Genomic DNA, 57671 nt, shown 5'->3' on the forward strand with positions numbered 1-57671 from the left:
GCGATGCCGCTGAACAGGCAAAAGCCGCGGAAGAGCAGGCACAGCGTGAAGCGGAAGAGCAGGCAAGACGCGAAGCTGAAGAGCAGGCCCGTCGTGAAGCCGAAGAAAAAGCCAGACAAGAGGCGCAAGCCAAACGTGAGGCTGAAGAAAAGGCAAAACGCGAAGCGGCAGCAGCGAAAGTAACTGAACAAGCGGCAGAACCGGCTAAGCGTGAAGCAGCGGAAAAGAATAACGTGAAAGAAAATAAAGCGAAATCAGCCCCGGCTGATACCCGGGAAAACAGCGAAAAAGTGCGCCGCGAAGCCGAAGCCGCTGAAATCAAACGCAAAGCTGAAGAAGAACAGCAGCGCAAACTCGAAGCTGAAGTAAAACGTGCAGCAGAAGAAGCACGCCGTCTGGCCGAAGAAAACGGCGAGAAATGGTCTGCTCCTGTCAGCGAAGAAACTGAAAGCGCGGACTATCACACCACCACCTCTGCTCACGCCCGTGAAGCGGAAGATGAAAGTGATGCGAAAGTTGAAGGCGATAACCGCGGCCGCGGCCGTGGCGCGAAAAACGTCCGCCAGAAGAAAAACAACCGTCACTCTGAGAAAGCCGATCGCGAAGAAGCCCGTGCGCAACTGCCGCGCGGTAAGAAACAGCGTAAAGGCAGCTCACTGCAGCAGAGCTTTAACAAGCCGGTTGCAGCGGTTACCCGTGATGTGGTTATCGGTGAAACCATCACTGTTGGTGAATTAGCCAACAAGATGGCAGTGAAAGGTTCTCAGGTCATTAAAACCATGATGAAGATGGGCGCGATGGCGACTATCAACCAGGTGATTGACCAGGAAACCGCACAGCTGGTTGCCGAGGAAATGGGTCACAAAGTTATCCTGCGCCGTGAGAACGAGCTGGAAGAAGCGATCCTGAATGACCGTGATATGGGCGAAACTCAGGCTGAGCCGCGTGCACCGGTTGTTACCATCATGGGTCACGTTGACCACGGTAAAACCTCATTACTGGACTATATCCGTTCCACCAAAGTCGCCTCCGGCGAAGCGGGCGGTATTACCCAGCATATCGGTGCATATCATGTGACTACCGATAAAGGCGCTATCACGTTCCTGGATACTCCGGGACACGCCGCGTTTACCTCCATGCGTGCCCGTGGTGCGCAGGCAACGGATATCGTTGTTCTGGTGGTTGCAGCGGACGATGGCGTGATGCCGCAGACTATCGAAGCTATCCAGCATGCGAAAGCAGCCGGTGTGCCGGTTGTGGTTGCGGTGAACAAAATTGATAAACCGGAAGCTGATCCGGATCGCGTACGTAATGAACTGTCCCAGTACGGCATCCTCTCTGAAGAGTGGGGCGGTGAGACTCAGTTCATCAGCGTTTCCGCGAAGAAAGGTATCGGTATCGACGATCTGCTCGACGCTATCCTGCTCCAGGCTGAAGTTCTCGAACTGAAAGCAGTACGTGCGGGTATGGCAAGCGGTGTGGTTATCGAATCTTACCTCGATAAAGGCCGTGGTCCGGTCGCGACTATCCTGGTACAGAGCGGTACACTGAACAAAGGCGATATCGTCCTGTGCGGCTTTGAATACGGCCGTATCCGTGCGATGCGTAACGAACTGGGTCAGGATATCACCGAAGCGGGTCCGTCTATTCCGGTGGAAATCCTGGGTCTGTCCAACGTACCATCTGCCGGTGATGAAGCCACCGTTGTCCGTGACGAGAAGAAAGCCCGCGAAGTGGCACTCTATCGTCAGGGTAAATTCCGTGATGTCAAACTGGCCCGCCAGCAGAAAGCCAAACTGGAAAACATGTTTGCCAACATGGAAAGCGGTAAGGTTTCTGAACTGAACATCGTTCTGAAAACCGATGTTCAGGGTACCTGTGAAGCTATCACCGATTCACTGATGAAACTGTCGACTGACGAAGTCAAAGTGAAAATCATCGGTTCCGGTGTCGGTGGTATCACTGAAACTGACGCCACACTGGCTGCGGCATCCAACGCGATTATCCTTGGCTTTAACGTCCGTGCGGATGCATCAGCACGCCGCCTGATTGAAAGCGAAAGCGTTGACCTGCGTTACTATTCCGTTATCTACAGCCTGATTGATGAAATCAAACAGGCAATGAGCGGGATGCTGGCGCCGGAATTCAAACAGGAAATCATGGGTCTGGCAGAAGTCCGTGATGTGTTCCGTTCACCGAAATTCGGTGCAATCGCCGGTTGTATGGTGACTGAAGGGACTATCAAACGTAACAACCCAATCCGCGTTCTGCGTGACAACGTGGTTATCTATGAAGGCGAGCTGGAATCTCTGCGCCGCTTCAAAGATGACGTCGCTGAAGTCCGTAACGGGATGGAATGTGGTATCGGTGTCAAGAACTACAATGATGTCCGCCCGGGCGACATGATTGAAGTCTTCCAGGTGATTGAAGTCAAACGTACTATCTGATCACCTGACGGTATGACATAACATGATATAATTGGGGGGCTTATGGCCCCCCGAATTTTCAGGAGAGAAACTATGGCACGAGAATTCAGCCGTACTCAGCGCGTTTCACAGGAAATTCAGAAAGAAATTGCGATTATCCTGCAGCGTGAAATTAAAGATCCCCGTGTGGGTATGGTAACCGTATCAGGTGTGGATTTATCCCGCGATATGGCCTATGCCACAGTATTTGTCACCTTTCTGAACTTTATGGATGAAGACCATAACTCTGAACAGGTGAAAACCGGCATTAAAGTATTAAATGATATTTCCGGCTACATCCGTTCCCTGTTAGGGAAAGAGATGCGTCTGCGCATTATCCCGGAACTGAAATTTGAATATGACAGTTCTCTGGTCGAAGGGATGCGTATGTCCAACCTGGTGTCTGATGTGATCAAACACGACCAGGATATGCGTAAATCTGCGGACGACAAAGAGGGTAATTGATGGCACGCCGTCGTCGTGGCCGTGAAATCAACGGCATTGTGCTGCTGGACAAACCGCAGGACATTTCATCCAATGATGCATTACAGAAGGTCCGCCGTCTGTTTAATGCCAGTAAAGCCGGTCACACCGGCGCGCTCGATCCGCTGGCGACCGGTATGCTGCCGGTCTGCCTCGGTGAAGCGACCAAATTTTCGCAGTTTCTGCTGGATTCCGACAAACGTTACCGTGTGATTGCCCGTCTGGGACAGCGTACAGATACCTCAGACTCGCATGGTGAGGTTATCAGTGAGCGCCCGCTGACATTCACTGCGGAACAGCTTGCGGCCGCCCTGGAGTCATTCAGGGGCGATACCATGCAGGTGCCGTCCATGTATTCTGCTCTCAAGCATCAGGGACGTCCGCTGTACGAATATGCCCGCAAAGGGATCACCATAGAGCGGGAAGCCCGCCCGATCACGGTGTATGAACTGCTGTTTATCCGCCATGAAGGGGATGAGCTGGAGCTGGAAATCCACTGCTCGAAAGGCACTTATATCCGCACTATTATTGATGATCTCGGTGAAAAGCTTGGCTGCGGGGCACATGTGATCATGCTGCGCCGGTTGCAGGTGGCCACGTATCCGTCAGAACGGATGGTGACACTGGAGCAGCTTCAGGAAATGCGCCGGGTCGCGGATGAATCAGAAACACCGCTGGAAACCGCGCTGGACCCGTTGTTACTGCCGATGGATACCGCTGTGTCACATTTCCCGCAGGTGAACCTGACGGATGTGACCGCCGGATATTTTAAACTGGGGCAGCCGGTCCGGGCGCCGCACGAACTGGCACCGCAGACATTAACCCGCGTGACACAGGGTGAGGAAGACCGTTTTATCGGTCTTGCGGTGATCAGTGATGACGGGCTGGTGGCACCACGCCGTCTTGTTGTGGAATACACCGAATAAGCATCGCCGCATCTTGCGTTCAGGGCGCGGGCGGCGTAGAATAACGCGGCAATTTCCCTGAGATGCTGAATTAGAGATCGGCACTCAATTTTATTAATCAAAGTATATTTGGAGTTCTATTATGTCTCTAAGCACTGAAGCTAAAGCGAAAATTGTCGCTGATTTCGGTCGTGGCGAAAACGACACCGGTTCAAGCGAAGTTCAGATCGCGCTGCTGACTGCACAGATCAATCACCTGCAAGGTCACTTTTCTGAGCACAAAAAAGATCACCACAGCCGTCGTGGTCTGCTGCGCATGGTAGCTCAGCGTCGTAAGCTCCTGAACTATCTGAAAGGCAAAGATTTAGCAAGCTACACCTCAATTCTTGAGCGTCTGGGCCTGCGTCGCTAATTCAGACAAGTTTCAGTGGAAAGGGGCCGACGGCCCCTTTTCTTCTGAATGCGGCTGTTGAGCTGTTGCCGCAATAATAACGATTCTTCGGTACAGCTATTCGCGCGGCTAATGAGAGCACTTTCCGGCAGAAGGAAAAGGTTGTCATTAGTCGCGAGGATGTATCTGAAGGAACCATTTCACTACTTACCCCTGCCGGGGTGAGAGACCCAGAAGGATATTATTTTGTTAAATCCGACAATCCGTAAATTCCAGTATGGTCAGCACACTGTCACTATTGAAACCGGCATGATGGCCCGTCAGGCGACAGCAGCTGTAATGGTTAACATGGACGACACCGCGGTATTCGTTACCGTTGTCGGCCAGAAAAAAATGAAACCGGGCCAGGACTTCTTCCCGCTGACCGTAAACTATCAGGAGCGTACTTACGCTGCCGGCCGTATTCCGGGAAGTTTCTTCCGTCGTGAAGGCCGTCCGGGCGAAGGCGAAACCCTGATCGCACGTCTGATTGACCGTCCGTTACGTCCTCTGTTCCCGGAAGGTTTCCTGAACGAAGTTCAGATCATCGCAACCGTGGTATCTGTGAACCCGCAGATTAACCCGGATATCGTGGCAATGATCGGTGCCTCAGCGGCGCTGGCACTGTCCGGTATTCCGTTCAACGGCCCGATTGGTGCGGCACGTGTTGGTTTCATCAATGACCAGTATGTTCTGAACCCGACCACTGACGAATTAGCGGTAAGCAAGCTGGATCTGGTTGTTGCCGGTACCAAAGGTGCGGTTCTGATGGTTGAATCAGAAGCGCAGCTGCTGACTGAAGAACAAATGCTGGGTGCGGTCGTGTTCGGTCACGAGCAGCAGCAGATTGTTATCGAAAATATCAACGCACTGGCAGCTGAAGCCGGTAAACCTAAATGGGACTGGCAGCCTGAGCCTGTTAATCAGACTCTGCATGACCGCGTTGCTGAGCTGGCTGAAAAAGCCCTGGGTGATGCTTACCGTATCACTGAGAAACAGGATCGTTATGCGCAGGTTGATATCATCAAAGATGCAACCATCAGCGCACTGGAAGCTGAATTTGCCGCACGCGGTGAAGAGCTGACCAGCGAACTGAAACATGAAATCAGCGACATCCTGTCTGCGGTTGAAAAATCTGTTGTCCGTACCCGTGTACTGGACGGTGAGCCGCGTATCGACGGCCGTGAAAAAGACATGGTCCGTGCACTGGATGTCCGCACCGGTGTTCTGCCGCGTACCCACGGTTCTTCTCTGTTCACCCGTGGTGAAACTCAGGCGCTGGTAACAGCAACTCTGGGTACTGCCCGTGATGCACAGACCCTGGATCAGGTGATGGGTGAAATCACTGATACCTTCCTGTTCCACTACAACTTCCCTCCGTACTGCGTGGGTGAAACCGGTATGGTCGGTTCACCGAAACGCCGCGAAATCGGCCACGGCCGTCTGGCGAAACGTGGTGTGCTGGCAGTGATGCCGTCTCAGGAAGAATTCCCGTACACCGTACGTGTGGTGTCAGAAATCACTGAATCCAACGGTTCTTCTTCTATGGCGTCAGTCTGTGGTGCATCTCTGGCACTGATGGATGCAGGTGTTCCTGTGAAATCAGCGGTTGCCGGTATCGCGATGGGTCTGGTGAAAGAAGGCGACAAATACGTGGTTCTGTCTGATATCCTCGGTGATGAAGATCACCTCGGCGATATGGACTTTAAAGTGGCGGGCAGCCGTGACGGTATCAGCGCCCTGCAGATGGATATCAAAATCGAAGGTATCACCAGCGAAATCATGCAGGTGGCCCTGAACCAGGCCAAAGGTGCGCGTCTGCACATCCTGGGCGTGATGGAACAGGCTATCAACTCACCACGTGCTGATATCTCTGAGTTTGCACCGCGCATCCACACTATCCGCATCAATCCGGACAAGATCAAAGACGTTATCGGTAAAGGCGGTTCTGTGATCCGTGCCCTGACCGAAGAAACCGGCACCACTATCGAAATCGAAGATGACGGTACTGTGAAGATTGCTGCGACTGACGGTGACAAAGCGAAAATGGCTATCCGCCGTATCGAAGAAATCACCGCAGAAGTGGAAGTCGGCCGTATCTATAACGGTAAAGTTGTCCGTATCGTTGATTTCGGTGCCTTCGTGGCTATCGGCGGCGGTAAAGAAGGTCTGGTGCATATTTCTCAGATCGCTGACAAACGCGTTGAAAAAGTATCAGATTATCTGGAAATGGGTCAGGAAGTACCGGTTAAGGTACTGGAAATCGACCGTCAGGGTCGTATCCGCCTGAGCATGAAAGAAGCAGTCAGCCAGGATGCTGCTCCGGCTTCAGATGCAACCTCTGATGCAAATAACGCTGAATAAAATTTGACGTAAGGCATGGCGTCCTGTAAAAAGGGCGCCATTCGGCAAAAAAAGCAAAAATGCACTCGGTTATTGTCAGTCAGAGGATTATCCTTTCAGGGATCTGACTTCGGGAGTAGGAAATGAATTTTTTTCTGCGTTGGTGGAGCATTGCAGCTATAATTTTTATCGCAGGATGCAGCAGCGGTAAAAAATGGCACTCCGGGGATTTACTTGCAGTACCCCTGCAGCCATCATTACAGCAGGAAGTGATCCTCGCCCGAATGGAACAAATACTGGCAAGCCGGTCATTAACTGAGGATGAGTACGCCCAGCTGCTTTATCAGCGTGGTGTGTTGTACGACAGCCTCGGATTGCGTGCATTGGCGCGTAACGATTTTACCGTTGCGTTATCAATGCGTCCGGATATTCCGGAGATATTTAATTACCTGGGCATTTATTTTACGCAGGCAGGCAACTTTGATGCTGCCTATGAAGCGTATGATTCTGTATTAGAGCTTGATCCAACTTATAACTACGCGCGTATGAACCGCGGTATTGCCCTGTATTACGGGGGCAGGTATCCGGTAGCGCGGGATGATTTGCTGGCGTTTTATCAGGATGATCCAAACGATCCGTTCCGCTCGCTGTGGCTCTATCTCACCGATAAAGAGATAGATCCGAAGAAAGCACTGACCGATTTACGTCAGCGCTATCAGCAGGCGAAAGGCGGACAATGGGGCTGGAATATTGCTGAATTCTATCTCGGCGACATCAGTGAAAAGACACTGCTTGATCGGCTGAAGGAATTCTCAACGGATAACACTTCGCTCGCTGAACATCTCAGTGAAACCTACTTCTATTTAGGTAAATACTACCTGAGTCTGGGGGATACGGACAGCGCTGAAACGCTGTTCAAGCTGACGGTTGCCAACAACGCACACAATTTCGTTGAGCACCGCTACGCATTGTTGGAATTAGCTCTGTTAGGTGATGAAGAACAGGACCTGACGGATTCAGATCCACAATAGCTGACGAACACACTTCAACCCGTTAATTTTTCACCATCGCGGAAGTGATGGGGGGATTTTTGTTCGTTTTATAATTTTATTTGAGCCAGTTCACACTTTTAAATGAAAACAACCGACATGCTTTCCGATGGGTTGTGTAGACTGGCCGCCATTTTGTATGAGGCACCTTTACATGACCACTGAGACTGAAATCTCTTTTGCTGACATTGGTTTATCAGCTGATATTTTGACTGCACTGGACGACCTGGGCTACGAAAAGCCGTCCCCGATCCAGCAACAATGTATTCCGCACCTGCTTGCCGGACGTGATGTCCTGGGTATGGCACAGACAGGTAGTGGTAAAACGGCGGCATTCGGCCTGCCATTACTGAATAATATTGATCCGAACCTGAGAGCACCACAGATTCTGGTGCTGGCACCGACCCGTGAATTAGCAGTTCAGGTTGCGGAAGCCTGTACTGATTTCTCCAAACATATGCGTAACGTGAATGTGGTCGCCCTGTACGGCGGTCAGCGTTATGACGTCCAGTTACGTGCTCTGCGTCAGGGACCACAGGTGGTTGTCGGGACTCCGGGCCGTCTGCTGGATCACTTAAAACGCGGCACCCTGGATTTATCCAACCTGAAAGGTCTGGTTCTGGACGAAGCAGATGAAATGCTGCGCATGGGCTTCATCGAAGACGTTGAAACCATCATGAGTCAGATCCCGGCAAATCACCAGACCGCGCTGTTCTCTGCAACCATGCCGGAAGCTATCCGCCGCATTACCCGCCGTTTCATGAAAGATCCGCAGGAAGTGCGCATTCAGAGCAGCGTGACTACCCGTCCGGACATCAGCCAGAGCTACTGGACTGCTTACGGTGCACGTAAGAGCGAAGCACTGGTTCGTTTCCTGGAAGCGGAAGATTTTGATGCGGCGATTATCTTCGTCCGTACCAAAAATGCGACCCTGGAAGTGGCAGAAACGCTGGAGCGTAACGGCTACAACAGTGCAGCACTGAACGGTGACATGAACCAGGCACTGCGTGAGCAGACACTGGAGCGCCTGAAAGACGGCCGCCTGGATATCCTGATTGCAACAGACGTTGCTGCCCGTGGTCTGGATGTTGAGCGTATCAGCCTGGTTGTTAACTACGATATCCCGATGGATGCGGAATCTTACGTTCACCGTATCGGCCGTACCGGTCGTGCAGGTCGTGCGGGTCGCGCACTGCTGTTCGTGGAAAACCGTGAACGCCGCCTGCTGCGTAACATTGAACGCACCATGAAACTGACCATCCCTGAGGTAGAATTACCGGATGCAGAGATGATCAGCCAGCGCCGCCAGGAAAAATTTGCTGCCACTATCCATGCAGAAATGGAAAGCAGCAACCTGGATCAGTATCGTGCACTGCTGAAAAAACTGGTTCCGGCAGACAGCGATGAGTCTGAAGCCGATATCGATATGGAAACCCTGGCTGCGGTTCTGCTGAAAATGGCAGAAGGTGAGCGCAAACTGATCCTGCCGCCGGATGCACCACGTCGTCCGCGCCGTGAGTTCAACGATCGTGATGATCGCCGCCGTAATGACCGCAATGACCGCAATGATCGTAACAGTCGTTTCGGTGATCGTCCGGAGCGTGGTTCAGAACCGCGCCGTGAACGCCGTGACGTGGGTGATATGGAACTGTACCGCATTGAAGTGGGCCGTACCGATGGTGTTGAAGTCCGCCACATTGTGGGCGCGATTGCTAACGAAGGGGATATCAACAGCCGTTACATCGGTAACATCAAACTGTTTGATACTCACTCAACTATCGAATTACCGAAAGGTATGCCGACTGATCTGCTGCAGCACTTCACCCGTACCCGTGTTATGAACAAACCAATGAACATGACATTAGTCGGTGATGCGAAGCCGTTTAACCGTGAACGCCGCAGCGGCGGTAATGATCGTGGTAATGACCGTGGTGGTAACGGCGGCCGCAGTTTCGGTGGTGGTAACCGCCGTGACGGCGAGCGTTCTGACCGTGGTAACAGCGATCGCCGTCCGCAGGGCGAGCGCCGCAACTTCCGCCGTGAAGACGGAAACTCCGCACCGCGCCGTCGTACCAATAATGACGCATAATTGATTCTCTGAATCATAAAAAGCCCGGCCGGGGATATCCCCGCCGGGCTTTTTTTATACGCCTGAGAATAGGTATTAAATCAGCCCCAACGCTTCTTTAAGGGGTTTGAGGTAGCGGCGGCTGACCGGGATGGTTTCATCGTTACTCAGAATCAGCTCCGCCTGGCCGTTATCGCCCAGCAGAATTTCCCGCAGGCGGGTCAGATTGACCAGATACTGCCGGTGGCAGCGCAGCAGCGGGGTGCGTGTTTCCAGAGTACGCAGCGTCAGCTCGGTAAACCCTTCCTGGCCGTGTGCACTCATCACAAACACACCGCTGATGCGGGAATTAACATACACCACATCCTCAACCGGCATCAGCCAGATACGGTTATGGCCGCTGCACGGGATATAGCGCAGCTGTTCTGTCTGTTCCGGCGTCTCTGCCGGCCGGATCTGCCCCTGGCGCAGCCGGTTCAGGGTTTTGTCCAGACGCTCTTTCTCTACCGGTTTGAGCAGATAATCAAATGCATCTTCCTCAAAAGCCTGTAATGCATACTCTTCAAAGGCGGTGAGAAAGACAATTGCAGGCCGGTGGCCGGGATCGAGCATACCGACCATTTCCAGCCCGGTAACGCGGGGCATCTGGATATCCAGAAACACCACATCCGGCTTCAGACGATGGATTTTACCGATGGCATCAATGGCGTTAGTACATTCACCCAGGATATGAATGTCAGGATACGCATCGAGCAGTAATCGCAGGTTTTCCCGGGCCAGTGGTTCATCATCAACTATTAAAACATTCATAGTGTCATTATCATTTTTTTAGTTATCTGGCGGTGCTGCCGCACCTGCCGATGAATCGAAGGGTAAGGTCAGAATAATGGTTGTTTTTACTTCCGGCTCACAGTGAACACTGAGGCCGTATTGTTTACCATAACGGACTTTGATGCGTTTATCGACCAGCCCCATGCCCAGCCCGTCACTCATTCCGGTTGGCTGATACAGCCCGGCATTATCGGTGATCAGGATGACAAGGGCATTGCCCTCCGCCCGTGCGGTTATGGTAATTTTTCCCTGCTCAAATATCTGTGATGTGCCGTGTTTTATCGCATTTTCCACCACCGGCTGTAACGAAAAGACCGGCAAAGTGGCCTGTTTCAATTCATCCGGAATGGCGATATCCACACACAACTGCTCACGGAAGCGGGCTTTTTCAATCTGTAAGTAAGCATTCACATGCTCAATTTCAGCTGCGAGAGTGGCAATCTCACCGGGGCGCTTTAAGTTTTTGCGGAAAAAGGTGGAGAGATTTTGTACCAGATGCCGTGCCTGTTCCGCATCACGGCGGATCACCGCCTGTAAGGTATTGAGCGCATTAAACAGGAAATGCGGATTGACCTGGGCATGCAGCAATTTCACTTCTGTTTCCAGTAGTGACTGCTTACTTCGTTCAAACTGTCCGGCCAGGATCTGTGCCGACAACAGACTGGCAATGCCCTCTCCCAATGTGCGGTTAATCGAGCTGAACAGGCGGTTCTTCACTTCATACAGCTTAATCGTACCGACCACCTGTTTATTTTCCCCGGTCAGCGGGATCACCAGCGTGGAGCCGAGCTTACAGTGCGGATTGATTGAGCAGCAGTACGGCGTTTCGTTGCCGTCGGCATAGACAACCTCATTATGGGCAATGGCCTGCCGGGAATAGCGTGAGGCAATCGGTGTGCCCGGCAGATGGTGATCCGCCCCCACGCCGATAAAGGTCAGCAGTTTTTCCGTATCCGTGATAGCAACCGCTGCCACATTCAGTTCGTCATACAGCACCTGTGCCACCTGACGGCTGTTGGTCTCGTTAAATCCCTGGCGCAGCACGCCATCTGTGCTGATCGCCAGCTTCAGCGCCTGGGCGGAAAATGCACTGGTGTATTTTTCAAAGATGGCACGTCTGTCCAGCAGGATGCGGATAAACATAGCGGCGCCGATGGTATTGGCAATAATCATCGGTGCGGCAATATCTTTCACCAGATTCAGTGCTTCATTAAACGGCCGTGCCAGTAACAGAATAATTGCCATCTGTGCCAGTTCGGCAACAAAGGTCACACCGGCAGCGGTCCAGGGGTTGAACAGTTTGTTGATCTGTCCGCGTTTCATATAGTACCGGTGCACCATACCGCCGATCAGCCCCTCTGCAATGGTGGACACCATACAGCTGAATGCCGTCATGCCGCCGAGAGAATAGCGGTGCAGTCCGCCGGTAAAGCCGACCAGCAGCCCGACGGACGGACCGCCGAGCAGCCCGCCGAGTACTGAGCCGATAGCCCGTGTATTGGCGATAGAATCATTGATATTCAGACCGAAATAGGTGCCCATGACACAGAAAACGGAGAAAATCAGGTAGCACATCAGCTTGTGCGGCAGGCGGACAGTCACCTGTAAGACCGGCAGCACCAGCGGCGTCTTGCTGAGTACCCAGGCGATAACCAGATACACACACATCTGCTGAAGCAGCAGGAAAATCAGATTGTAGTCATACATTTTTCTGTCGGATCACTTGCCGGGGGAAGATTATTTGTAACTATCTGAGATTTTATATTAAAAATAGTTTTTCAGCAGGTGTATAAGGCCGGGGTTGAAGGTATTATGCTGTGATCTGGCGCACAAATATCTTAACGGTTTTTGCTGAAATCAGTAATACTGACAGCTTCCCCTTCTTCATCGTTTTTTCCAGAACAATTTTATTCGGGATGATTACACCCTGAATAGTTTCACAAATGATAGTTAAGGCCGAAATCAATAATGAAAAAAAGAACAATCTATCTGATCCTGCTGATGCTGGTCTTAATTGCGATGGCTGCACTTTTTCGTGCCCACAACCAGTATCTTTTATTGCAGGGCGAAGTCGATGCACCGGAGGTTATTGTTTCCTCTAAAGCCAAAGGACGTGTTGTTGAGCGTCTGATTGAGCGCGGTGACGACGTCAAACAGGGACAGGCGCTGATCCGCCTGACCAGTCCGGAGCTGGAGGCACAGGTTGCCTCACTGGTGGCTGCCCGCGACCAGGCACAGGCTCAGTTAACCGAATCGCTGAATGGTACGCGTGAAGAGAGCGTACGTAATTATGCCGCACAACTGGCGCAGTCTCAGGCTGAACTGGCGAATGCACAGCGTGATTTTCAGCGGATGAGCAGTATGTCCGGAAAGGGCTATGTATCAAAAACCGAGCTTGATCAGTCCCGCCGTGCCCGTGATGTGGCGCAACAGGGTGTACTGGCTGCCAAAGCGCAGCTCGACCAGGCGAAAAATGGTGACCGCACAGAGCAGCGTCAGCGTTATGAAGCGGCATTGCGCCAGGCAGAGCAAAAACTGGCTGAGTTAAAAGTCCAGCAGGATGAACTGACGGTTACCGCACCGGTGACCGGTGAAATCGGGCCGATTCCGGCTGAAATCGGTGAGCTGTTTAATGCCGGTAGTCCGCTGGTGACGATTATCCGTCTGCCGGAAGCGTATTTTGTCTATAACCTGCGTGAAGATATTCTCGCGGATGTGAAAAAGGGCGACAAAATCACGCTGACCGTTCCGGCGCTGAAAAATCAGGAAATTGAGGCTGAAGTCCGCTATATCGCACCTATGGGGGATTACGCCACCAAACGCGCCACCCGCGCCACCGGGGATTTTGATCTGAAAACCTTTGAGGTTCGCCTCTATCCGGCACAGCCGGTGGACGGATTAAGACCCGGCATGAGTGCATTATGGCGCCGGGATAAGTAATGAGGCTCCCGGCAATATGGCGCGGTTTCCGTAACGCATTCTCACAGGAAACCCGGATGGCGGTGCGCAGTCCGGTGTTCCACTGGCTGAGCTGGCTGTTTCCGCTGATGTTATTCGCACTGGTCAGTGCCAACTTCTCTGAAGGCACATTACTGGATTTACCGGTTTCCGCCATTGATTATGACCACAGCCCGCTCTCGCGTACGCTGGTGCGTAATCTGAATGCGGCCTCACACGCCAGTATCACACCGCAGGATGATAAAGAGGTTGCACTTGAGCGCATGGGGAGTGCGGAAGATTATGCCATCCTGGTGATCCCGCCGCGTTTTGAAAGTGATGTGCTGTCCGGCAAGCAGCCGACAACCCGGATGTTTTTTAATGCACTGTTTTATGCTTCCGGCAGTTATGCCACCCAGGACTTCAGCGGACTGATTGCCGAACTGAACGGCCAGTACCGCTCCGTCCTCGCTTCTGAAATGGGGAAAAATGTCCCGAAACTGGCTCAGGTGACGATGTCCTATGACACCCTGTTTAACGCCAGCGGCAGTTATATTTATTATCAGCAGTTTGCTGCCACGATCCATATGCTTCAGTTGTTTGTGGTGACCTGTACGATTTACACCATGTCACGCAGCACCATGCTGCAATCCATTAAACCGCTGTTCAGCGGTGTGCTCGGCAAGCTGGCACCGTATACCCTGTTTTTCACAGCACTGCTGATGATCGAATTGGGTGTTCTGGTCACCGTTTTTGAGGCTAAAGTCACCGGGAATCCGGTCTATATGCTGATGATCGGTTTCTTTTATGTGATGGCCGCCCAGAGCATCGGCCTGCTCCTCTATACATTCACCCGTGATCCGATGATGGCTTACAGTATGATCGGGATGCTGGTGAGTATGGCAATGGCCTTTTCCGGGATGACCGTGCCGGAGCTGTCGATGATTCTGCCGGCACGGATTATCGCGAACATCGAGCCGCTGACACATGCGCTGAACGCTATGTTTGATATCTTCCTGCGGGAAGTCTCGTTACAGCATATCCTGTATGTCTGTGCGTTATTGCTGCTCTATCCGGTGGGCGCGACTTTCCTGATCCGTAACCGCCTGCCGAAACGGCTGGCATTACAGGGAGGACACGCGGTATGAAACTGTATTTCCAGACGTTCCTGAAAGTACTGCTCGGTATGCTTGAAAAACCGATGTGGATGCTGCTGATTATCTCGCTGTGTGTCATGAGCCTGGTCTATGTGCATCCGGTACTGTGGGACTTACCGGTCGCGGTGGTGGATCAGGATAACACGGTGGCCAGCCGTTCACTGGTGCGGGAGCTGGACGCCACCGCAAAAGTGGAACTGCACAGTTATGACAACCTGGCCGCAGCCCGGCAGGATATGATCATGCGTGATCTGTTTGCGATCATCATTATTCCGCAGGATTTTGAACGCAATCTCTTACAGGGCAAAAATATTACTGTGCCGGTATTTGGTGACGGTACCAACCGTATCGCCAGCGGGCAGATTCAGCAGGAGCTGAGCAAGGCATATCAGCAGATCCTGGCGGATTACAACACCAAAATCCTGACAGCAAACGGTTATACACCGGAGCAGGCATCAATACTGATCGCGCCGATTCAGTCGGAAACGGTCGGGATGTATAACCCGGGTGTCAGTTTTGCCGCCATTGCGCTGCCGGGGCTGCTGGTCATGCTGTTGCAGCACACACTGCTGATCGCCTGTGTCCGTGTCAGTATTGCCGTGCGCAGTACACCGAAAGGTAAACCGCCTCTGGCAGTCTATCTGGGAGCGCTGAGTGCGCTGCTGCCGATCTGGCTGTTCCTGTCGACCGTCTTCTTCGCGTTGTGGCCGTGGGTACTGGGGTATCGTCAGGAAGCGCCGATGTATGAATTGTGGCTGTTGACGTTCCCGTTCCTGCTGGGGGTTCTGGGACTCGGGAAACTGGTCACCGAATGTCTGCGCAGTGTGGAGATGATTTACCTGACGCTGGCCTTTGTCACCACACCGGTCTTTTATATGTCCGGTACTATCTGGCCGTTACAGGCGATGCCGGACTGGGTGCGGTTTATTGCTTCCGCACTGCCGTCCACCTGGGCGACCAAAGCGATTGCCGGTATCAACCAGATGGATTTGCCGTTCAGCAGTGTACAGAACGATATTATTATGATGCTGGTGCTCGGGATTATTTATACGCTTCTCGGTGTCTTTATCGGTATGCTGCGTGACGGGGAATTACGGCGTATTACACATTCCCTGCGGCGGTTATCGCGGCGGAAAAACAAAGCCCGCTAAAATAAATGAAATCCCGTGCCTGTCACGGGATTTTTTTGGCCGGTATATTTTGTATTTCCGGCTACACTTATGATATCGGATGCCCTCCGGGGGGAATGACTTAACATAATGGCAGGGAGGTCATATGGCTTATTGTAACGATTTTGACCCGATGGATCAGTTTTATTGCCGTGATGGTGAAATTACGGATATTTCAGAAGAGGTAAAAGCACGGATTTATACCAACCGTCGGATAATACGTTTTCTGCGGAAATTACTGACTGAAAGAAAAACAGAAACAGCATGTAAACCGTATACCGGACTGGGTGAATCCATTTATTACCAATGTGCGGACAGTGAACCCTCTGTTGAAACAGCAATGAGCCGTATTCCGGATGCACTGATAAAAGATATTGCGGTGACCAGCTATCACGGTGCCGAGCGGGCGGTAAATACGCTGGCTGATTTTCCGTTTCCGGTTATCGATATTCCGATGAGTTTTTTACGTAATAAACGTCTGTCAGGCGGATATCAGATTATGAAAGAAAACGCGGAAGCGATTTACCTTCTGCGTTTTCTGGCTGATCCCTATGAAAATTTTAAAGAAGCGATTGATATTATTGTGTCAGCGGTTTTAGAGGATATACCGTTGTCCAGAAGATCTAAAATTGCAAGATTTATAGAAAATGATATTAATAAAACGAGATACAAGGAAGTAGAGTCGGATATCAGAACATTTACGGATAGATATATTGATAATAAAACTGCTCACTATACTCCAATAGTTATAGGTAATTCCGTATTAAGACGATATATCGTCACTGCAATATCTGCTGGTGTTGTTGCGGCTGTTGCCTATAAATTTCCTGCTCTGTTTAGTCAGAAAGAGCTGGTTATCAAACGGTCAGTGGTTATTGCAACACTCCTGTACAGTTACGGCACTATCGAAAAAATGGCCCGTGCGGCGCAGCGATTAAAAGAAAGAAACTACGCGGTTTATCAGGCATTAGATCGCGCACAATTGTCACTGATCTACTATTTTCTGGAAGATGAACTGGCAAATTTTGTGTTACTGGCTGCGAAACCCTCCGGCCGGTCAGCAGATGAGGCTTTTGTGCAGGAGGTTCGCAGCCTTATCGCACGTTATAGTCAGTAGTTATTATCATCGGTAATACTGTAGCCGGAAGTTCCGGCCATAATATGGGAGGTGGTAATATCCCGGTATTTTACGGAGATATACTCTTCCGGCTGAATATCATTGCGCAGAATATTGTTAGGCGAACGAGTGGCGTAATTAACGATACTCGCTTCATTGAGCTTTATCGTATAGTATTTTTCCGGGCCGCCATGTTGTGATATCCGGAAAAAATCAAAGGTCAGGGTTAGCCTTTCATTATTGGCAATGGCTACTAAAATCAGCGGGGAAGATTTATCAATTAATTTTACAAAATCAATCGGATGATGGCTGAGGTTCTGATCACGAGTTACCGCACAATCAAATTCAGTAATAAAGATATAATCTTCCTTACCGGACTGATACTTATTCCCTATAGAATCTGAGGTACAGCAGCCTCTTGATATTAAACCCTGTTGCTTTCCTTCCAGCTTTAAATAGATTATGTTTGCCATAGCCTTGTATCCTTACAATGGAGTATTTAATGATATTAGCATACAAACTCAGGAGTCGGTTGCGATCAGTCATATTCTCTGTTTTTTTAATGATTGCAGGCAGCAGCTATGCAAGTGAAATAGTCAAGCCTGAAACTATTGATTCCGAACGTAAACCGACAGATAGTGCTGATAATCGTTCTGTAGTATTAAAGGCCAATGCGCTGATCCAGTTACAAATCGGACTGCTGTATGAAGAAGGTATCGGTTTTCCGCAGAATTCTGTATTTGCCCGTTACTGGTTTGAAAAAGCAGCAGAACAGAATAATGCAGATGCGTTGTTTTATCTTGGTTCTTATTATATAGATGGCAATGGTGTCGATAAGAACGAAAGTAAAGGGCTTGAGCTATATCAACAGGCTGCTTTTCATGGGTCAGGTGATGCTATGAATAATTTGGGGCTCAGGGCAAAGCAGGAAGGCAGGATAGAAGATGCAATCTCACTTTATCAGCAGGCAATTTCGGCTGGTTCAGAGTTTGCAATTATTAACCTGGGTGGATTATATCAAATGACCGGCGACTATGATAAATCTGAACAGGTATTGATTTCTGCTCTCAATAAAAACGATTTAATAAAATCAGAAGGATTAAATAAGCTGGGTAATTTATACAGTGATCCCAGATTCAGGAAATACAGCCTTACAAAGGCAGAAGAATATTATCTTAAATCAATAGCATTAAATAATGATGCGGCACTGAATAATCTTGGAATGCTTTATATAGATATGGATAAGTATTCAGGGGCGTATGCTTATATAAAATTAGCAGCAGACAGAAATTTACCGGGAGCAGTTAATAACCTTGGTTCATTATACCGATATGGATACGGTGTTAAGCAGGATTATGCTAAAGCATTATCTCTGTTTCAGAGAGCGGCGGAATTAGGTAGTTCCAGCGGATTGTATAATATTGCCAGTATGTATGAGCAGGGCGAAGGCGTAAAACAAGACGATAATAAAGCCATTGAATATTACGAAAAAGCATTAGCCGTAGGGCATTATCCGGCACAGAAGAAAATTGATGACCTCAGGAAAAAGAACGCTCAATAAGGTGAGGAAACCACTATGTGGATGACAGTAAAAACAGTGTTATACGCGTTGGTTATTATACTCTCTTCACCCGGTTACGCCGTAGTAACACATTCGCATGAGAAATATACAACGCAGGTAAATAAAGCTAATGCACTAATCCAGTTACAAATCGGGCTGTTGTATGAAGAAGGTATCGGTTTTCCGCAGAATTCTGTATTTGCCCGTTACTGGTTTGAAAAAGCAGCAGAGCAGAATAATGCAGATGCGTTGTTTTATCTTGGTGAGTTTTATATGGATGGTTTCGGGGTAACTAAGGATGTGAAGAGAGGATACCAATTATATCAAAAAGCAGCGGAATTAGGATCTTCACATGCCATGAATAATCTGGGATTGCTGGCAAAGCAGGAAGGAAATATTGAAAAAGCAATTACTCTCTATAAACAGGCGATCGCATCAGGAGCGGATACTACCCTTTTAAATTTAGCGAGTCTTTATCAGGAGAATGGAAACTATGAGGAGTCTGAAAAACTACTATTAGTTGGATTGGGAAAAAAAGATTATAATATAAAGTCAGAAGCATTAAATAAACTAGGTACTATATATAGCCGGTCTGACTATGAAGGTTATGATCCAAAAAAAGCAGAGGAATATTATTTGGAGTCAATAAAGCTAGGTAATGATTTATCTTTAAATAATATTGGTGTTCTTTATTTTAAAAGCCATCAGTACCAGAAAGCATTTTACTACATTAAGCTGGCAGCAGATAAAAATATTCCTGGTGCAATAAACAACCTTGGTGCTCTATATAAATATGGCCATGGTACTACACAAGATTATACAAAAGCATTATCTTTGTTTAAACAGTCCGCTGCACAGAATAATTCTGTTGGGTTATTTAATTTAGGGAGTATGTATGAAAAGGGCGAAGGCGTAAAACAAGACGATAATAAAGCCATTAAATATTACGAAAAAGCATTAGCCGCAGGGCATTATCCGGCACAGGAACGAATTGATTTTCTGAAAGCGAAACGTAAAAAATAAAGCCGGATAACGGGCACGCTTATATCGCGCCCGTTCTGTTCTGTTACTCAATACCGGCGATCAGCGATATCTCCATACAGGCACCGAACGGCAGCTGTGCCACGGTCAGTGCATTACGGCTGTGGTAGCCTTTCTCACCGAAAACATCATGGAAAACCTGTGAACAGGCATTCGCCACCACATGGGGATCTGTAAAATCCTGAGTGCCGTTGATCATGCAGTTCAGGTTGATGATCTTTTTAATCTTATTCAGATCACCCACCGCACCCTGCAATGTACCGAGCAGATTAACAGCCAGCTGACGGGCAATTTTCTCACCTTGTTCAATGGTCAGATCCGCCCCGAACTTACCGGTATTTAGCTGCTCCCCGGTTTTGGATAAATGACCGGAAAGTGTAATGGTGTTATCAAAAATCACATACGGCTGAAATTTTGCATCCGGTACAACGACCGGCGGCAGTTCAATATTCAGTGCGTTTAAACGGGCATAAACATCAGTCATTGTTATTTCCTTCTGTTATTCCACCAGTTCCAGGCCCGCCACTTTACGCCAGTAGCCGTTGCAGTTTTGTGCCTGTGCCAAATCCAGCGGTTGTGCGCCGGTTTCATTCTGACGGAAATGGTCAATGACGGCCAGATCGTCCGGGGCTTCCGGGGAGATCCGCACAATATCAACCAGTCCCTGCATAGAACGCAGATCATTGCCGAGGTTATAGCAGTAACCACTCTGGGTCTGAATCCCGTTAAGGACAAAGACCTGCTGATTTTCCTGTGAGAGCACTTTGCGCCCCTGCGGATAACTGATACAGCAGGTTTCGCAGTCATCTTTGGCGCGGTTTTCCGAACGGGCGGTGAAGCAGCGGGCGGAGTAGGCCAGCGGCAGATGGCCGTAGCTCATCACTTCCACTTCAAATTTGTCACGGATCTCCAGCTCTTCACACTGTTTCAGCAGGTTAACCAGCCAGTCACGGGAGAGTTCCACCGGCATACACCAACGCGTCATGCCCTGTTTTTGCAGGATTTTCAGCGCCGGGGCGTTATAACAGTTCAGGCCGTGTCCGGCGACGAACGGCAGCCCGCGTTCATGCAGCATATTAATCACACCGAAATCATGCGCTTCGATCATAAATTCGCCGTTATCGACCAGTTTGGCGATCTCTTTCAGCTCAGACGGAGCCTGTAACAGCGCCAGCGTGGAAATCACCACCTGTTTGCCGCTTTCAGCAACGGTTTTGGCGAGATTTATCCAGTCGTCCGGTTTCATTTCCCGGCGCTTGCTGCACACGGTTTCACCGAGATAGATAATATCCGCACTGCTTTGTACTGCCTGCTGATAAAACTGTTCCAGTGTTGCTTTCGGCCAGTAATAGAGGACTGAACCTAATGAAAATTGCATCGTTTTTCTCTCCGTTACTGCCATTTGCGGTGGTAAGCACCGAGGGTAGTCTGCCGTCCTTCTGACATGCCGCCGAGGGTCTGCATCCACGCGGCATCCGGCGCATAGTTGTCCGGATCGGCCTTGCAGCGGTCAATCGCCTGACGCCACACTTTGGCCACATCCGTCACATAGGCCGGGCTGCGCTGGCGGCCTTCAATTTTCACTGACGCGATATTGGCCGCCATCAGTTCCGGCAGCAGCTCCAGCGTGTTGAGGCTGGTCGGCTCTTCCAGAGCGTGGTAAGGCTTGCTGTCCACGCAGTAGCGGCCTTTGCAGAGTGTCGGATAACCGGCATTCTCATCCGCACCGTAGCGGTCAATCAGCACGTCATTCAGGCGGGATTCGAGTCCCTGCGGGGTTTCCTGCCAGCGGACAAACCGTGCCGGTGAGCAGGCACCGACTGTATTCGGGGATTCCCCGGTCAGATAGGAGGAGAGGTAGCAGCGGCCTTCCGCCATAATACACAGACTGCCGAATGCAAAGACTTCCAGCGGCACCGGACTGGTGCGTGCCAGCTGTTTTACCTGATGAATAGAGAGCACTCGCGGCAGCACAATACGGTGTACATCAAAGTTGCGCTGATAGAAACGGATAGCTTCGGTATTGGTGGCGGACGCCTGCACAGAGACATGCCGCTCAATATGCGGATAGCGCTCCGCAGCATATTCCAGCATGGCGATATCCGCGAGGATCAGGGCATCCGCCCCCAGTTGTGCGGCCATATCCACCGCCCGCTGCCAGCGGCTGAAACCGTCCGGATGGGCAAAGGTGTTAATCGCGATATGCAGGTGACGCTGGTGGCGGTGAACATAATCCACCGCCTCCGCGAGTTTTTTTTCAGTAAAATTCAGACCGGCGAAGTGACGGGCATTAGTATCATCTTTCAGGCCGATATAAACCGCATCCGCACCGTTATCAATGGCGGCTTTCAGTGCGGGTAAATTACCGGCAGGACACAATAGTTCCATGGTGAGACTCTCAGACTGAATAATAAAAATGATCGGAAATTGTAAATGGCAGGCTAAAAAAGGTATTGACCTGAGGCAGGTTAGTGAACATTTGCCGCAAAAAATCACCCGGTTTGCGGATATAAAAGCGGGATGTTCTCTGCGGCAGGGGGAAAATCGGGTATATAATAGAAATAATGACACGAAAAATTGACCGGAATCCTGAGTTATTTCCGCAGATTCTGGCACAATGACGCAGTAATTCAGATTAAGGAGTCAGTACGGTGTTTGCCAAAATTCGTTCCTCGCTCGTACACAACGGGCCGGCGTTATTGCGGTTTCCGCTGAAATTAACGCCGTTTACCCTGCAAAAACAGGTTCTCCAGCAGGTTCTGGCGCGTCAGTTTGAAGAGGCGCTGACAGAAGGTGATCTCGATTTTCTGGAAAATAAATGGCTGAAAGTGGAAGTCCGCGACCTGGCGCTCCACTGGTATATCAGTAACCGTGACGGCCGTCTGGTGGTCAGTGCGGATGAACAGGAAGATGTCAGTTTCAGCGGTAACGCTAATGATCTGGTGCTGATCGCTGCCCGCAAAGAGGACCCGGATACTCTGTTCTTTCAGCGCCGTCTGCGCATTGAAGGGGACACCGAGCTGGGTCTGTATGTCAAAAACCTGATGGACTCGATTGATCTTGACGGTATGCCGCCGCTGCTGCGCACGGCATTAATGCAGCTGGCTGACTTTATTCAGGCCGGGCTGGCGGAAGACGAAGATAAATCACACGCAGTGGTGACCTCATGCTGATCCGCACAGAAATTCCGGTTGATGCCGCCGGTATCGATACACTGCTGCGCAGCGCATTCGGGCGTGATAATGAAGCTGATCTCCTGCATTCGCTGCGGGAAGACGGGCTGCTGACCTTAGGTGTGGTTGCCACTGATGATGAGGGGCTGGTGGTCGGTTATGCCGGTTTCACGCCGGTGGACGTGGAAGGCGAAGATTGTCAGTGGGTCGGGCTGGCGCCGCTTGCGGTGGCAGAGGCTTACCGTGGGCAGGGGATTGCGAAGCAGATGGTTTATGAGGGGCTGGACAGCCTCAATGAATTCGGTTACGGCGCGGTTGTGGTGCTGGGCGATCCTGAAATCTACGGAAAATGGGGCTTTAAACCGGCAGCCGAATTTGATTTGCACTGCAAATGGCCGGATACCGCACCGTACTTTCTGATCTATCCGCTGGAAAACGATGCCGCAGACCGTTATCACGGACTGGTTAATTTCTCACATCACTTTGACAGCTGTGAATAATCACCACCGTTAAGGTATGTCGTCAAATCAGAAGGCTGGTCACTGACCAGCCTTTCTTTTTTCTTCTTTGTCAGCTGCTTGACCCGGTATTCTTCTTTTGACGCTATTGAGCGATCCGCCAGTGCGGCCTGATACACCACGCTTAACCCGGTTTTCCCCCGCAGGTATTTTGCCCCTTTTCCGGACTGATGTGTTGCAACACGTTGTGCGACATCACGGGTGATCCCTGTGTAAAGATATCCGGATTCTGTCCTGATTATGTAAAGAAACCACGTGTTTATCTCTGCATTATCATTCATTTTTGTTTAATCGTGCGTTTTTGTGTTTATATGAAAGTCGAATATTTTGCTGATTTACATTGCGGGATAGTCACGCAAGTAATTAATTAATCAGTGGTATTCACCATGGTAATTCTTTTCACAGATTAATTAAAACCCTGATCATCAATTTTATTGAATAACTACAGCAGAAATAGCTAATTTTCTTTTTCGACGGAGGAGCATAATATGACTCACATCACAGAGAGAGACAAAAACGTCTCATGATATTACGTTTATTCTAAGGAATCATAATATGAAAATTTCAACAGTAATCCCTGCAATTTTAGCTTTAAGTGCCGTTTCATTTGGTTCAATGGCTGCTACCGAAGTACAACATAGCACACAAGCACCTGTCGGTGTTGTTTCTGTCAGCGATATTGATACCCTGGCTGATGTGACTGCTGCCTTATCCAAAAAAGCTGATGAAGCTGGTGCAACTTCTTTCCGCATCATCTCTGCAGGCGGTGAAAACCTGATGAGTGGTACTGCGGAACTCTATAAATAATTCCTGAGATTTGCCATACAATACAGCCCGTCTGACGGGACTGTCTGAACCAGCACCGGATGATATACTCTATCAGCCGGTGTGGTTTTATTGGGGGTACTGTATGGAATTACCGCACGATTCAATCCTGTCTTATCTGAAGAAAAATCATGTCTTTACGCTGTGTGCCACTGCCGGAGATGACCTGTGGTGCGCCTCCTGCTTTTATATTGCGGATCCGGAAGCGATGATGCTTTATTTCCTTACTGAACCGCATACCAGACACGGCACCCTGATGCAGCAGAGCCCGCGGGTGGCGGGAACTATTTCTGCACAGACGGTCACGGTGGCAAAAATCCGCGGGATACAGTTCCGGGGGGAGATTGTTACCCTGTCAGAGGAAGAGGAAAAACAGGCCCGGGCACGTTACTGCCGCCGGTTTCCGGTGGCCGTCGCCGCAAAAACCCCGTTGCGGGGGCTGCGGCTGGATGAGATTAAGATGGTGAATAATACGCTTGGGTTCGGAAAGAAACTGCACTGGTCGCGTTTCAGCGTTGGTTTCAGCGCAAATAGTGAATAACCTGGTTACTGCTGCCGCGCCAGATCAGCATCGGGTCATGCAGATCCTGCACAAATTTCCCGTCAACTAATACATTGATATGCTCAATGACTTCCTGCTGGGCATCATTCAGTTCATCCAGTTTATAACCTGTCCACATCCAGATATCTTTTTCCGCCGGGCACTCGCGGCGGATACGCCGCACCAGTGCCAGAATCTCCGGCACATTGTGCGGATGCAGGGGATCACCGCCGGACAGTGTAATTCCCTGACGTTTTACACGGGTATCACAGAGGTCGGCGATAATTTTATCTTCCAGTTCCCGGGTATACGGCACGCCGGAATCAGTGCGCCATGTACTCTGGTTATAACAGCCGCGGCACTGATGCACACAGCCTGAAACAAACAGCGTGCAGCGTGTACCCGGCCCGTTGACGACGTCAACGGGGTAATACTGATGATAATTCACAACTCAGCCTAATTGTCCGTTATTCAGGTGTTTAACGCGGCGTTTCACTTCTTCCTGTTTCCCGGCGTTAAACGGACGGGCATCCGGGCTGCCGAGATAACCGCATACACGGCGGATGACGGATACGCGGGAAGCGTCATGATTACCGCATTTCGGGCAGACAAAACCTTTGCTGGTACAGTTAAACTCACCGGCAAATCCGCATTCGTAACACTCATCAATCGGCGTGTTGGTACCGTAGTACGGAACGCGGTCATAGCTGTAATCCCAGACATCTTCCAGTGCTTTCAGGTTGTGCTGAAGGTTCGGGTATTCGCCGTAACAGATGAAACCGCCGTTCGCCAGCGGCGGGTACGGTGCTTCAAAATCCAGTTTGTCGTACGGATTGACCTTTTTCTCCACATCCAGGTGGAAGCTGTTGGTGTAATACCCTTTGTCGGTCACACCCGGAATGAGACCGAACTCAGCAGTATCCAGACGGCAGAAGCGGTCGCACAGGTTTTCACTCGGCGTGCTGTAGAGACTGAAGCCGTAGCCGGTTTCTGCTTTCCATTCATCGGTTGCACGGCGCAGGCGTTCCACGATGGCAACACCCAGAGCGCGGCGCTGTTCATCGTCATACATGTGTGTTTCAGTGCCGGTCAGAGCATTGATGGTTTCATGGATACCGATGTAACCCAGAGAAATTGAGGCACGGCCGTTTTTAAAGATTTCAGTAACGGAATCATCCGCTTTCAGCCGCACACCACAGGCACCTTCCATATACAGAATCGGCGCGACGCGGGCTTTGACATTTTCCAGCCGTGCGATACGGGTCATCAGCGCTTTTTTGGCGAGCACCAGACGTTCATCCAGCAGAGACCAGAAATCCGTTTCACTGCCCTGTGATTCGATAGCAATACGCGGCAGGTTCAGGCTGATAACCCCGAGGTTGTTACGCCCGTCGTGGATCATTTCGCCGTTCTCTTCATACACACCGAGGAAACTGCGGCAGCCCATCGGGGTTTTAAAGGAACCGGTAACTTTCACTACCTGATCGTAGTTCAGGATATCCGGGTACATCCGCTTGCTGGCGCACTCTAACGCAAGCTGTTTGATGTCATAGTTCGGATCGCCGTACTGGTGGTTGAGGCCTTTTTTAATAGCGAAGACCAGTTTCGGGAATACCGCGGTTTTGTGATTTTTTCCGAGACCGGCGATACGGTTACGTAAAATCGCCTGCTGGATCATGCGGGATTCTTTGGATGTGCCGAGCCCGAAGCCAAAAGTGACAAACGGGGTCTGTCCGTTGGCGGTGTGCAGTGTGTTGACTTCATATTCCAGTGACTGGAAAGCGTCATAACACTCTTTTTCTGTGCGGGCATTGGCATAACCTTCCGCATCCGGAATCTGCCACTCGTTTGCCGTTTTCAGATGTTTGTTATAGCTGGCAGTGACAAACGGCGCGAGAATTTCGTCGATACGGTTAATCGTGGTACCGCCGTAAATATGGCTGGCCACCTGGGCAATAATTTGTGCTGTTACCGCAGTCGCGGTAGAGATGGACTTAGGCTGTTCTATCTCGGCATTACCCATTTTAAAGCCATGAGTCAGCATGCCTTTCAGATCGATCAGCATGCAGTTAAACATCGGGAAGAACGGCGCGTAGTCCAGATCGTGATAGTGAATTTCACCACGTTCGTGTGAAATTACAACATCACGCGGTAAAATGTGCTGTTTTGCGTAGTGCTTGGCAACGATACCCGCCAGCAGGTCACGCTGTGTCGGGATCACCTTGCTGTCTTTATTGGCATTCTCGTTGAGAATGGACATATCACTCTGTTCGACCAGCCCGCGGATCTCATTATTGAGGCGGCCGCGCAGTTCACGTGCCACGTCGCGGTCATGACGATATTCGATGTAAGTTCTGGCTAACTCTTTGTAATCACCGGACATTAACTGATTTTCAACGGCGTCCTGGATCTCACCGATATCCACTTTTTTCCGGTCACCCAGCAGGGAGGCTACCCGGGCCGCAACCTGAGAGCAGTAGTCATCATCATTAACACGTGCGGCTTTAGCGGCTCTTTTAATGGCATCCCGGATGCGTGATTCATCAAAATTTACCTGACATCCATCACGCTTAATCACGATAGTGTGCACTTTGCTTCTCTCCGGCAGTTTGGTTATCCACAGGGTAAAACCTGTTATAATGCGGCTTCATGGCGTTGTGGATAACACTGTGAATAAATACTATATCTTGTGTGCTTTGTATTATATAGCACTAGATATAGATTTCCTCCGGAATAAGGCGATTGAAATTGATTTAAGTCAAAGTATTTTGGCGACATCAGGTAAACCGCACACTCCGGTTAAGTGTAAAAATGTGCGGTTTGATTGCTGAAATTATAGTAAAAGTTATTTCTGTCACTTATCAGCGTTGTTTTTATCATCTTTGAAGACGAAAACATAACCGATACAGGCGGTGAGCAGTACGCAGACCCCCGCAGCGATAGCCAGCAGGAACCCGGTATCAATGCCGTAAGTATCAATGATCATACCGACTCCGGCAGAGCCGAGTGCCACACCGACCGCCAGGCCGGTAATAAGCCAGGTAAAACCTTCTGTCAGCATATTGGCCGGTGCTTCACGTTCCACAAAGCCGATAGCGAGGATCATGGTCGGCGAGAAGAAGAAACCGGCGACGAACATGGTCAGCCCCAGACCGGTCAGATTGGTGACCAGCAGCAGCGGCAGGGTGGTCAGCAGTGTGGCGGCCGCCGTGAAGACAAACTGCTTTGTGTAGCTGAACGGCAGACGTATCGCACCGAAGATAAACCCGGCGATACAGGAACCGGCGGCATAGACAGACAGCACATAGCTTGCCCCTTTCGGATATCCCTGTGCATTGGCAAAAGCAACAGCCAGTACATCCACCGTCCCGACAATCACCCCGAGTGCAAGCAGAACCACCATCAGCAGCTGAATAGCGGGCAGGCGCAGCACGGTGCCTTTCGCCAGCCCGTCACGTTTATGTACAGGCGGCTCAGTCCGTTTCTGGCAGACCACCAGCATCGTACCGATTATCAGAAAAATAATTGCCGCCAGCGGCCCGGCCTGCGGGAACAGCGCGATACAGAGTGTGACCGACAGCGGCGGCCCGATAATAAAGCTGATCTCATCCAGTACGGACTCAAAAGAGTAAGCCGTCTGCAAACGCGGATCGCCCTTATAGATATGTGTCCAGCGGGAGCGGATCATCGCGGGCATGCTCGGGATCGCCCCGACAAAAACAGCGGACAGCCAGATTGCCCAGTCCGGAGCATCATAAACTGTGCATAACAGCAGAACGGCAGTCGCGGGCACACTGATCACCAGCGTTTTCGGCAGGATACGGCTCTGCCCGTAGCGATCCACCAGACGGGCGATCAGCGGGGCGCAGAATGCCGCCGAAAAAGTATAAACAGCTGCGGTTACGCCGGCCATAAAGAAAGAATCACGCAATTGGGCAATCATGGTAATGATCCCAATCCCCATCATGGAGACGGTCATCCGCGCGATAAATCCCGCACCGGAAAAAGCTTTGGTGCCGGGATGCTGAAAGATGACACGATAAGAGCTGAACATAACAACCTCACAGATACCCGTGGTATTACAGACGGGTATGATTTTAACTGCCGGAAGTAGCCGGCTGTAATGCAATTAACATACATTGCGTATGTGAATCTATTGACATACGCGATGTATGTCAATAAAAAAGTGTTATAATCGCACGGCTGAAGAGAGCCAACCGCAGGAGTGAGAAAATGGGTCATAAGCCACGTGCAGAGATGATAGAAGAAACGCGGACAAAGCTTATCCGTGCTGCACGCCAGCAGTTTGGCGGGGCAGGGTACGCCGCCACCGTAATGGATGACCTGACGGCGCAGGCCGGTCTGACCCGGGGGGCGCTGTATCATCACTTTGGTGACAAAAAGGGTCTGTTTCTGGCCGTATTACAGGATCTGGATCGCGAACTTGATGCGCGTCTGGATACGGCAGAAAAAAATGAAGCAGATGCGTGGACGGCGTTTAAATCACGCTGTCAGGGCTATCTGGCGATGAGTCTGGAGCCGGAAGTGCAGCGGATTATGTTCCGTGATGCGGCTTCGGTACTGGATTTTTCCATTGTTAAATCCCATGAACTGGCCTGTGTGCAGGGGATCACCCGGCGCCTGACACATCTGATGGAAGCAGGGCGGATAAAACAGGTGGCACCCGATGTGCTGGCACTGTTTATTAATGGCGGGCTGTACGAATGCGCCATGTGGATTGTGCACAGTGAAAACCCGCAGGCGACGTATGACAAAGTCAGGGTGTCGTTTGATCAGTTGCTGGAAAATCTGCGGGTATAAGATGAGGTGATAAATTTTACTATTAAAATTTATCACCCATAAAACGGCGGTTATTGAATCGTCAGCGCCATTGTCTGTTTCAGCATGTCTATATTAAAACGCTTCCCAGTCATTATGTGTATTTGCCGGTTTTTCAGGAACAGGGCGCCGTAACGGCATCACCGTACCGGTCTGAGTGCCGGTCTTCAGTTCTCCGGTCTGTATCTGAAATACAGATACGGCCTGAGTCAGTCTGCCTGCCTGCTCTTCAAGTGATGCAGCCGCTGCCGCTGATTGCTCGACTAACGCCGCATTCTGCTGGGTTACTCTGTCCATTTCCGTCACTGCCATGCCAATCTGGTCAATTCCGCGGCTTTGTTCATCCGATGCAGAGGCTATCTCACTCATAATATCGGTGACCCGGGTGACGGCGCTGACAATTTCATCCATTGTTTCACCGGCGCGCTCAACCAGTACTGTACCGGCATCGACTCTGCCGGCCGAATCCCCGATCAGGGTTTTGATTTCCCGGGCTGCCTGCGCACTGCGCTGGGCAAGGCTGCGGACCTCACCGGCCACAACGGCAAAGCCGCGGCCCTGCTCACCCGCGCGTGCCGCTTCCACTGCGGCATTCAGCGCCAGAATGTTGGTCTGGAAGGCAATACTGTCAATCACGCTGATGATATCGGCAATTTTCTCAGAGCTGTCCCCGATACCGCGCATGGTATTTACGACATCATCCACGACTTGCCCGCCACGCTCTGCGGTTTCGGAGGCGGTTAACGCCAGATGACGTGCCTGACGGGCATTATCGGCATTCTGGCGCACGGTGGCTGTCAGTTCTTCCATGCTGGCTGCGGTTTCTTCAAGAGAGGCTGCCTGTTGTTCTGTCCGCGAAGACAGGTCGTTATTACCGGCAGATATCTCACCGGCACCCCTGTAAATGGCATTGGCACCATCCCGGACATCCCCGACAGTTTTGGAAAGTTCGTTTTGCATATAACGTAATGTTTCAGATAGTTTTTTGATTTCATAACTGCCTGTCACGTTAATCGGTCTTATCAGATTACCTTTTGCAATACTTTGAATGCTTTCCTGGAAATGATTCATCGGTAAGATAAGTAAACGACGAATACCGACCCAGACTAAAATGATGGTGATACAAATGCTGACAAGTAGCAATATTGCTATCCATATTGTCAATGTTTCATTATTTTTACTATTTTTAATGAGTTTGTCATAATAAGCGGTATCTGCGATATAATAATTTTCATATAATTTTCCGAATACATTTTGATAATCACTGGTAGGTTGGTTATCAAAGTCATCTAACCTGTTTTTCCGCAAAAAATAAACTAACTCAAGCTGAGCGTTATAATATTCATTAAAAGAAGAATCCATATGATGTTCAAGTTCTTCTCCGAATTTTGTTGGCATTGATTTAAATTTTAACCAATCCGATCTTGTTTTTTTTACCTGTTCTTCCGCATAATCAATTCGTTTTTTTTTCTGTGTATCATTTTCATAAATACCTTTCATTACACCTTTGGATATGATGTTAAGTAATGATCGGTTCTCTAAAAATCCAATCCAGACACGGTCGAGTACATGAGTTTTTTCTGACTGTATCGTCATCGTGTTATTTATTTCATTCTGTGAGTTTATAAACCTGAGAAAATAAAATGATGAAATAATCTGTATCAAAAGAAATGCGATTAAGATGAGGGGCACTCCCGTCGATATTTTTACTTTTTCTAACATATTGCCACCTATAATTAATATTTTTAATTACAAAAACCATATTAGTATGGCAAATTTCATCAGGGTGTTTAAATAAACAGCCGGTGGTTTATTTGTAAGTAAGAGACTATAATTGGCTGGTTTTGTCTGAAGGCATCCCTGTAAAAATAATATTTATATTCAGGTTTCGGAATAAACAATTCCGCCGGTGGTTTTATGTATCGTTAACATAAAAAACAGGATTGCCTGGCCGGGTTATCGCTTTGGGTTGCCATGCCCCGTTGAGTGTATTGCAGGCTGTGAACAGGACAGATTCGCTGTCGGGTTAACTATCGGGTTAATAACTATCGGGTTAATAATGAACAGAGCCCCCATACAGGGGGCTCAATCAACGTCATCTCTTTGAGAGATGCTCTTCTCAGAAAGCGCAGTAATTATTTACGGACTGCGATTGCTTCGATTTCTAATTTAACGTCTTTTGGCAGACGCGCAACTTCAACACAAGAACGTGCAGGGTATACTGCTTTGTGCTCATCAAAGAAAGCAGCGTATTCTGCGTTTACAGTAGCAAAGTCGTTCAGATCTTTAACGAAAACAGTTGTTTTCACGATATCCGTAACTTTCAGACCAGCCTGTTCGATGATAGCTTTGATGTTGTTCAGTGACTGACGCGCCTGAGCTTTAACATCGTCGGCAACTGCACCGGTTTTCGGATCAACAGGGATCTGACCTGAAGTCATTACCATGTTACCCAGGTCTACTGCCTGTACATACGGGCCGATTGCTGCTGGTGCGTTTTCTGTTGCGATTACTTTAGTCATTACGGACTCCTGTAGGATGATTATTGCTGTTAAGCTTTTTAAAAACGCCATCATTATAATCGTCTGATTTTACCGGGCAACTGACCTGGATCTATCTTATTGGTTATTAATGATTGCGTGGTGATCAAATTCTTTCTCACAATACTTACAGATTAACACAATTTCCTGTGCAATGGACTTAACAGTAAAGCTGCTTTCCACCGGCTCATTGTGACTGATGCAGTTGCTGTTCGGGCAGATAATCACGCCTTCAATACGTTCCGGCAGGTTAATCGGCAGTTTTTTAACCACCTGATAATCTTCGATAATATTAATTGTGGCTTTCGGGGCATAAAAACCGAGCTGGTTGGCCTGCTCCGGTGTCAGGAAAGTATCTTCCAGTTTAATCAAATCCTTGCGGCCCATATTGTTGGACGGCAGGTTCAGACCGATAGTGATACGGCTGTCCGTCTCCGTCAGACGGAAAAAGGAGAGCAGCTTAAATCCCACATTGGCAGGGATATGGTCGATAACAGTACCGCATTTGATGGCTTCAACCAGTAATTTATGATCCTGAGTCATGATGTGCTCCTTAGGCCGGGAAGGTTTCGTTTAACACCAGAGATAACAGCGCCTGACGGGCAAAGATCCCGTTACCGGCCTGCTGGAAGTAGTACGCGTAAGGCGTTTTATCCACATCCGGGGTTATCTCATCGATGCGCGGCAGCGGGTGCAGCACTTTCAGGTTCGGTTTCACATTGACCAGATCGGCTGCACGCAGTACAAACTGGGCTTTGACGTTAGCGTATTCGGACGGGTCAAGGCGCTCTTTCTGCACGCGGGTCATATACAGCACATCCAGCTGCGGAAGTACCTCATCAATAGAATGATGTTCGCTGTATGCCACGCCGTTTTCATCCAGCATATGCAGGATGTGATTGGGCATTGCCAGTGCCTGCGGGGCAATAAAATGCAGGTGGTTGCCGCGGAATTTTGACAGCGCCTGTGACAGAGAATGCACCGTGCGTCCGTACTTCAGATCACCGACCATGGCGATATGCAGATTTTCAAGGCGGCCCTGGGTTTCCTGAATGGTAAACAGGTCGAGCAGGGTTTGTGTCGGGTGCTGGTTGGCGCCGTCACCGGCGTTGATGACAGGCACCTTACCGGAGAACTCAGACACCAGCCGTGCTGCCCCTTCCTGCGGGTGGCGCATCACGATAGCATCCGCGTACTGACTGATCACACTCATGGTATCCGCCAGCGTTTCGCCTTTTTTGCCCAGCGAAGTGTTGCTGCTGTCTGAAAAGCCGACAACAGACGCGCCCAGGCGCTGAATAGCGGTTTCAAAAGAGAGCCGCGTGCGGGTTGAGGCCTCGAAGAAGCAGCTGGCGATCACTTTGTGCTTCAGTAATTCAGGCTGAGGGCGTTGTTTCAGCGCCGCGGCAGTGTTTAATACCAGTTCCAGTTCATCACGACTGAGATCGTTAATCGAGATGATATCGCGCAGGTATAACGGATTTGCCATTGGGGTCTCCTCATGTTTCGGCCAGGCAAAAAAAAACCCCTCAATTGAGGGGTTCTGAAATAAATACGGGGGAATGGCAGACATTGCCGCGCTGCGGCTGTCCGTGGTATGTCACATTGTCCGGCACCGGTTTTACGGTGCTGATAATCACAATGACCATTGTTTCCTCCCGACAAAATTGCGGGGCATTATACGCAATCGGCAACCCGGCGCAAGCGTTTGATATCACTTTTTTGTATGAAATTTATGCAACACTGCCGGTGAATTTAAAATTGTACGTTTTTTGAAAGAGATGCAACCATCACCGCTTTAATGGAATGCAGCCGGTTTTCTGCCTGATCAAACACCACACTGTGTTTTGATTCAAACACGTCATTGGTGACTTCAATACCATTGGTAAACCCGTACTCTTTCGCGAGAGATTGCCCCATGGTGGTTTCCGTATCGTGGAATGCCGGCAGGCAATGCATAAAAATAACATCCGGATTGCCCGTTTTATCCACCACATCCTGATTGACCTGATACGGCGTCAGCAATTTAATCCGCTCTGCCCAGACCTCTTTCGCTTCTCCCATGGAAACCCACACATCGGTGTACAGCACATCAGCGCCTTTCACACCCTCTGCCACATCTGCAGTCAGGGTAATTTTACCGCCGGTGAGTTCAGCCGCTTTACGGCACTGTGCGATAAGGTCGTCTGACGGCTGACACCCGGCCGGCGCCACCAGCCGGACATCCATACCGGTTACAGCAGCCATTTCAGCGATGGTATTTCCCATGTTATTACGGGCATCGCCTAAATATGCAAATTTAATTTCAGACAATGGTTTTTTCACATGCTCCTGGATGGTCAGTAAATCTGCAATCAGCTGTGTCGGATGAAACTCGTCGGTCAGCCCGTTCCAGACCGGAACACCGGAATAGTACGCCAGCGCTTCGGCGGATTTCTGGGAATAACCGCGAAACTGAATACCGTCATACATCCGGCCCAGTACTCTGGCGGTATCTTTGATCGATTCTTTATGGCCTATCTGACTGCCTGACGAACCCAGGTATGTTACCTGCGCACCCTGATCGTAAGCACCCACTTCAAAGGCACAGCGGGTACGGGTGGAATCTTTTTCAAAAATCAGCGCAATATTTTTGCCTTTCATCAGCGGCTGTTCAGAGCCGGTTTTTTTGGCATGTTTCAGATAAGCAGAAAGATTGAGCAGTTTTTCGATATCGGCGGGTTTATAGTCAAGCAACCGTAAAAATGACTGTTGATAAAATGGGTTCATATCCGTGTCTCCGATGAATTTATATTCAACATAAATCAATAAAAATTCAATTGCAACACCGAAGGTAAATTCTTTTTTATTATGGGTGGCTCAATTGGTGCGGCTGTGGGAGAATGCGCGGGTATCACTTATCAGAGGACATGGCCATGTCAGAATTAGATGCGTTTTTAGAAGAACAGCGCGAAGAAACCCGTGCGATTATTGCAGAACTGCTGGAAGACGGCAGTGATCCTGATGCGCAGTACACCATTGAGCACCATTTTTCGAGTGAGAACTACGACAAGCTGGAAAAAGCAGCGGTTGAAGCGTTCAAACTGGGTTATGAAGTGACGGATGCTGAAGAACTGGAAGTGGAAGGCGGCCAGGTGGTGTTATGTTGCGATATCATCAGCGAATGCGGCCTGACAGCGGAACATATTGATGCTCAGGTAGAGCAGCTGGCGCGTCTGGCGGAAAAAATGGATGTGGACTACGACGGCTGGGGCACCTATTTTGAAGACCCGGATGCCGAAGATGAAGATGAAGACGACGATGCTGATGAGGCACCGTTACACTGATTCTCTGCCATGACTGAAAAACCTGCCGCGGCAGGTTTTTTTGTGTCCGCAGCTCAGGCGGAAACTGAAAAGACAGACTTCAGCGGGGCAGTGCGCTCACGCCGGGAATCGTTCTGGCTGTCGCGTATCATCGGTCGCAGCGGCGCACAGCCCGGAAATTGGATATCCTGAATATTGATATCATCCTCTGCTTCTTTCATTGCCTCAATGGTCTGATAGAGAACCGGGCCTTTCTGCGTTCTTACCTGCGGGCTCCTGCTCTCTCCCTGCCATCCTTCCTGTTGTATTTCTGTCTGTTCATCGTCCTGTATGCGGCAGACCGGCCGCTCTGCCGGTGCTTTCAGCGTTACGGCGGTACATAACAGGTCATTCATTCCGTGAATCGTGCTGATCATCCTGATCTCCTGTTTGTCAGTTACAAAATGTGATATCCGTCACATGTGTAATGACTGTAAGATAAACAGCGGAGAGAAACTATCAGAAAAGCACCGGATGTTTTTACCGGAAAAGCGGATACCGGCCGGACTTCCGGCCGGCCGGGGGATCAGGCAGTGAAAACTTTCAGCATACGGACTTCACAGTCGCTGTGGCCGGTGTCGCCCAGCGGGGCATCAAGGAAGATAAACCCGAGCTTTTCATACAGCTTAATGGCTGCCTGAAGGTCAGCAGTGGTTTCCAGATAACACTGGCTGTAGCCTTCCGCTTCGGCAAATTCGAGCGCCTGAAGTGCGATTTTTTTCGCCAGCCCTTTGCCGCGCAGGCGGGAAGAGATGTACATTTTCTGTAATTCTGCGGTTTTGCCGTCACCGCCGGCAAGGCCGGAAACACCGCCGCCGCCGAGGATCTCACCTTCTGCCTCAATGACCCAGTATGCGGCCCGCGGCTGGCTGTACACCTCGTATAAGGTATCCAGAATCGGGTCTGCAACCGCAAAGCCTTTGTCTGCGGTCAGTCCGTGTTCAGCTGATACCGCGCGGATCACCTGTGCGATACCGGGGTTATCTTCCTGGCGGATCAGGCGGAGGGTGTAGTTTTCTGTTGTGCTGCTTGTCATGGATATCATTATCTCATTATTTTTATTGTGAAAAGTAAAGCCGGGGGAATAAACCTGAGGGGCGATTACTGTGGATATCGTATGAAACGATAAATATGATAATAAATAATTATCACACAAAGTAAACAGGCGAAATAAGGGATAAAAAAACCAGCCCGGAGGCTGGTTTCGCTACTCATTCCGTCAGGATCACAGGGCTGCGATCGTGGCTTTCTGAGCAATCAGTTTTTCTTTTGCTTCACGGTTGGCGGTGAGGCGCTCGCGCTCTTTGGCAACGACAGCTTCCGGCGCACGGCTGACAAAGCCGTCGTTCGCCAGTTTACCTTCGATAGCGGCGATCTCTTTCTCCGTTTTTTCCAGCTCTTTATCCAGACGCGCCAGTTCGTCATCTTTATTGATAAGATCAGCCATCGGGATCAGGATTTCTGCGCCTTCCACCAGCTTGGTCACACACACCGGTGCAGTTTCGCCTTCGGCCATCACACGGACGGATTCCAGACGAGCCATCGCTTTCAGGAAGTTGCTGTTTTCCGCAACACGGCGCTGTGCATCAGCACTTGCCCCGCGCAGCATCACTTCCAGCGGCTTGCTTGGAGCGATATTCATTTCAGCACGGATATTACGTACCGCAACGATAGTCTCTTTGATCCATTCCAGGTCACGCAGTGCCTGCTCATCATTCAGAGAGGCATCATATTCCGGGAACGGTTGCAGCATGATGGTGTCGCCTTCCGCGCCGGTAACCACTTTCACGCGCTGCCAGATGGTTTCCGTGATAAACGGAATAATCGGGTGTGCGAGACGCAGCAGGGATTCCAGAACGGTGATCAGGGTATGACGCGCTGCACGTTTCTGTGCATCGGTACCTTTATGAACCGCCGGTTTGGACAGTTCAAGATACCAGTCACAGAACTGGTTCCAGGTGAATTCATACAGAATATTGGATGCAATATCAAAGCGGTAGGTATCCAGCGCTTCGCGGTATGCTTTCACGGTATTGTTGTATTCCGCCAGAATCCAGCGGTCGGCCAGGGAGAATTCCATCTCACCGCCGTTCAGACCGCAGTCTTTCTCTTCGGTATTCATCAGCACGAAACGGCTGGCGTTCCACAGCTTGTTACAGAAGTTGCGGTAACCGGACAGACGTTTCATATCCCAGTTGATATCGCGGCCGGTAGAGGCCAGCGCTGCCAGGGTAAAGCGCAGGGCATCTGTACCGTGTGCTTCGATCCCTTCCGGGAACTGTTTTTCAGTCCGTTTGGCGATTTTTTCCGCCATCTGCGGCTGCATCATGTTACCGGTGCGTTTTTCCAGCAGTGCCGGCAGAGAGATACCGTCGATCATATCCAGCGGGTCAATAACGTTCCCTTTGGATTTCGACATCTTCTGACCTTCCTCATCACGGATCAGACCCGTCATGTAGATGGTTTTGAACGGGATCTGCGACTTGCCGTTTTCATCTTTGATGAAGTGCATGGTCATCATGATCATGCGGGCGATCCAGAAGAAAATGATGTCGAAGCCGCTGACCAGTACGCTGGTCGGGTGGAATGCTTTCAGTTCCGGGGTGTTTTCCGGCCAGCCCAGGGTTGAGAATGTCCACAGACCGGAGGAGAACCAGGTATCCAGCACGTCTTCGTCCTGGCGCAGTTCAACCATCGCCGGGATATTGTTCTCACGGCGGACTTCGTCTTCGTCGCGGCCGACATACACATTACCCTGATTGTCATACCAGGCCGGGATACGGTGACCCCACCACAGCTGACGGGAGATACACCAGTCCTGAATATCACGCATCCAGGAGAAGTACATGTTTTCGTACTGCTTCGGTACGAACTGGATATCGCCGTCTTCCACGGCTTTGATGGCTTCTTTTGCCAGCGGTGCCGTGCGGACATACCACTGGTCGGTCAGCATCGGTTCGATAACCACGCCGCCGCGATCGCCGTAAGGAACAGTCAGGTCGTGCGGTTTGATCTCTTCCAGCAGGCCGAGTTCTTCGAATTCTTTAACGATCGCTTTACGGGCGGCGAAACGCTCCATGCCACGGTAAGCGGCCGGGATTTCACTGCTGCAGGCGTCAGTCACTTCGCCGTTAGTATCAAATACTTCTGCTTCAGTGCGGATGTTGCCGTCGAAGTCCATGATGTTAATCATGGTCAGCTGGTGGCGTTTACCGACTTCATAGTCGTTGAAGTCATGCGCCGGGGTGATTTTCACACAACCGGTGCCTTTTTCCATATCCGCGTGTTCATCACCGAGGATCGGAATGCGGCGGTTGACGATCGGCAGGATGATTTCTTTGCCGATCAGATCTTTGTAACGCGGATCTTCCGGGTTAACGGCCACGCCGGTATCACCGAGCATGGTTTCCGGACGTGTGGTGGCGACCACCAGGTAATCTTTGCCTTCAGCGGTTTTCGCGCCGTCCGCCAGCGGATAACGGATATGCCACATGAAGCCTTTGACATCACGGTTTTCCACTTCCAGGTCAGAAATTGCGGTGTGCAGTTTCGGGTCCCAGTTCACCAGGCGTTTACCGCGGTAAATCAGGTTATCTTTATACAGGCGGACAAACGCCTCTTTTACGGCAGCTGACAGGCCGTCATCCATGGTGAAGCGCTCGCGCTCCCAGTCCACGGAGTTACCCAGACGGCGCATCTGGTTGGAGATATTACCGCCGGATTCCGCTTTCCATTCCCAGATTTTATCGATAAAACCTTCGCGGCCGTAATCGTGGCGGGTTTTACCTTCTTCTGCGGCGATCTTGCGCTCAACAACCATCTGTGTCGCGATACCGGCGTGGTCAGTACCTGACTGCCACAGGGTGTTTTTGCCCTGCATGCGCTGGTAGCGGATCATGGTATCCATAATGGTCTGCTGGAAAGCATGGCCCATATGCAGGTTGCCGGTGACGTTCGGCGGCGGGATCACAATACAGAAGCTTTCTTTGTCTGTTTTACCGTTCGGTTTGAAATAGCCGCTTTTTTCCCAGTGGGTATAAAGAGGACCTTCGATTTCCGTTGGATTATAGGTTTTATCCAGGGACGGCTCGCAGGCCTGTTGGTTGTCGGTTGTCTTTTCCATTTTTAATCTTTGTTTATCAGTAAGCTGGCGGCGTGGCCATGGTCATCGTAAAGCCGACGCTGCGATAGATTTTATATCGCTCGCGCGCCAACTGTTTTAAGTGTTCATCGATAGGCACAAAGTCTATCACTTCACGGAAGGTTGTCGCAAAATCTGTGAACTGCGGCAGCAGGGCAATCAGTAAATCACGCGGGGAATTTCCCCGTTTCTGCGGCCAGCACAGCTCGACCGGCGCGCCGTAACGCGGCCCTTCTCCGGCTAAATTATGCGGAACAAACGCATCAGGTTCCCGTGCCCAGAGGGCTTCATCCAGTTTCTCGGCCTGCTGTTGTGACTCACAGGCGATCAGCACCCGTTTCCCGCTGCGCCAGGCTTCTCCCGCCAGATGACAGGTCAGCCACTCATGGGCCTCAAGGTCATCAAAAGGGGATGGCTGTTCCATCAGATAGAAGGTGGCGTTTTTCATAATATCTCTGATAGCAGAAAAGGGGATTGCTCAGGATAGCACAATCCCCCGTTACCTTTATGCTTTTTCCGGGCCGCAAAAGCCCGGCAATTCCGGTCAGTCGTCGGTGCTGATACCCGCACGATTTAACAGGAATTGTGACAGCAGTGCAACCGGACGACCTGTCGCACCTTTGTTTTTTCCGGAGCGCCATGCGGTTCCGGCGATATCCAGATGTGCCCAGTTATAACGGGTGGCAAAACGGGACAGGAAGCAGCCTGCGGTGATAGCACCGCCGAGACGGCCGCCGGTGTTGGCCAGATCCGCAAAGTTGGACTCAATCTGCTCGTAGAACTCTTCCGCCAGCGGCAGACGCCATGCACGGTCACCCGCCTGTTCAGAGGCATTCAGTAACTCATGCGCCAGCGGATTGTGGTTTGCCATCAGGCCGCTGAAGTGGTTACCGAGAGCAACCATGCAGGCGCCGGTCAGTGTGGCGACATCGATGACCGTTTCCGGATCAAAACGTTCGGCGTAGGTGAGGGTGTCACACAGCACCAGACGGCCTTCCGCATCGGTATTGAGCACTTCGACCGTCTGTCCGGACATGGTGGTGAGGATATCCCCCGGACGATAGGCATTGCCGCCCGGCATGTTTTCACAGCCCGCGAGAATACCGATCACATTGAGCGGCAGACCCAGCTCAGCCACCACGCGCATCACACCGTAGACCGTTGCCGCGCCGCACATGTCGTATTTCATCTCATCCATGCCGTCAGCCGGTTTGATGGAAATACCGCCGGAGTCAAAGGTCAGGCCTTTGCCGACTAACACGATCGGGCGCGCTTCCGGGTCAGGATTACCTTTATATTCAATCACCGACATCAGCGATTCATTACGTGACCCCTGGCCGACGGCCAGATAAGCCAGCATGCCCAGCTCTTTCATCTGCTCTTCACCGATAACACGGGTACTGAGCACCGGAGAATTACTGTCTGCCAGCTGACGTGCCTGAGAGGCCAGATAAGCGGCATTACAGATATTCGGCGGCATATTGGCCAGATCTTTCGCGGCTTTGATACCGGCGGCAATCGCCAGGCCGTGGCTGATCGCTTTCTCACCGGTCGGCAGTTCGCGGCGGGTCGGTACATTGAAGACCAGTTTGCGCAGCGGACGGCGTAATTCGGTTTTGTTACTTTTCAGCTGATCAAAGACATAGAGGGACTCTTTGGCTGTTTCAACCGCCTGCCGGACTTTCCAGTAGTTGTTGCGGCCTTTGACATGTAACTCGGTCAGAAAACAGACGGCTTCCATTGACCCTGTTTCATTCAGGGTATTGATGGTCGTCCGGATAATCTGTTTGTACTGGCGTTCATCCAGTTCACGTTCTTTCCCGCAGCCGATTAACAGGATACGCTCAGACAGGACATTCGGGACATGGTGCAGCAGCAGAGACTGCCCGACCTTGCCCTCCAGCTCGCCGCGGCGCAGCAGAGCACTGATGTAGCCGTCGCTGATTTTATCGAGCTGCTCCACCACCGGAGACAGACGACGCGGTTCAAAAACCCCGACCACAATACAAGCACTGCGCTGCTTTTCCGGGCTGCCGCTTTTTACACTAAACTCCATGCGCTCTCCTGAATCTTAAAGACAAAGACATCTGCTGCCGCTAAAATGTAGCGTTCGCACTAATCTGCACCATCGATTATAAACAGTTTATGATAAGCTGTGTGCGCACTTTATGAGTCCTGAATATCACGAAAATTCCGTTTCTTTCCGGAAAGGAAGGAAAAAAGCGTAGTCTGATACCGGAATCATCCTCAGGCCGGCAAAATAATGCACACAAATAGTCAACACAGAACGAAGTTAGCTATTTTCATGCAAAAACACAAGTTTTCACAGGCGTATTAAGCGTGATCATTATTAGATATCTGGTAAGAGAAACATTAAAAGCACAGATTGCGATTCTGTTTATCCTGTTGCTTATCTTCTTTTGTCAAAAACTGGTTGAAGTCCTGGGTGCCGCCGTTGAAGGCAGCATCCCGGCCGGACTCGTCGTATCGCTGCTCGGACTGGGTATCCCGGAGATGGCGCAGCTCATTCTGCCGCTGAGTCTCTTCCTCGGGCTGCTGATGACCTACAGCAAACTGTATACTGAAAGCGAAATCACCGTTATGCATGCCTGTGGTCTGGGCAATAATGTGCTGGTGAAATCCGCCATGATCCTGGCTTTCTTTACTGCGCTGGTGGCGGCGGTTAATGTCGCCTGGCTGATCCCGTGGTCATCCCAGTATCAGGACAAAGTGCTGGAAGAGGTGAAAGCCAACCCGGGCGTGACCGCGATGGTCGGCGGGCAGTTTAAAGTTTCTGATGACGGCGGTACGGTGCTCTATCTCGGGGATGTTGACGGCAACCGCTTCAAAAATGTCTTTATTGCCCAGATCTGGGCGAGAAACGAACAGCGTCCGTCCATTGTGGTGGCTGACAGCGGCCATATGACCGAAAAAGAGAACGGTAATCAGGTGGTGGTGCTGGATAAAGGGACCCGTTATGAAGGAACCGCATACCTGCGCGATTTCCGGATCACGGATTTTACCGATTACCAGGCTATCGTTGACCACCGTGATGCGAAAACCGGTGAAAGTAACTACCAGCAGATGACACTGTCTGAGCTGTGGAAAGAAACGGATGCATCTTCCCGTGCCGAATTCCACTGGCGCCTGACCCTGATCTTCTCCGTGGTGGTGATGGCGCTGATGGTGGTGCCGCTCTCTGAGGTGAACCCGCGTCAGGGGCGTGTGCTGAGTATGCTGCCGGCAATGCTGCTGTATCTGATTTTCTTCCTGTTACAAAGTTCGCTGCGCTCAAATGGTGAGAAAGGCAAACTGGACCCGGCTTTCTGGCCGTGGGTGGTTAATCTCAGTTATCTGGCTCTCGCGGTGGTGCTGAACCTGTGGAACACCACAGCCGTCCGGCGTCTGCGTTTTGGTTCTGCCCGTGTTCAGGGGGTTGCCTGATGTTTAAAGTACTTGTTCTTGACCGCTACATCGGGCGGACGATTCTGCAATCCATCATGATGACCCTGTTTATGCTGGTGTCATTATCCGGGATTATCAAATTCGTTGATCAGCTGCGCAAAGTCGGCCAGGGGGAATACTCCACCTGGGACGCCGGTCTGTACACCATCATGAGTATCCCCAAGGATATTCAGATTTTCTTCCCGATGGCAGCACTGCTCGGGGCACTGATGGGACTGGGCGCACTGGCGACCCGCAGTGAACTGGTGGTGATGCAGGCTTCCGGTTACAGCCGCCTCCAGGTGGCGGGTTCGGTGATGAAAACCGCTATCCCGCTGGTGATCCTGACTATGGTCGTCGGTGAATGGCTCGCGCCGTCAGGTGAGCAGTGGGCACGCAACTACCGTGCACAGAAAACGAGCGGTGCTTCGCTGCTGGCGACTGACCGCGGGATGTGGGCAAAAGACGGCAGTGACTTTATCTATATTCAGCGTGTTGACAGTGAAACACAGCTCAAGGGCATCACACTGTACCGGATGAACGATGATCGCAAACTGAAATCGATCCTCAGTGCGGCGGCAGCGGATTATAATGCTGATTCTGATACCTGGACGCTGAGTCAGGTGCAGGAATCTATTCTGAAAGATACCTATGTGATCACCGGTGAGCAGAAGTTGTCGATGACCTGGCAGACACAGATGACCCCGGAAAAACTGAGTGTGGCAGCGCTTGATCCGGAAGCATTGTCGATCAGCGGGCTGTATCAGTTTGTGGATTATTTGCAGCAGAGCGGGCAGGACGCCGGACGTTATCAGCTGAACCTGTGGAAAAAAGTATTCGCACCGCTTTCTGTGGCAGTCATGATGCTGATGGCGCTGTCGTTTATCTTCGGGCCGCTGCGCTCTGTACCGATGGGCGTACGGGTTGTGACGGGGATTGCCTGCGGGTTTGTGTTCTACGTTTCCAACGAGATTTTCGGCTCTCTCAGTCTGACCTACAAATTCCCGCCGTTTCTGGGCGCACTGCTGCCGAGCCTGCTGTTCCTGGCGATCAGTGTGTATATGCTGGTTAAACGTAAGTAAGCGGCAGAGACAGCTCCCGGTATACAGAGCCGGTCAGTGAATGCTGACCGGCTCTGTCATGTCAGCGGCCGGTAATCTGTTCCCAGCTGAGATTAAAGCGCGCCAGATATTTCCGCAGCCGGTCGGCATCATTGGGTTGTTTTTTCTGCTGACGGGAAACAGCAAACAGTGTGCGTCCGGCATCAGAAAGCGTTTGTGAGCGGCGGCAGACAGCAATCACCGTTTCCAGTTGCCGGCGATCAAATAAATCAATCTCACCGACCCCGGCGGGCAAAGTGACCTCTGTTTCCGCATCGTGCCACTGACTCTTCAGCCGTTGCGTTTCCTCCTGTACCAGTGCCGTGGTGATCCGTCCGTTTTCTGCAAATGTTGCCATCCGGGTGACTGATGCACTCAGTTCACGAAAGTTACCGCGCCATAAGGCCGGTGGTGAGCAGGAAAAGGCGAGATAGCGCTGTCTGGCATCGGTATCAAACCGGACACGGGTCTGTTGATCGCGGCTGTATTTTGCCAGCTCATAATCCACGTTCGGCTCAATATCTTCACGCCGCTGTGCCAGTCCCGGCAGGGTAAAGGTCCACATATTGATGCGGGCGTATAAATCCTCTCGGAACAATCCTTCACTGACCCGTTGCGCCAGATTGCGGTGCGTGCCGGCGATCAGCGTAAAATCACTTTCAGTTTCATGATCCGATCCGTAAGGGAAAAAGCGTTTTTCCTCAATCGCTTTCAGCAGCATCGCCTGTTCGTCAGCACCCAGTTCGGCAATCTCATCCAGAAACAGAATACCGCCGTCCGCTTCTTTCAGCAGCCCGCCGCGTGCCTGAACCGCGCCGGTAAATGCGCCTTTTACATGGCCGAACAGGGCGGACATGGCATTATCGCCGCGCAGTGTGGCGCAGTTCACCTCCACAAAACGCCCTTTTACCAGATGGCGGCTGCGGCGCAGTTCATAGATCCGCCGTGCCAGAAATGATTTTCCGGCACCGGTCGGCCCGGTCAGCAGAATAGGGGCGGAAGAGCGCAGAGCGACACGCTCGATTTTATCGATCATGGTATTAAACGCGGCATTGCGCGTGGCAATGCCGGATTTCAGAAACGCGACCTGTGCCTGCTGTTCTTTCTGAAAACGTCCGGTGATCTGTGTATAGCGGCTGAGATCGAGGTCAATAATGGTATAAACACCGGCGGGATCGTTATCCCGCGCATTATGGCGCGGTGCAGTCTGGATAAGACGCGCAGGCAGATAGCTGGCTTCGGTCAGCAGGAACCAGCAAATCTGCACCACATGGGTGCCGGTGGTGATATGCACCAGATACTCTTCATTTTCAGTATCAAACGGGTAGTGTGTGGCAAAATCCAGCAATGCGGTATACACCTGCTCAAAATCCCACGGATCAGCAATATCCACCTCACGCAGCATCACTTCAGTCTGCGGGGAAGCCTGCTCTATATCCTCTTTTACCCGGCCTGCGGTCTGCATATCACCCGGCTGATAAACCAGCTCAAAGCGGTCAATATGCAGATCGGGCTGCTGACACAGCCCGATGCTCGGCCGCCATTTATGCCAGCGGTTGGCTTTCTTGCCGCGCCGGTCGAGTACTGTACCGAGAACACCAATCACAACGTTTTTCTTTGCGGATGACATAGATTATCTTTCCGGATAAAAGACGATATTAAAAGATAAAGAAAGCATACGGGATTTCAGGTCAGGATGTTATCTCAAAAATCGGTGTAATTAATTATTAGTTAAATATCATAAGGATAAATAAATGTTTTCTGATTAAATAAAACTGGCACACTTATCGCAATACTACCGGTACCAAACGAAAGGAATATAAAAATGATAAATCGTGATTTTAATGAACTGGTTCAGGAAAACAGTGCGCCGGTAAAATTGTGGACAAACGGTGTGCCGGTTGATCCGAAAGCGGTGCTGCAATTGCAGAATACGGCAAAAATGCCGTTTATTTTTAAGCACCTGGCGGTAATGCCGGATGTGCATGTTGGTAAGGGATCGACTATCGGCAGTGTGATCCCGACCAAAGGTGCGATCATCCCGGCCGCTGTCGGGGTGGATATCGGCTGCGGAATGATCGCGGTGAAAACATCGCTGGCCGCATCCGACCTGCCGGACAGCCTGCAAAATATCCGCTTTGCTATCGAGGCAGCCGTGCCGCACGGACGCACCACCGAACGCCACGGACGGGATAAAGGAACCTGGAAAAATGTCCCGGATATCGTTGATAACCACTGGATGCAGCTGGATGAGCAGTTCCGCCGTATCTGCGATAAATACCCGAAACTGCGTAATACCAATAACTATAAACACCTGGGTACGCTGGGAACCGGGAACCACTTTATCGAACTGTGCCTGGATGAAGCGGATTTCGTCTGGGTAATGCTGCACAGCGGGTCGCGCGGTGTCGGTAACGCCATCGGTAACCTGTTTATTTCGCTGGCGCAAAAAGATATGCAGACCCACATTGCCAATCTGCCGGATCGCGATCTGGCGTATTTCGAAGAGGGAAGTGTGTATTTTAATGACTATATGGAAGCGGTCGGCTGGGCACAGGATTTTGCCCGCCATAACCGTGAAGTGATGATGCACCGCGTGCTGGAAGCGCTGTCCCGGGAGATCACCAAACCGTTCACCACACAGCAGGAAGCCGTGAACTGCCACCATAACTATGTGCAGAAAGAACAGCATTTTGGTGAGGAAGTACTGGTAACACGAAAAGGCGCGGTATCAGCACAAAAAGGGCAGATGGGGATCATCCCGGGCTCTATGGGCGCAAAAAGCTACATTGTGCGCGGACGCGGAAACGAAGAAAGCTTCTGCTCATGCAGCCACGGCGCAGGCCGTGTGATGAGCCGTACCGAAGCGAAAAAACGCTTCTCGGTGGCAGACCAGCAGCGCGCCACCGCTCATGTGGAATGCCGTAAGGACAGCGATGTGATCGACGAGATCCCGATGGCGTACAAAGATATCGATGCGGTGATGACCGCACAGTCATCGCTGGTGGAAATTGTGCATACACTGCGTCAGGTGGTGTGTGTGAAGGGGTAGAAAATGACAGAAAAATATGATGGAGCCGTCTCCGCTGCCATGCGGGAACGGATAAAAGAGACACTGACGCAGATCGAAAAAACACACCGCGTAAAAGTGCTCTATGCCTGTGAATCCGGCAGTCGCGGATGGGGTTTTTCCTCTCCTGACAGTGATTATGATGTGCGTTTTATCTATGTGCATCAGCCGGATTGGTATCTCGCTCTCGACAAAAAGCGGGATGTGATTGAAAAACCGATTGACGATGAGCTGGATGTGGCGGGTTGGGAGTTATCGAAAGCGCTGAGATTGCTGAGAAACTCCAACCCGGCGCTGATTGAATGGCTGAGTTCGCCGGTGGTGTATTATCAGGATGAGGCATTCACCGGGGAAATAAAAGCGCTTGCAGAGCAGTTTTATTCTGTCCGCAAGGCACGCTATCACTACCTGTCGATGGCAAAACGCAACACGCAGGAGCATTTGCTGACAGAGCAGGTCAGGCTGAAAAAATACTTCTATGTGCTGAGGCCGGTGATGGCGCTGCGCTGGATAGCGGCCGGGAAAGGTCTGCCGCCGATGGCATTTGACTCGCTGGTGGCAGGCACGATAACGGATGCGGATGTGCTGGCTGAAATTGAGGAACTACTGGTACTGAAAAAATCGTCCGGTGAAAGCCACTACGGCACCTGCCGTCCGGCGGTTGACCGTCTGATACAGGATGTGCTGAATGAGGCAGAGAGGTCGTTACCGGAGGCGCCGTATTATCACGACAGCCGGTTACTGGATCGGTTTCTGATGAAAACAGTCACTGCATATACAGACACTTCATATACAGAACATGCCCGCGCCTGATACGGGCATGTTCTTAAGTATCACAGGTAATTGCGGGTATGCAGATCGGCCAGAGCACGTACCAGGTCATTCACGCCATTCGGTAACGGGCTGAATTTACTGCCGTCTTTGCGGGTCATGACCACGAACACACCGATATTTTTCTCCGGTATCATCGCCATATAGGTATTAAACCCGCCGCCGCCGCCGGTTTTCTGATAAATCGCCGGTATTTCTCCGTCCGGAGCCAGATACACCCAGCCTAAACCGAGGCCGTCTGCCTCACCGGCAACATCCATCCCTTTGATCACATTAAGATTATCACGTTTAAAATAGACAGTCTGCTCTTTGCCGGCCGTCGCTTTGCGCTGCGTATTACCGGAAGAGAGGAAGCGCTGCATCCACTTCTGCATATCCGCCGGGGTGGAATACACACCGCCGCTGCCGATAGCCGCCAGCGTGCTGTAACAATCACTTGGCTTAAATCCGACCATCAGCCGCTTACACTGCGCGGCAGACGGATTATAGGTGGTATCTTTCATACCCGCCGGTTGTGTCACATAGTGGCGGAACAGCTCGCTGTACGGACGGTTTCCGGCTTTTTCCAGGGCATCGGCCAGTAAATCATAGGCCAGATTGGAATACGCGGCTTCCGTACCCGGCTGAGCTGTCAGTTTGGTGGTTTTCAGCCAGGTCCAGCGCTGATCGCGGCTCGGCCAGGTAAACACCGGACGCCCCCATTTCCCGCCGGGCTGTTCGCGCGGCAGAATACTGGTGTGACTCGCCAGGTGGAACAGGCGGATCGGCTTGCCGTTATAAGACGGCACGGAAGACTGTTTGTAACTGTACTTTTGCAGCGGATCGTTAAGATTGACCAGACCATCATCCGCCATTTTGACCATCACTTCGCTGGTCATCAGTTTACTGATCGATGCAATACGGATCAGTGAATCTGTCCGTGGCTTAACACCATTACCGGGGCGGGTCTCCCCGTAGCTGCGGTGAAAAACTTCATTATTATCAATCACCACCATAAACATACCGCGGGCATCGGTTTCGGAGAAAATCTTCTCTCCGGTTTCATCGACCAGCTGCGGCGCCAGTTTCAGCGCTTCCGGATTATTTTCAACAATAGACCAGTCAAGCGGCGGGCGTTCGGCAGGTGCTGTATTTTGTTTCTCCGGCTGCGAAGAACAGGCGGACAGTGCGATAGCCAGCAGCGATAACGGCATCAGGCGCACAATATGACGGTGTAATTTACTCATGATAATTCAACAGCCTTCCATGCAGACACAGGGATACAACACTGTAAGTCAGTTATTTTTTGAAGATGCGTAACAGGATACCAATAACAATACCAATAAAAATACCTGTCGCAATCCAGCCGGCAAAGCCCATACCCACCTCACATTTATCGGGAACCGGAGAGGATTATATAAGCAATTGCATTGATGTCTATTCATCGGGGACACAATCGCGGCAAATAAAAAAATATTATTATTCAGTGCGGAAATAAAGCGGGATTCTCCCGCCACCGCACAAATCCCGTATCCTGCTGAAACGCCGTCTTTTTAACCACTCAGCAAAGCGCCTCTGTGATAGTTGTTGCACCACAGAGTGCCGCAAGTATAATAACCACGTTTTCCAGAACACACTTCAGTGCCGGAGTGGCGGAATTGGTAGACGCAGTTGATTCAAAATCAACCGCCCACGGGCGTGCCGGTTCGATTCCGGCCTTCGGCATTCTTAAGTGAAATCAAGCTACCTCAAGGTGGCTTTTTTTGTGTCTGAAATTCACTATCCGGCTGTTTTTCTCTGCATTTTTCGTTTGTAAATTACTGTAAAATAACATTTTAATTTTTTATTACCGGTTCGTGTAACGTGTTCCTGTTACGCCGTCGCCGTCCGGGCGCTACCCGGGCAAAAAAAGTCAAGTTCGTGGTCAATTCGCTTCGATTTACATTTTGACCCGGAAAAAGCGGTCAGTTTCAGGACTGAAAAGGGCGCGCATTAATAGATTCACTATTAATAAATAATGAAAATGTGTTCGCGAAATAAATAACGGCATCGATATATCCTGGTAAAAAAATAGCATTTTTATTTTTTCAAATAAAAACAATGCGTTGTATTTTTCTCTCCTATTACATTTCCTGCCATTACACCGGTTTATTCATCCTGCGTTGTCTCCGGTTGTCTCCGGTTGTCCACGCTGTTCTGCGTCTCCCTGTCAACACGGCATAAATGTTCAATTCCGCGAACAGACTTTTTTATTGTTCCTGAAATACGTAAACGCCACGATGCGATACACCAATTCGATAAAGGAGTTATCCGCACTTATGGCATTAAGCGACGCAGCAGCAAAGAACGCAAAACCCGGTAAAAAGATGTACAAACTGACCGATGAATATGGCCTGTATCTTCAGGTGAATCCGGCCGGTACAAAGCGCTGGTATTTTAATTTCGTATTTGACGGCAAACAGAGCCGGATTGCCTTCGGCGGGTATCCGCTGGTGTCGCTGTCACGCGCCCGCGAGAAACGCGATGAGGCCCGTCTGATGATACTGGATGGTGTTCACCCGAAGCAGAAACGTATCGCAGAAAAAGAAGCGGAAGAGGACGCGCTGAATACCTTTGAGAAAATGGCGCGGGAATGGTCACATCAGATGTTAAGACGGCGGCGCTGGTCAGAAACACACGCCCGGCGGGTCTGGCGGGATCTGGAAAAACATGTTCTCCCGGCCATCGGTGAGCGGCATGTCGGGACGCTGAAAACCAAAGATCTGCTGGCACCGCTGCGGGTTGTGGAAGCGAATGACCGCCTTGAGCTGGCCTCGCGGCTGAAACAGCGGATCACCGACATTATGGGGTATGCGGTTCAGTGCGGCCTGATCGACCGCAATCCGGCAAAAGACATGGCCGGGGCACTGATGCCGCCGCGTGTGACTCATCGTCCGGCACTACGGCTGGAACGGCTGCCGGAGCTGCTGACAAAGCTGGATTATTACAACGGCCGTGAGTTAACCAAACTGGCGATACAGTTCACGCTGCTGACGTTCTCGCGCTCCAGTGAAATCCGCCTTGCCCGCTGGTCTGAGTTCGACATTGAGCGCGCCATGTGGATAATTCCGGCGCAGCGCACACCTATTCCCGGTGTGAAATTCTCTTATCGCGGTGCGAAAATGCAGTCAGAACACATTGTGCCGCTGTCGCGTCAGACACTGCTGATTCTGGATGAAATCCGTGCCGTCAGCGGCGGAGAAGGGCTGCTTTTTCCCGGCGATCACAGCCTGATAAAACCGATGAGTGAAAATACCGTCAACAACGCCCTGCGGACGTTGGGCTATAACACCGCCACCGAGCTGTGCGGCCACGGCTTCCGCACCATGGCATGCAGCGCCCTGATCGAGTCAGGAAAATGGTCACGGGATGCGGTAGAGCGGCAGATGAGCCATCAGGAGCGCAACGCCGTCCGCGCCGCCTATATTCACAAGGCCGAGCATATTGTGGAGCGGAAACTCATGATGCAGTGGTGGGCGGATTATCTTGATGCGGTCAGCCGGGAATTTGTTGTGCCGTATGAGTTTGAAAATGCGTAATAATTCGCTGATATAAAATATAAAGGGCATCCGGAAGGATGCCCTTTATGGTAACTTTCACAACTGATTTAATATTGTATTGTTTTACAACCTTACAGTGGTTGCCTTCTCCGCTCCCGAAGGGTGCATACATTCTGATCCTTACGATCTGGCCGTACACAGGCGCAGCGCGGGCGACATTATATAATTTAAAGAGCTGGGCCGCTCATACCAGCTCTGTAATGCTGCATCGATATTAATTTATCGGAGAACCAGAGTACTTGGGGCATCATTCCATATGTTTTATTACCTAACCAGCCGTAATGCACCTTATTGAGATGCAGGCCGGGTTATGAATATGAATTATGCTCTTTGGTTATATTCTGTTTAGATTTCTGTTTGAAAGGTGTCTGTATCACCACCGCACCGGCCATTTTTTGGGTGGCCGGTGCTGATGCGTTGCCTGTAAAAACCGGGTGATTTAACGGCGCCTGCCAGGGAAAAAACGTGAAAACGTCCCCCACTTCGTCCCCCACATAGCAGGGTGCCACTTCTTCCCCCACTTCATTTTCAGGAATCTCTGTAACTCACTGTTTATAATGAAATTACAGGGTTCCCCCCACTTAGGTTCTATATATACGTGCGAAGTGGGGAAAAACACCGGTTTTTGTGGTTCTCCGGACAGCTTCCCCCACTATTCCCCCGTTTAGTCCCCCACTTTGGTCTGATGTGACAGCGGGATGATTTCCTCACCCCGGAATGCGATCAGATTGTCTTTTTCCAGTTTATCGAGCCAGCGGGAGAATTTTTTGGAGACATCAAAATTCATTGCTTTCATATCGTCACGCAGCACGGCACGGGTGCAGCTTTCACCTTTGGCTGTCCGTGAGCGGATAGCCTGCCACAGCGCAACATGGTTATCTGTCAGGCGCGGAACACCGGCCAGATCCGGATCAGACGCCGGGTCGTCATCCCGGACCTCCCGTCCTTCATCATTCAGTACCAGCGAGGTGATGTGATCACCGTCCTCATCCACATATAAATCCACGGAATGCAGGTCATAGGCCTGACGCGGCGGCTCTTCGGCATCCTTCATTTTGGTGCAACTGAGGATAATGGCCGGATCTTCGCCCTCCCGGCGTACATGGAACTCCACATCCAGCGCGGCACGGAACGCACTGGAACCCCGCGCGCCTTTATCCTGATCTTTGCCGGAATGATGGATAACCAGCACGGTGGCCTGTGTGGCGGCTTTGATGAAATCGCATCCCTGAATGAATGCCCCCATATCTTTCGCTGCGTTCTCGTCCGATCCGCCGAAACAGCGGGCGAGGGTATCGAGGATGATCAGGCGCACCGGCATACCCGTTGTGGTTTTCACATCATTGGCAGCTTGTATCACCTGCTGCACGCTGTCAGGGCTGGCCGGAAAGATCGGACAATCCACGCGGTAGAGTGAATCTATCGGGCTGCCGCCGTTCAGCGTCTGCTCCCATGCACGGATTCGGCGGGGGACGCCTATTCCGCCCTCACCGACAACATAAATCACCGCGCCCTGTGTGACCGGCTTGCCCGCCCACGGTTTGCCGGTCGCGATATGGCATCCCCACGAGACCGCCAGAAAGGATTTGTAAGAGCCGCTGGCACCGTAAGCGCTGGCAACGGAGGAACCGGGCAGATAGCCCTTGATGAGATAATCCTGACGCGTATCAAAGCCGTCAGAGCCTTTACGCAGCGGAAGGGAAGTGCGGAACGGCGGTGTGTTGTAATCAATGCAGCTCACCGAGACGCGCTGCGGCTGGTAACGCTGTTTATAAAAGGCGGCTTTGGTGGCCTCAATGCCGTGCTGCCGGCGGAAATCATCCCAGTCACACTGCGAGGCCGCCGGCGGCAGAGAAACCCAGCCATTCACCGCCCGGGCGGCTTTCTCTGCCAGGGCTTTGCCGGTATTGGCCGTGCCGTCAGTGCGGATATCATGATCGCCTGCCAGAATAATAACGGTTTTCGGATACTGATTGCGTAAGGCATTCGCGACATTAATGAGATTGTTGGCGGAGACCGCAGCCACAATGGCCGCCGTGGTGCTGATCAGGCTGAGCGTCAGGCCGGTCGCATAACCCTCTGTGATAATGATGGTCTCCGGTGCTTCCGGAGATTGCACGGTAATAAACGCCTCTTTAAGCTGAGAGCCTGGCAGCAGCCGCTTTTCACCGGCCGGGTTAATCAACTGCACACCGGTAAGATCACCGGCGGTATTGTTCAGCGTGAGTAGCAGGCTTCCCTCACCAAAAGTGATATCACTGATTTGCAGGGTTTGCTGTGCGGTCAGGCAGGGCAACCGGACAGTGAATCCTTTCTCCGTGAGATAAGGGCTTTCGCGCATTTCGCTGTGGCTGAGGAGCTGGTTGATTCTCTCCTGCGGCACCCGGCGGTGATGGGTTTTTTCCCTGGCGGGCGGTGTTGACACTGCCAACACCTGGTTTTCTGCCAGTTGCGCCGCTTCGGACAAACTGCACTGTTTTACCAGTGCGACCAGATCCAGCCCGTCACCGTGGCCGCACTGATTACAGAACCAGGTCCCGCGACCGGCTTTATCATCAAACCGGAAGCGATCTTTCCCGCCACAGGCAGGACAAGGGCCGTGTCTGCCATCCGATTGCAGCGGAATATCCAGCATCGCCATCACTGCCGCCCAGTTGTGACGGCATCGTGCCACAACATCAGTCACTGATTTATTCATCGCTGCTCACCTCCGTTGTCAGCAGGGCATTAAGTGTGTTGATACGTTCCCACAGGACGTACATCAGCAGTTCTTCAGCATAGGGATGTTCAAGCCGGATAATGGCAAACGCGAGGGCACAGCACTGGTCAGAGAGTTCTTCGGGCGTGAGAGGAGTGTGATCATACATAAGGCACCCCCGCTGAAGTAAGAAAGAATCGCGGGTAAGCGCAGGTAAGGATAGTAGCCATAGGGCAGCCTCAGTCAGGGCAGACATAATGCTGCCACCTGAGACGCCAATCTCGTTGGTGGCAGCCCGGACAGGGTTGGCGTTACCGGCCCCAACTGTTTCCGGCCTTCCTTGCGGAAGCCCTGCCCGGACTACCATTGAATGCAGGCGGGTACAGACAATCTCCGGAAACATGCTGCTGATGTTTCCGGAGACAGTTGGGAAATTCGGAACGCCAATTCCGGCTGCGGATTGTGCCGCAGCACCGGTAGTATAACGTAAACAACCAGTAAGAAAATAATAAAAAATAATCACTTGCGTGCGTCTTCGTGCCACTATATCAGTCACTGATTTATTCATCGCTGCTCACCTCCGTTGTCAGCAGGGTATTAAGTGTGTTGATACGTTCCCACAGGACGTACATCAGCAGTTCTTCAGCATAGGGATGTTCAAGCCGGATAATGGCAAACGCGAGGGCACAGCACTGGTCAGAGAGTTCTTCAGGCGTGAGAGGGGTGTGATCATACATAAGGCACCCCCGCTGAAGTAAGAAAGAATCGCGGGTAAGAGAAGGTAAGGGTAGTAGCCATAGGGCAGCCTCAATTGGACTTATATTGATGCTGCCACCTGAGACGCCAATCTCGTTGGTGGCAGCCCGAACAGGGTTGGCGTTACCGGGTCCAATTGATACCGGCCTTCCTTGCGGAAGCCCCGCCCGGACTACCATTGAATGCAGGTAGGTACGAGCTATCACCGGAAACATGCTGCTGATGTTTCCGGTGATCAATTGAAACTTCGGAACGCCAATTCCGGCTGTGGATTGTGCCGCAGCTCCGGTAGTATAACGTAAACAGCCAGCCAGAAAATAATAAAAAATAATCACTTGCGTGCGTCCTCACGTTTTTTTATGTGCGATGCAATCCATTCATTTACTTCACTTTCCACCCAGGCGATGGAGCGGCCGCCGATTCTGACCGGGCGCGGGAATTTTCCGCGCTCCATCTGCACGTAAACCCATGACCGCTTAAAGCCGGTTTTCTTCATCACATCGCGAACCCGCAATAACGTGTAATCAGACATCATCAATCCTCTTTTTGTGTGTAAACGCGCTCGACATAACGGCCACGGCCATCACCATGGCCTAAATCCATCGATGTCAGCGCCCTGGCTTCCGTGCGGGAATAGCCCTGAGACAGGTAATGCGCGACAGAATCCTGCGCCCGTGCATAACGCAGACTGTGCGGCGAGTAGCAGCCGGTCAGCCCGATACGTGCGGTATGCGTGCGCCAGTAATTCATCGCGGCCTTTAAATCCGGTTTATCGATCAGTCTGCCGTTGCGGATTTCCGCAACCCGCAGTGCGTTTTCCACCGCCTGTTTCAGAGCGTCCCGGTCGATAATCTGTACTTCCCGCGGACGGCCGCCTTTTGTACCAAACACGACAGTGACGGTTGAGCGGAAAGTGTTTATCTGATTTTTCCATTTGTTTATTGACGCACCACACTGCACTGCTTCTTGTGATCGCAGACCTAACAGACGAGCGAGTTGCAGGGCACAGGCAAAGCCTTCATCACGCGCCTGAGCCAGTTGCAGTGCGGCCTGAAAGCGATCATCCGGGATTGCCAGCTTTGTTCCGGCACGGCTTGCTCCGCTTAATCCGAGCGCCTTATTGGTCAGCCGTTCTGATTCAGCCAGCTTATCCCTGCCGCCTGTCCGGAGAACGCAGCGCAGGGCGGCCATTTCATTCTGCAATGAGCGCAGGGTGATCCCGGACGACAGACGATCCGCAATAAACTGTTCGATATGCTTTGATTTCAGATGCCGGATATCTTTGATCTGGATATTCAGCGCGAGCAGGTGACGGCTGAATCTCTCCATAATCCGGATACGGTCATGCACGGTTTTGAAACTGCCACCGGCCTGTTTCGCCAGCGTGGTCATTTCCCTGGTTAATTTACTCATACGGATTCCCTGTATTGCGGCTGACTGCATGTCTCCGGTGCGTGGTTTGGTGTGCTGAACGATACCTGTGCGCCGGAGCGGGCAGAGGTTGAGGTATTGCGGGGCATCGGTATTGCACTCTGTGCAGCCGCCTGCATAAGCAGGTTATCCCCACGGGCTGAGCAGCCCGTCCCCGGTATCGGTTCAGTGTGGTTGTGGTCTCCTTTTTGGTGATTTATCAGACGCTGACAGTAGTGTCAGAGGCATGACGATGTGTGTAAGTGGTGTCTCACAAGGGCTGAGGGCGGTCTGTGCAGCGGCGTCACTTTCACTGCGTAAAAGTGACGCCTGAGACTCATTGCGCCTGTCAGACGTTTAACAGCGTTGTTTTTACGGCATAGCGCGGTCACCCGAAGGCGTCAGTTGCAGACCACAATGACATTGGCATGTGACCACCCGAAGGCGTTTCTTGCAGGTCACGGGAAACATTGGCTTTGGCTGCTGTCACTGACAGCGGAGTTACGCATATCACCGTAGGGGGAATAACCGGCAGGTTCAAGCGGGTTTACGCATCCTGAAAATGACCGCAAAAGGCCGCTTTGCTGTAAAGCCAGGAAATACCCGGAATTAGGTCGCTAATAATTAGCATTGGTAATTGTAATTTGGTTTTAAAAGATTTCAGGAGTAGATCGGGTGATTGAAAATTGGGGGAGGGGACGGGCGTCTGATTTTAATAGATGAGATATTTGACGAGTATACAGATATTTTTACAGCCTATAGATTGTATTTTGCATTTACACCTTATAGGGTGTAATGTGTAAAAACAGCTTAAAGCCTGTACAGGCATCTGAAATGGTCAATATGCTATGAACACTGCTTATCCGCTTAAAACACTCAATCAGTTGCGCCCGTTACTGGTCGGCTTTCGTAAGGCTAACGGAATGACGCAAAAAGACGTCTCAGAGAAACTAGGTGTTACGCAGCAGACCTATGCCCGCCTGGAAGCCAATCCGGCCAGTGCCAGTATTGAACGACTATTCAAAGTATTCACTGTGCTGGGTGTCGAAATAGTGCTTTCTGCCGGGCAATTCTCAGTTATTCAGGAATCTGCGGAAATACCGGATAACTCTCCGGCCAGACGGGAGAAATGGTAAAGATGAGCCGGACACAACAACGTTTAGCAATATGGATGAACGGAATCCGTGTCGGATTCTGGGAAAAGATCAGAGGGGAAGACCGGCTGCACTATCTCCCGGAGTGGGTTGCTGATGAACAAGGCAGACCGCTGTCTCTTTCATTACCGTTCACGCCGGGTAATCAGGTCT

Annotated in this window: 54 protein-coding genes, 1 tRNA gene and 2 pseudogenes (2 of these 57 running past the window's edge); 28 read left to right on the forward strand and 29 right to left on the reverse strand. The window is 51.0% G+C overall.

The genetic code is table 11. The features are described from left to right. The 8 genes from infB to AAZR23_RS17070 all read left to right on the forward strand — a co-directional run. Positions 1–2447: the 3' portion of a translation initiation factor IF-2 gene (infB, locus tag AAZR23_RS17035; protein ID WP_166708776.1), read on the forward strand. It extends 286 nt beyond the left edge of the window; the window shows 2447 of its 2733 coding nt (coding positions 287–2733); its start codon lies beyond the left edge, outside the window; it ends in the stop codon at positions 2445–2447. A 72-nt stretch (positions 2448–2519) separates the two neighbouring features. Beyond that, positions 2520–2930, forward strand: coding sequence for a 30S ribosome-binding factor RbfA (gene rbfA, locus AAZR23_RS17040; RefSeq protein ID WP_046894280.1), 411 nt, complete (start codon positions 2520–2522; stop codon positions 2928–2930). Beyond that, positions 2930–3874 (forward strand): tRNA pseudouridine(55) synthase TruB, encoded by a 945-nt coding sequence (gene truB, locus AAZR23_RS17045; RefSeq protein ID WP_434693939.1) that lies wholly within the window; start codon positions 2930–2932, stop codon positions 3872–3874. Before rbfA ends, truB begins: the two co-directional genes overlap by 1 nt. A 121-nt stretch (positions 3875–3995) precedes the next feature. Further along, entirely contained in the window at positions 3996–4265 is a 270-nt protein-coding gene (gene rpsO / locus AAZR23_RS17050) for a 30S ribosomal protein S15 (protein WP_025152377.1), read from the forward strand. Between the two features lie 225 nt (positions 4266–4490). Then, a complete protein-coding gene (pnp, locus tag AAZR23_RS17055) occupies positions 4491–6647 on the forward strand; it encodes a polyribonucleotide nucleotidyltransferase (protein WP_107680074.1) in 2157 nt (718 codons plus the stop codon). A 122-nt stretch (positions 6648–6769) separates the two neighbouring features. Further along, positions 6770–7657, forward strand: a complete 888-nt coding sequence (gene nlpI / locus AAZR23_RS17060; protein WP_046894283.1) for a lipoprotein NlpI — start codon at positions 6770–6772, stop codon at positions 7655–7657. Between the two features lie 117 nt (positions 7658–7774). After that, complete coding sequence (locus tag AAZR23_RS17065) at positions 7775–7840, forward strand: hypothetical protein (protein WP_225875391.1); 66 nt, start codon at positions 7775–7777, stop codon at positions 7838–7840. After that, positions 7830–9764 (forward strand): DEAD/DEAH family ATP-dependent RNA helicase, encoded by a 1935-nt coding sequence (locus AAZR23_RS17070; protein ID WP_166708774.1) that lies wholly within the window; start codon positions 7830–7832, stop codon positions 9762–9764. Before AAZR23_RS17065 ends, AAZR23_RS17070 begins: the two co-directional genes overlap by 11 nt. 75 nt (positions 9765–9839) lie before the next feature. On the opposite strand, the gene btsR is transcribed toward AAZR23_RS17070, so the two are convergent. Both btsR and AAZR23_RS17080 read right to left on the reverse strand, forming a co-directional pair. Then, the gene (btsR, locus tag AAZR23_RS17075; protein WP_024474269.1) at positions 9840–10553 is read right to left on the reverse strand and encodes a two-component system response regulator BtsR; all 714 of its coding nucleotides are present in this window, start codon (positions 10551–10553) and stop codon (positions 9840–9842) included. 18 nt (positions 10554–10571) lie between these two features. Further along, positions 10572–12281, reverse strand: coding sequence for a sensor histidine kinase (locus AAZR23_RS17080; protein WP_166708773.1), 1710 nt, complete (start codon positions 12279–12281; stop codon positions 10572–10574). A gap of 261 nt (positions 12282–12542) precedes the next feature. On the opposite strand from AAZR23_RS17080, the gene AAZR23_RS17085 reads away from it, so the two are divergent. The 4 genes from AAZR23_RS17085 to AAZR23_RS17100 all read left to right on the forward strand — a co-directional run bounded on the left by AAZR23_RS17085 (position 12543) and on the right by AAZR23_RS17100 (position 16954). Continuing rightward, positions 12543–13514 carry an HlyD family secretion protein gene (locus tag AAZR23_RS17085; protein ID WP_166708772.1) on the forward strand — a complete coding sequence of 324 codons (972 nt, stop codon included), beginning with the start codon at positions 12543–12545 and terminating at the stop codon, positions 13512–13514. Then, on the forward strand, positions 13514–14659 hold the full coding sequence (locus AAZR23_RS17090) for an ABC transporter permease (protein WP_166708771.1): 1146 nt from the start codon (positions 13514–13516) through the stop codon (positions 14657–14659). Before AAZR23_RS17085 ends, AAZR23_RS17090 begins: the two co-directional genes overlap by 1 nt. Beyond that, positions 14656–15819, forward strand: coding sequence for an ABC transporter permease (locus tag AAZR23_RS17095; protein ID WP_166708770.1), 1164 nt, complete (start codon positions 14656–14658; stop codon positions 15817–15819). The genes AAZR23_RS17090 and AAZR23_RS17095 overlap by 4 nt, the downstream gene beginning before the upstream one ends. A 358-nt stretch (positions 15820–16177) precedes the next feature. Beyond that, positions 16178–16954: a hypothetical protein gene (locus tag AAZR23_RS17100; protein WP_166708769.1), complete on the forward strand. Its 777-nt coding sequence runs from the start codon at positions 16178–16180 to the stop codon at positions 16952–16954. Here the strand turns inward: AAZR23_RS17100 and AAZR23_RS17105 are convergent. Next, the gene (locus AAZR23_RS17105) at positions 16948–17427 is read right to left on the reverse strand and encodes an Hcp family type VI secretion system effector (RefSeq protein ID WP_166708768.1); all 480 of its coding nucleotides are present in this window, start codon (positions 17425–17427) and stop codon (positions 16948–16950) included. The two genes, AAZR23_RS17100 and AAZR23_RS17105, sit on opposite strands and share 7 nt — an antisense overlap. 29 nt (positions 17428–17456) lie before the next feature. On the opposite strand from AAZR23_RS17105, the gene AAZR23_RS17110 reads away from it, so the two are divergent. Both AAZR23_RS17110 and AAZR23_RS17115 read left to right on the forward strand, forming a co-directional pair. Then, the gene (locus AAZR23_RS17110) at positions 17457–18515 is read left to right on the forward strand and encodes a tetratricopeptide repeat protein (RefSeq protein WP_434693947.1); all 1059 of its coding nucleotides are present in this window, start codon (positions 17457–17459) and stop codon (positions 18513–18515) included. Between the two features lie 15 nt (positions 18516–18530). Next, the gene (locus tag AAZR23_RS17115; RefSeq protein WP_434693950.1) at positions 18531–19538 is read left to right on the forward strand and encodes a tetratricopeptide repeat protein; all 1008 of its coding nucleotides are present in this window, start codon (positions 18531–18533) and stop codon (positions 19536–19538) included. A 43-nt stretch (positions 19539–19581) separates the two neighbouring features. Here the strand turns inward: AAZR23_RS17115 and AAZR23_RS17120 are convergent, their stop codons facing one another. From AAZR23_RS17120 to ubiU, 3 genes are read right to left on the reverse strand one after another with little or no spacing between them, the layout of a single operon-like run. Then, positions 19582–20040, reverse strand: coding sequence for a RidA family protein (locus tag AAZR23_RS17120; protein ID WP_052926786.1), 459 nt, complete (start codon positions 20038–20040; stop codon positions 19582–19584). A gap of 15 nt (positions 20041–20055) precedes the next feature. After that, positions 20056–20934 (reverse strand): U32 family peptidase, encoded by an 879-nt coding sequence (locus AAZR23_RS17125; protein ID WP_107680064.1) that lies wholly within the window; start codon positions 20932–20934, stop codon positions 20056–20058. A 14-nt stretch (positions 20935–20948) separates the two neighbouring features. Beyond that, positions 20949–21944, reverse strand: a complete 996-nt coding sequence (gene ubiU, locus AAZR23_RS17130) for a ubiquinone anaerobic biosynthesis protein UbiU (RefSeq protein WP_107680063.1) — start codon at positions 21942–21944, stop codon at positions 20949–20951. Positions 21945–22207: 263 nt separating this feature from the next. On the opposite strand from ubiU, the gene ubiT reads away from it, so the two are divergent. Beyond that, positions 22208–22729: a ubiquinone anaerobic biosynthesis accessory factor UbiT gene (ubiT, locus tag AAZR23_RS17135; protein WP_046894292.1), complete on the forward strand. Its 522-nt coding sequence runs from the start codon at positions 22208–22210 to the stop codon at positions 22727–22729. Beyond that, positions 22723–23229: a GNAT family N-acetyltransferase gene (locus AAZR23_RS17140; RefSeq protein ID WP_046894293.1), complete on the forward strand. Its 507-nt coding sequence runs from the start codon at positions 22723–22725 to the stop codon at positions 23227–23229. The genes ubiT and AAZR23_RS17140 overlap by 7 nt, the downstream gene beginning before the upstream one ends. On the opposite strand, the gene AAZR23_RS17145 is transcribed toward AAZR23_RS17140, so the two are convergent. Beyond that, positions 23208–23528: a GIY-YIG nuclease family protein gene (locus AAZR23_RS17145; protein WP_208323203.1), complete on the reverse strand. Its 321-nt coding sequence runs from the start codon at positions 23526–23528 to the stop codon at positions 23208–23210. The genes AAZR23_RS17140 and AAZR23_RS17145 overlap by 22 nt on opposite strands. 274 nt (positions 23529–23802) lie before the next feature. Here AAZR23_RS17145 and AAZR23_RS17150 point away from each other — a divergent pair, with 274 nt between their 5' ends. Both AAZR23_RS17150 and AAZR23_RS17155 read left to right on the forward strand, forming a co-directional pair. Then, positions 23803–24054: a YdgH/BhsA/McbA-like domain containing protein gene (locus tag AAZR23_RS17150; protein WP_046894295.1), complete on the forward strand. Its 252-nt coding sequence runs from the start codon at positions 23803–23805 to the stop codon at positions 24052–24054. A gap of 103 nt (positions 24055–24157) precedes the next feature. Next, positions 24158–24613 carry a YhbP family protein gene (locus tag AAZR23_RS17155; protein WP_166708763.1) on the forward strand — a complete coding sequence of 152 codons (456 nt, stop codon included), beginning with the start codon at positions 24158–24160 and terminating at the stop codon, positions 24611–24613. On the opposite strand, the gene nrdG is transcribed toward AAZR23_RS17155, so the two are convergent. From nrdG to AAZR23_RS17170, 3 genes are all read right to left on the reverse strand, one after another. Continuing rightward, entirely contained in the window at positions 24594–25061 is a 468-nt protein-coding gene (gene nrdG / locus AAZR23_RS17160; protein ID WP_166708762.1) for an anaerobic ribonucleoside-triphosphate reductase-activating protein, read from the reverse strand. The two genes, AAZR23_RS17155 and nrdG, sit on opposite strands and share 20 nt — an antisense overlap. Positions 25062–25064: 3 nt before the next feature. Next, a complete protein-coding gene (nrdD, locus tag AAZR23_RS17165) occupies positions 25065–27203 on the reverse strand; it encodes an anaerobic ribonucleoside-triphosphate reductase (RefSeq protein ID WP_434693958.1) in 2139 nt (712 codons plus the stop codon). 264 nt (positions 27204–27467) lie between these two features. Next, positions 27468–28667, reverse strand: coding sequence for an MFS transporter (locus AAZR23_RS17170; protein ID WP_218426919.1), 1200 nt, complete (start codon positions 28665–28667; stop codon positions 27468–27470). Between the two features lie 179 nt (positions 28668–28846). On the opposite strand from AAZR23_RS17170, the gene AAZR23_RS17175 reads away from it, so the two are divergent. Next, positions 28847–29434 (forward strand): TetR/AcrR family transcriptional regulator, encoded by a 588-nt coding sequence (locus AAZR23_RS17175; RefSeq protein WP_166708759.1) that lies wholly within the window; start codon positions 28847–28849, stop codon positions 29432–29434. 93 nt (positions 29435–29527) lie between these two features. Here the strand turns inward: AAZR23_RS17175 and AAZR23_RS17180 are convergent, their stop codons facing one another. The 5 genes from AAZR23_RS17180 to argF form a co-directional block, all read right to left on the reverse strand. Continuing rightward, positions 29528–31174, reverse strand: coding sequence for a methyl-accepting chemotaxis protein (locus tag AAZR23_RS17180; RefSeq protein WP_434693962.1), 1647 nt, complete (start codon positions 31172–31174; stop codon positions 29528–29530). A gap of 413 nt (positions 31175–31587) precedes the next feature. Next, a complete protein-coding gene (ridA, locus tag AAZR23_RS17185; RefSeq protein ID WP_004234600.1) occupies positions 31588–31974 on the reverse strand; it encodes a 2-iminobutanoate/2-iminopropanoate deaminase in 387 nt (128 codons plus the stop codon). 96 nt (positions 31975–32070) lie between these two features. Beyond that, complete coding sequence (pyrI, locus tag AAZR23_RS17190) at positions 32071–32535, reverse strand: aspartate carbamoyltransferase regulatory subunit (protein WP_218426913.1); 465 nt, start codon at positions 32533–32535, stop codon at positions 32071–32073. Positions 32536–32545: 10 nt separating this feature from the next. Continuing rightward, on the reverse strand, positions 32546–33481 hold the full coding sequence (gene pyrB / locus AAZR23_RS17195; protein WP_046894357.1) for an aspartate carbamoyltransferase: 936 nt from the start codon (positions 33479–33481) through the stop codon (positions 32546–32548). 266 nt (positions 33482–33747) lie between these two features. Next, a complete protein-coding gene (gene argF, locus AAZR23_RS17200) occupies positions 33748–34761 on the reverse strand; it encodes an ornithine carbamoyltransferase (protein WP_218426911.1) in 1014 nt (337 codons plus the stop codon). Positions 34762–34907: 146 nt separating this feature from the next. Between argF and rraB the strand changes: the two genes are divergently transcribed. Continuing rightward, the gene (gene rraB, locus AAZR23_RS17205; protein WP_370528740.1) at positions 34908–35318 is read left to right on the forward strand and encodes a ribonuclease E inhibitor RraB; all 411 of its coding nucleotides are present in this window, start codon (positions 34908–34910) and stop codon (positions 35316–35318) included. Positions 35319–35371: 53 nt separating this feature from the next. On the opposite strand, the gene AAZR23_RS17210 is transcribed toward rraB, so the two are convergent. From AAZR23_RS17210 to pepA, 5 genes are all read right to left on the reverse strand, one after another. Beyond that, positions 35372–35713 carry a hypothetical protein gene (locus AAZR23_RS17210; RefSeq protein WP_218426909.1) on the reverse strand — a complete coding sequence of 114 codons (342 nt, stop codon included), beginning with the start codon at positions 35711–35713 and terminating at the stop codon, positions 35372–35374. A gap of 149 nt (positions 35714–35862) precedes the next feature. Beyond that, positions 35863–36372, reverse strand: a complete 510-nt coding sequence (locus AAZR23_RS17215) for a GNAT family N-acetyltransferase (protein WP_434693968.1) — start codon at positions 36370–36372, stop codon at positions 35863–35865. A 189-nt stretch (positions 36373–36561) separates the two neighbouring features. Then, positions 36562–39417 carry a valine--tRNA ligase gene (locus AAZR23_RS17220; RefSeq protein ID WP_147642774.1) on the reverse strand — a complete coding sequence of 952 codons (2856 nt, stop codon included), beginning with the start codon at positions 39415–39417 and terminating at the stop codon, positions 36562–36564. 58 nt (positions 39418–39475) lie between these two features. Continuing rightward, positions 39476–39925, reverse strand: coding sequence for a DNA polymerase III subunit chi (locus AAZR23_RS17225; protein WP_004234612.1), 450 nt, complete (start codon positions 39923–39925; stop codon positions 39476–39478). 96 nt (positions 39926–40021) lie between these two features. Next, the gene (gene pepA, locus AAZR23_RS17230; protein WP_434693970.1) at positions 40022–41533 is read right to left on the reverse strand and encodes a leucyl aminopeptidase; all 1512 of its coding nucleotides are present in this window, start codon (positions 41531–41533) and stop codon (positions 40022–40024) included. Between the two features lie 284 nt (positions 41534–41817). On the opposite strand from pepA, the gene lptF reads away from it, so the two are divergent. Further along, entirely contained in the window at positions 41818–42921 is a 1104-nt protein-coding gene (gene lptF, locus AAZR23_RS17235) for an LPS export ABC transporter permease LptF (protein WP_166708754.1), read from the forward strand. Continuing rightward, positions 42921–44003, forward strand: a complete 1083-nt coding sequence (lptG, locus tag AAZR23_RS17240; RefSeq protein ID WP_434693972.1) for an LPS export ABC transporter permease LptG — start codon at positions 42921–42923, stop codon at positions 44001–44003. Before lptF ends, lptG begins: the two co-directional genes overlap by 1 nt. A 61-nt stretch (positions 44004–44064) precedes the next feature. Here lptG and rtcR read toward each other — a convergent pair whose 3' ends face one another. Then, complete coding sequence (rtcR, locus tag AAZR23_RS17245) at positions 44065–45651, reverse strand: RNA repair transcriptional activator RtcR (protein WP_434693975.1); 1587 nt, start codon at positions 45649–45651, stop codon at positions 44065–44067. 195 nt (positions 45652–45846) lie between these two features. Here rtcR and AAZR23_RS17250 point away from each other — a divergent pair, with 195 nt between their 5' ends. Both AAZR23_RS17250 and AAZR23_RS17255 read left to right on the forward strand, forming a co-directional pair. After that, complete coding sequence (locus AAZR23_RS17250; protein WP_434693978.1) at positions 45847–47073, forward strand: RtcB family protein; 1227 nt, start codon at positions 45847–45849, stop codon at positions 47071–47073. 3 nt (positions 47074–47076) lie between these two features. Further along, the gene (locus AAZR23_RS17255) at positions 47077–47904 is read left to right on the forward strand and encodes a nucleotidyltransferase domain-containing protein (RefSeq protein ID WP_218426900.1); all 828 of its coding nucleotides are present in this window, start codon (positions 47077–47079) and stop codon (positions 47902–47904) included. 20 nt (positions 47905–47924) lie between these two features. Here the strand turns inward: AAZR23_RS17255 and ampH are convergent, their stop codons facing one another. After that, positions 47925–49148, reverse strand: coding sequence for a D-alanyl-D-alanine-carboxypeptidase/endopeptidase AmpH (ampH, locus tag AAZR23_RS17260; RefSeq protein ID WP_218426898.1), 1224 nt, complete (start codon positions 49146–49148; stop codon positions 47925–47927). 396 nt (positions 49149–49544) lie between these two features. Here ampH and AAZR23_RS17265 point away from each other — a divergent pair. Together AAZR23_RS17265 and AAZR23_RS17270 are read left to right on the forward strand one after the other, a co-directional pair. Continuing rightward, positions 49545–49626: transfer RNA gene (locus AAZR23_RS17265), tRNA-Leu, on the forward strand. A 593-nt stretch (positions 49627–50219) separates the two neighbouring features. Next, positions 50220–51479 (forward strand): tyrosine-type recombinase/integrase, encoded by a 1260-nt coding sequence (locus AAZR23_RS17270; protein ID WP_434693982.1) that lies wholly within the window; start codon positions 50220–50222, stop codon positions 51477–51479. A 685-nt stretch (positions 51480–52164) separates the two neighbouring features. Here the strand turns inward: AAZR23_RS17270 and AAZR23_RS17275 are convergent. The 7 genes and pseudogenes from AAZR23_RS17275 to AAZR23_RS17305 all read right to left on the reverse strand — a co-directional run bounded on the left by AAZR23_RS17275 (position 52165) and on the right by AAZR23_RS17305 (position 56367). Further along, on the reverse strand, positions 52165–53241 hold the full coding sequence (locus AAZR23_RS17275) for a helicase RepA family protein (RefSeq protein ID WP_434694079.1): 1077 nt from the start codon (positions 53239–53241) through the stop codon (positions 52165–52167). A 66-nt stretch (positions 53242–53307) separates the two neighbouring features. Beyond that, positions 53308–54198 (reverse strand): annotated as a pseudogene (locus AAZR23_RS17280) (primase-helicase zinc-binding domain-containing protein); the annotation flags it as partial. Beyond that, entirely contained in the window at positions 54191–54766 is a 576-nt protein-coding gene (locus tag AAZR23_RS17285; protein ID WP_434693985.1) for an ash family protein, read from the reverse strand. The pseudogene AAZR23_RS17280 and the gene AAZR23_RS17285, both read right to left, overlap by 8 nt. Next, a complete protein-coding gene (locus AAZR23_RS17290; protein WP_234420384.1) occupies positions 54759–54935 on the reverse strand; it encodes a hypothetical protein in 177 nt (58 codons plus the stop codon). Before AAZR23_RS17290 ends, AAZR23_RS17285 begins: the two co-directional genes overlap by 8 nt. Positions 54936–54974: 39 nt before the next feature. Next, positions 54975–55289 (reverse strand): annotated as a pseudogene (locus AAZR23_RS17295) (ash family protein); the annotation flags it as partial. Next, complete coding sequence (locus tag AAZR23_RS17300) at positions 55286–55489, reverse strand: helix-turn-helix transcriptional regulator (RefSeq protein ID WP_434693988.1); 204 nt, start codon at positions 55487–55489, stop codon at positions 55286–55288. The pseudogene AAZR23_RS17295 and the gene AAZR23_RS17300, both read right to left, overlap by 4 nt. Further along, on the reverse strand, positions 55489–56367 hold the full coding sequence (locus tag AAZR23_RS17305; RefSeq protein WP_434693991.1) for an integrase domain-containing protein: 879 nt from the start codon (positions 56365–56367) through the stop codon (positions 55489–55491). Before AAZR23_RS17305 ends, AAZR23_RS17300 begins: the two co-directional genes overlap by 1 nt. Before the next feature lie 845 nt (positions 56368–57212). Here AAZR23_RS17305 and AAZR23_RS17310 point away from each other — a divergent pair. After that, positions 57213–57500 (forward strand): helix-turn-helix transcriptional regulator, encoded by a 288-nt coding sequence (locus AAZR23_RS17310; RefSeq protein WP_166708723.1) that lies wholly within the window; start codon positions 57213–57215, stop codon positions 57498–57500. 2 nt (positions 57501–57502) lie between these two features. Beyond that, positions 57503–57671: the beginning of a type II toxin-antitoxin system HipA family toxin gene (locus tag AAZR23_RS17315; protein WP_434693993.1), read on the forward strand. It continues 1145 nt past the right edge of the window; 169 of the gene's 1314 nt are visible here — the first part of the coding sequence; its start codon is at positions 57503–57505; the stop codon falls past the right edge of the window.

Origin of the sequence: Morganella sp. Je.2.23 (assembly GCF_051129855.1) — a bacterium.
Classification (GTDB): Bacteria; Pseudomonadota; Gammaproteobacteria; order Enterobacterales; family Enterobacteriaceae; genus Morganella; species Morganella sibonii.

Coding starts and splice junctions, on each gene's coding strand:
- pyrB (WP_046894357.1), bottom strand. CDS start 33,481: ATGGCAAATCCGTTATACCTGCGCGATATCATCTCGATTAACGATCTC.
- AAZR23_RS17215 (WP_434693968.1), bottom strand. CDS start 36,372: ATGACAAGCAGCACAACAGAAAACTACACCCTCCGCCTGATCCGCCAG.
- nlpI (WP_046894283.1), top strand. CDS start 6,770: ATGAATTTTTTTCTGCGTTGGTGGAGCATTGCAGCTATAATTTTTATC.
- AAZR23_RS17120 (WP_052926786.1), bottom strand. CDS start 20,040: ATGACTGATGTTTATGCCCGTTTAAACGCACTGAATATTGAACTGCCG.
- argF (WP_218426911.1), bottom strand. CDS start 34,761: ATGAACCCATTTTATCAACAGTCATTTTTACGGTTGCTTGACTATAAA.
- AAZR23_RS17310 (WP_166708723.1), top strand. CDS start 57,213: ATGAACACTGCTTATCCGCTTAAAACACTCAATCAGTTGCGCCCGTTA.
- AAZR23_RS17105 (WP_166708768.1), bottom strand. CDS start 17,427: ATGGCAAACATAATCTATTTAAAGCTGGAAGGAAAGCAACAGGGTTTA.
- AAZR23_RS17110 (WP_434693947.1), top strand. CDS start 17,457: ATGATATTAGCATACAAACTCAGGAGTCGGTTGCGATCAGTCATATTC.
- AAZR23_RS17090 (WP_166708771.1), top strand. CDS start 13,514: ATGAGGCTCCCGGCAATATGGCGCGGTTTCCGTAACGCATTCTCACAG.
- AAZR23_RS17305 (WP_434693991.1), bottom strand. CDS start 56,367: ATGAGTAAATTAACCAGGGAAATGACCACGCTGGCGAAACAGGCCGGT.
- AAZR23_RS17155 (WP_166708763.1), top strand. CDS start 24,158: ATGGAATTACCGCACGATTCAATCCTGTCTTATCTGAAGAAAAATCAT.
- AAZR23_RS17175 (WP_166708759.1), top strand. CDS start 28,847: ATGGGTCATAAGCCACGTGCAGAGATGATAGAAGAAACGCGGACAAAG.
- ubiU (WP_107680063.1), bottom strand. CDS start 21,944: ATGGAACTATTGTGTCCTGCCGGTAATTTACCCGCACTGAAAGCCGCC.
- AAZR23_RS17180 (WP_434693962.1), bottom strand. CDS start 31,174: ATGTTAGAAAAAGTAAAAATATCGACGGGAGTGCCCCTCATCTTAATC.
- AAZR23_RS17095 (WP_166708770.1), top strand. CDS start 14,656: ATGAAACTGTATTTCCAGACGTTCCTGAAAGTACTGCTCGGTATGCTT.
- AAZR23_RS17140 (WP_046894293.1), top strand. CDS start 22,723: ATGCTGATCCGCACAGAAATTCCGGTTGATGCCGCCGGTATCGATACA.
- truB (WP_434693939.1), top strand. CDS start 2,930: ATGGCACGCCGTCGTCGTGGCCGTGAAATCAACGGCATTGTGCTGCTG.
- btsR (WP_024474269.1), bottom strand. CDS start 10,553: ATGAATGTTTTAATAGTTGATGATGAACCACTGGCCCGGGAAAACCTG.
- lptG (WP_434693972.1), top strand. CDS start 42,921: ATGTTTAAAGTACTTGTTCTTGACCGCTACATCGGGCGGACGATTCTG.
- ampH (WP_218426898.1), bottom strand. CDS start 49,148: ATGAGTAAATTACACCGTCATATTGTGCGCCTGATGCCGTTATCGCTG.
- AAZR23_RS17170 (WP_218426919.1), bottom strand. CDS start 28,667: ATGTTCAGCTCTTATCGTGTCATCTTTCAGCATCCCGGCACCAAAGCT.
- AAZR23_RS17285 (WP_434693985.1), bottom strand. CDS start 54,766: ATGAATAAATCAGTGACTGATATAGTGGCACGAAGACGCACGCAAGTG.
- AAZR23_RS17070 (WP_166708774.1), top strand. CDS start 7,830: ATGACCACTGAGACTGAAATCTCTTTTGCTGACATTGGTTTATCAGCT.
- rtcR (WP_434693975.1), bottom strand. CDS start 45,651: ATGTCATCCGCAAAGAAAAACGTTGTGATTGGTGTTCTCGGTACAGTA.
- ridA (WP_004234600.1), bottom strand. CDS start 31,974: ATGACTAAAGTAATCGCAACAGAAAACGCACCAGCAGCAATCGGCCCG.
- AAZR23_RS17100 (WP_166708769.1), top strand. CDS start 16,178: ATGAGCCGTATTCCGGATGCACTGATAAAAGATATTGCGGTGACCAGC.
- AAZR23_RS17150 (WP_046894295.1), top strand. CDS start 23,803: ATGAAAATTTCAACAGTAATCCCTGCAATTTTAGCTTTAAGTGCCGTT.
- AAZR23_RS17080 (WP_166708773.1), bottom strand. CDS start 12,281: ATGTATGACTACAATCTGATTTTCCTGCTGCTTCAGCAGATGTGTGTG.
- rraB (WP_370528740.1), top strand. CDS start 34,908: ATGTCAGAATTAGATGCGTTTTTAGAAGAACAGCGCGAAGAAACCCGT.
- AAZR23_RS17115 (WP_434693950.1), top strand. CDS start 18,531: ATGTGGATGACAGTAAAAACAGTGTTATACGCGTTGGTTATTATACTC.
- AAZR23_RS17210 (WP_218426909.1), bottom strand. CDS start 35,713: ATGATCAGCACGATTCACGGAATGAATGACCTGTTATGTACCGCCGTA.
- AAZR23_RS17255 (WP_218426900.1), top strand. CDS start 47,077: ATGACAGAAAAATATGATGGAGCCGTCTCCGCTGCCATGCGGGAACGG.
- pyrI (WP_218426913.1), bottom strand. CDS start 32,535: ATGACTCAGGATCATAAATTACTGGTTGAAGCCATCAAATGCGGTACT.
- rbfA (WP_046894280.1), top strand. CDS start 2,520: ATGGCACGAGAATTCAGCCGTACTCAGCGCGTTTCACAGGAAATTCAG.
- AAZR23_RS17225 (WP_004234612.1), bottom strand. CDS start 39,925: ATGAAAAACGCCACCTTCTATCTGATGGAACAGCCATCCCCTTTTGAT.
- pepA (WP_434693970.1), bottom strand. CDS start 41,533: ATGGAGTTTAGTGTAAAAAGCGGCAGCCCGGAAAAGCAGCGCAGTGCT.
- AAZR23_RS17250 (WP_434693978.1), top strand. CDS start 45,847: ATGATAAATCGTGATTTTAATGAACTGGTTCAGGAAAACAGTGCGCCG.
- AAZR23_RS17125 (WP_107680064.1), bottom strand. CDS start 20,934: ATGCAATTTTCATTAGGTTCAGTCCTCTATTACTGGCCGAAAGCAACA.
- AAZR23_RS17085 (WP_166708772.1), top strand. CDS start 12,543: ATGAAAAAAAGAACAATCTATCTGATCCTGCTGATGCTGGTCTTAATT.
- rpsO (WP_025152377.1), top strand. CDS start 3,996: ATGTCTCTAAGCACTGAAGCTAAAGCGAAAATTGTCGCTGATTTCGGT.
- AAZR23_RS17145 (WP_208323203.1), bottom strand. CDS start 23,528: ATGAATGATAATGCAGAGATAAACACGTGGTTTCTTTACATAATCAGG.
- AAZR23_RS17300 (WP_434693988.1), bottom strand. CDS start 55,489: ATGATGTCTGATTACACGTTATTGCGGGTTCGCGATGTGATGAAGAAA.
- AAZR23_RS17270 (WP_434693982.1), top strand. CDS start 50,220: ATGGCATTAAGCGACGCAGCAGCAAAGAACGCAAAACCCGGTAAAAAG.
- AAZR23_RS17290 (WP_234420384.1), bottom strand. CDS start 54,935: ATGTATGATCACACCCCTCTCACGCCTGAAGAACTCTCTGACCAGTGC.